Source organism: Amycolatopsis minnesotensis (genome assembly GCF_039529815.1).
Taxonomy (GTDB): domain Bacteria; phylum Actinomycetota; class Actinomycetes; order Mycobacteriales; family Pseudonocardiaceae; genus Amycolatopsis; species Amycolatopsis minnesotensis.
The window spans coordinates 113,903-168,887 of the sequence record NZ_BAAANN010000017.1 but is presented as its reverse complement, the minus strand read 5'-3'; the positions used below and the strand labels follow the sequence as shown (position 1 = coordinate 168,887).

The 54,985-nt window shown below is 69.7% G+C and carries 59 protein-coding genes (2 of these 59 cut by a window edge); 26 read left to right on the top strand and 33 right to left on the bottom strand.

Translation table 11 applies throughout. The annotated features are described in order from the left end of the window. Positions 1–1,173, top strand: partial view of a glycosyltransferase gene (locus tag ABD256_RS22385; RefSeq protein ID WP_344421991.1) — the 3' portion only. 561 nt of this gene lie to the left of the window's left edge; the window shows 1,173 of its 1,734 coding nt (coding positions 562–1,734); its start codon lies off the left edge, out of view; the stop codon is at positions 1,171–1,173. A gap of 273 nt (positions 1,174–1,446) precedes the next feature. On the opposite strand, the gene ABD256_RS22380 is transcribed toward ABD256_RS22385, so the two are convergent. The 6 genes from ABD256_RS22380 to ABD256_RS22355 all read right to left on the bottom strand — a co-directional run bounded on the left by ABD256_RS22380 (position 1,447) and on the right by ABD256_RS22355 (position 7,100). Next, a complete protein-coding gene (locus ABD256_RS22380; protein ID WP_344421988.1) occupies positions 1,447–2,121 on the bottom strand; it encodes a response regulator in 675 nt (224 codons plus the stop codon). Next, positions 2,118–2,813 (bottom strand): glycerophosphodiester phosphodiesterase, encoded by a 696-nt coding sequence (locus ABD256_RS22375; RefSeq protein ID WP_344421985.1) that lies wholly within the window; start codon positions 2,811–2,813, stop codon positions 2,118–2,120. Before ABD256_RS22375 ends, ABD256_RS22380 begins: the two co-directional genes overlap by 4 nt. Beyond that, positions 2,810–4,102, bottom strand: a complete 1,293-nt coding sequence (locus ABD256_RS22370; protein ID WP_344421983.1) for a hypothetical protein — start codon at positions 4,100–4,102, stop codon at positions 2,810–2,812. The genes ABD256_RS22375 and ABD256_RS22370 overlap by 4 nt, the downstream gene beginning before the upstream one ends. Then, positions 4,102–5,229 carry a sensor histidine kinase gene (locus ABD256_RS22365; RefSeq protein ID WP_344421980.1) on the bottom strand — a complete coding sequence of 376 codons (1,128 nt, stop codon included), beginning with the start codon at positions 5,227–5,229 and terminating at the stop codon, positions 4,102–4,104. Before ABD256_RS22365 ends, ABD256_RS22370 begins: the two co-directional genes overlap by 1 nt. A gap of 57 nt (positions 5,230–5,286) precedes the next feature. Beyond that, on the bottom strand, positions 5,287–6,174 hold the full coding sequence (locus ABD256_RS22360) for a hypothetical protein (RefSeq protein WP_344421977.1): 888 nt from the start codon (positions 6,172–6,174) through the stop codon (positions 5,287–5,289). A gap of 62 nt (positions 6,175–6,236) precedes the next feature. Then, positions 6,237–7,100: a helix-turn-helix transcriptional regulator gene (locus tag ABD256_RS22355; RefSeq protein WP_344421974.1), complete on the bottom strand. Its 864-nt coding sequence runs from the start codon at positions 7,098–7,100 to the stop codon at positions 6,237–6,239. A 102-nt stretch (positions 7,101–7,202) separates the two neighbouring features. Between ABD256_RS22355 and ABD256_RS22350 the strand changes: the two genes are divergently transcribed. From ABD256_RS22350 to ABD256_RS22340, 3 genes are all read left to right on the top strand, one after another. Continuing rightward, a complete protein-coding gene (locus tag ABD256_RS22350) occupies positions 7,203–8,642 on the top strand; it encodes an MFS transporter (RefSeq protein WP_344421971.1) in 1,440 nt (479 codons plus the stop codon). Between the two features lie 27 nt (positions 8,643–8,669). Continuing rightward, positions 8,670–9,074, top strand: a complete 405-nt coding sequence (locus ABD256_RS22345; RefSeq protein ID WP_344421968.1) for a nuclear transport factor 2 family protein — start codon at positions 8,670–8,672, stop codon at positions 9,072–9,074. 629 nt (positions 9,075–9,703) lie between these two features. Beyond that, a complete protein-coding gene (locus ABD256_RS22340; protein WP_425546494.1) occupies positions 9,704–10,609 on the top strand; it encodes a DMT family transporter in 906 nt (301 codons plus the stop codon). 89 nt (positions 10,610–10,698) lie between these two features. Here the strand turns inward: ABD256_RS22340 and ABD256_RS22335 are convergent, their stop codons facing one another. Both ABD256_RS22335 and ABD256_RS22330 read right to left on the bottom strand, forming a co-directional pair. Further along, the gene (locus tag ABD256_RS22335) at positions 10,699–10,896 is read right to left on the bottom strand and encodes a DUF397 domain-containing protein (protein WP_344421962.1); all 198 of its coding nucleotides are present in this window, start codon (positions 10,894–10,896) and stop codon (positions 10,699–10,701) included. A gap of 21 nt (positions 10,897–10,917) precedes the next feature. Then, complete coding sequence (locus ABD256_RS22330) at positions 10,918–11,745, bottom strand: helix-turn-helix domain-containing protein (RefSeq protein WP_344421960.1); 828 nt, start codon at positions 11,743–11,745, stop codon at positions 10,918–10,920. Positions 11,746–11,847: 102 nt separating this feature from the next. Here ABD256_RS22330 and ABD256_RS22325 point away from each other — a divergent pair, with 102 nt between their 5' ends. Next, a complete protein-coding gene (locus tag ABD256_RS22325; RefSeq protein ID WP_344421957.1) occupies positions 11,848–12,156 on the top strand; it encodes a hypothetical protein in 309 nt (102 codons plus the stop codon). On the opposite strand, the gene ABD256_RS22320 is transcribed toward ABD256_RS22325, so the two are convergent. Then, entirely contained in the window at positions 12,129–12,926 is a 798-nt protein-coding gene (locus ABD256_RS22320) for an APH(3') family aminoglycoside O-phosphotransferase (protein ID WP_344421954.1), read from the bottom strand. The genes ABD256_RS22325 and ABD256_RS22320 overlap by 28 nt on opposite strands. 70 nt (positions 12,927–12,996) lie before the next feature. On the opposite strand from ABD256_RS22320, the gene ABD256_RS22315 reads away from it, so the two are divergent. The 3 genes from ABD256_RS22315 to ABD256_RS22305 are packed head-to-tail and all read left to right on the top strand — an operon-like array spanning position 12,997 to position 15,232. After that, positions 12,997–13,518 (top strand): RNA polymerase sigma factor, encoded by a 522-nt coding sequence (locus tag ABD256_RS22315; RefSeq protein ID WP_344421951.1) that lies wholly within the window; start codon positions 12,997–12,999, stop codon positions 13,516–13,518. Further along, positions 13,515–14,399 carry a VOC family protein gene (locus tag ABD256_RS22310; protein ID WP_344421949.1) on the top strand — a complete coding sequence of 295 codons (885 nt, stop codon included), beginning with the start codon at positions 13,515–13,517 and terminating at the stop codon, positions 14,397–14,399. The genes ABD256_RS22315 and ABD256_RS22310 overlap by 4 nt, the downstream gene beginning before the upstream one ends. Before the next feature lie 56 nt (positions 14,400–14,455). After that, positions 14,456–15,232 (top strand): nuclear transport factor 2 family protein, encoded by a 777-nt coding sequence (locus tag ABD256_RS22305; RefSeq protein ID WP_344421946.1) that lies wholly within the window; start codon positions 14,456–14,458, stop codon positions 15,230–15,232. On the opposite strand, the gene ABD256_RS22300 is transcribed toward ABD256_RS22305, so the two are convergent. From ABD256_RS22300 to ABD256_RS22290, 3 genes are all read right to left on the bottom strand, one after another. Then, positions 15,225–15,623 (bottom strand): nuclear transport factor 2 family protein, encoded by a 399-nt coding sequence (locus tag ABD256_RS22300; RefSeq protein ID WP_344421943.1) that lies wholly within the window; start codon positions 15,621–15,623, stop codon positions 15,225–15,227. The genes ABD256_RS22305 and ABD256_RS22300 overlap by 8 nt on opposite strands. Positions 15,624–15,681: 58 nt before the next feature. Beyond that, positions 15,682–16,128, bottom strand: coding sequence for a winged helix-turn-helix transcriptional regulator (locus ABD256_RS22295; protein ID WP_344421940.1), 447 nt, complete (start codon positions 16,126–16,128; stop codon positions 15,682–15,684). 63 nt (positions 16,129–16,191) lie between these two features. Continuing rightward, positions 16,192–17,097 carry a LysR family transcriptional regulator gene (locus ABD256_RS22290; RefSeq protein WP_344421937.1) on the bottom strand — a complete coding sequence of 302 codons (906 nt, stop codon included), beginning with the start codon at positions 17,095–17,097 and terminating at the stop codon, positions 16,192–16,194. Positions 17,098–17,192: 95 nt separating this feature from the next. Between ABD256_RS22290 and ABD256_RS22285 the strand changes: the two genes are divergently transcribed. Continuing rightward, on the top strand, positions 17,193–17,366 hold the full coding sequence (locus ABD256_RS22285; protein ID WP_344421933.1) for a hypothetical protein: 174 nt from the start codon (positions 17,193–17,195) through the stop codon (positions 17,364–17,366). 152 nt (positions 17,367–17,518) lie between these two features. Continuing rightward, positions 17,519–18,658, top strand: a complete 1,140-nt coding sequence (locus tag ABD256_RS22280) for a S8 family peptidase (RefSeq protein WP_344421930.1) — start codon at positions 17,519–17,521, stop codon at positions 18,656–18,658. 129 nt (positions 18,659–18,787) lie between these two features. Here the strand turns inward: ABD256_RS22280 and ABD256_RS22275 are convergent, their stop codons facing one another. After that, the gene (locus ABD256_RS22275) at positions 18,788–20,098 is read right to left on the bottom strand and encodes a UDP-glucose dehydrogenase family protein (RefSeq protein ID WP_344421927.1); all 1,311 of its coding nucleotides are present in this window, start codon (positions 20,096–20,098) and stop codon (positions 18,788–18,790) included. Positions 20,099–20,261: 163 nt separating this feature from the next. Between ABD256_RS22275 and ABD256_RS22270 the strand changes: the two genes are divergently transcribed. Then, complete coding sequence (locus ABD256_RS22270; RefSeq protein WP_344421925.1) at positions 20,262–21,029, top strand: SDR family NAD(P)-dependent oxidoreductase; 768 nt, start codon at positions 20,262–20,264, stop codon at positions 21,027–21,029. Between the two features lie 22 nt (positions 21,030–21,051). Here the strand turns inward: ABD256_RS22270 and ABD256_RS22265 are convergent, their stop codons facing one another. After that, positions 21,052–22,695: a TM0106 family RecB-like putative nuclease gene (locus ABD256_RS22265; RefSeq protein ID WP_344421923.1), complete on the bottom strand. Its 1,644-nt coding sequence runs from the start codon at positions 22,693–22,695 to the stop codon at positions 21,052–21,054. A 103-nt stretch (positions 22,696–22,798) separates the two neighbouring features. Between ABD256_RS22265 and ABD256_RS22260 the strand changes: the two genes are divergently transcribed. Next, the gene (locus tag ABD256_RS22260) at positions 22,799–23,467 is read left to right on the top strand and encodes a DUF6474 family protein (RefSeq protein WP_344421919.1); all 669 of its coding nucleotides are present in this window, start codon (positions 22,799–22,801) and stop codon (positions 23,465–23,467) included. Positions 23,468–23,542: 75 nt separating this feature from the next. Here the strand turns inward: ABD256_RS22260 and ABD256_RS22255 are convergent, their stop codons facing one another. The 4 genes from ABD256_RS22255 to ABD256_RS22240 are packed head-to-tail and all read right to left on the bottom strand — an operon-like array spanning position 23,543 to position 27,135. After that, a complete protein-coding gene (locus ABD256_RS22255) occupies positions 23,543–24,514 on the bottom strand; it encodes a glycine betaine ABC transporter substrate-binding protein (protein WP_344421917.1) in 972 nt (323 codons plus the stop codon). Then, the gene (locus tag ABD256_RS22250) at positions 24,511–25,290 is read right to left on the bottom strand and encodes an ABC transporter permease (protein WP_344421914.1); all 780 of its coding nucleotides are present in this window, start codon (positions 25,288–25,290) and stop codon (positions 24,511–24,513) included. Before ABD256_RS22250 ends, ABD256_RS22255 begins: the two co-directional genes overlap by 4 nt. Further along, entirely contained in the window at positions 25,287–26,495 is a 1,209-nt protein-coding gene (locus tag ABD256_RS22245; protein WP_425546493.1) for an ATP-binding cassette domain-containing protein, read from the bottom strand. The genes ABD256_RS22250 and ABD256_RS22245 overlap by 4 nt, the downstream gene beginning before the upstream one ends. After that, a complete protein-coding gene (locus ABD256_RS22240; RefSeq protein WP_344421908.1) occupies positions 26,488–27,135 on the bottom strand; it encodes an ABC transporter permease in 648 nt (215 codons plus the stop codon). Before ABD256_RS22240 ends, ABD256_RS22245 begins: the two co-directional genes overlap by 8 nt. A 493-nt stretch (positions 27,136–27,628) precedes the next feature. Here ABD256_RS22240 and ABD256_RS22235 point away from each other — a divergent pair, with 493 nt between their 5' ends. The 4 genes from ABD256_RS22235 to ABD256_RS22220 are packed head-to-tail and all read left to right on the top strand — an operon-like array spanning position 27,629 to position 30,557. Then, positions 27,629–28,165: a hypothetical protein gene (locus ABD256_RS22235; protein WP_344421906.1), complete on the top strand. Its 537-nt coding sequence runs from the start codon at positions 27,629–27,631 to the stop codon at positions 28,163–28,165. A 60-nt stretch (positions 28,166–28,225) separates the two neighbouring features. Then, complete coding sequence (locus tag ABD256_RS22230) at positions 28,226–29,002, top strand: YcnI family copper-binding membrane protein (RefSeq protein WP_344421903.1); 777 nt, start codon at positions 28,226–28,228, stop codon at positions 29,000–29,002. Further along, entirely contained in the window at positions 28,999–29,538 is a 540-nt protein-coding gene (locus ABD256_RS22225) for a copper resistance CopC family protein (RefSeq protein WP_344421901.1), read from the top strand. Before ABD256_RS22230 ends, ABD256_RS22225 begins: the two co-directional genes overlap by 4 nt. Beyond that, positions 29,535–30,557, top strand: a complete 1,023-nt coding sequence (locus ABD256_RS22220) for a copper resistance D family protein (RefSeq protein WP_344421898.1) — start codon at positions 29,535–29,537, stop codon at positions 30,555–30,557. The genes ABD256_RS22225 and ABD256_RS22220 overlap by 4 nt, the downstream gene beginning before the upstream one ends. 170 nt (positions 30,558–30,727) lie before the next feature. Here ABD256_RS22220 and ABD256_RS22215 read toward each other — a convergent pair whose 3' ends face one another. After that, positions 30,728–31,612, bottom strand: coding sequence for a phosphotransferase family protein (locus tag ABD256_RS22215; protein WP_344421895.1), 885 nt, complete (start codon positions 31,610–31,612; stop codon positions 30,728–30,730). 22 nt (positions 31,613–31,634) lie between these two features. Further along, the gene (locus ABD256_RS22210) at positions 31,635–33,026 is read right to left on the bottom strand and encodes an NsdA family TPR-like regulatory protein (RefSeq protein WP_344421892.1); all 1,392 of its coding nucleotides are present in this window, start codon (positions 33,024–33,026) and stop codon (positions 31,635–31,637) included. Positions 33,027–33,347: 321 nt separating this feature from the next. On the opposite strand from ABD256_RS22210, the gene ABD256_RS22205 reads away from it, so the two are divergent. Next, the gene (locus tag ABD256_RS22205; RefSeq protein WP_344421890.1) at positions 33,348–33,716 is read left to right on the top strand and encodes a hypothetical protein; all 369 of its coding nucleotides are present in this window, start codon (positions 33,348–33,350) and stop codon (positions 33,714–33,716) included. 13 nt (positions 33,717–33,729) lie between these two features. Beyond that, positions 33,730–34,134 (top strand): hypothetical protein, encoded by a 405-nt coding sequence (locus ABD256_RS22200; RefSeq protein ID WP_344421887.1) that lies wholly within the window; start codon positions 33,730–33,732, stop codon positions 34,132–34,134. A gap of 464 nt (positions 34,135–34,598) precedes the next feature. On the opposite strand, the gene ABD256_RS22195 is transcribed toward ABD256_RS22200, so the two are convergent. Together ABD256_RS22195 and ABD256_RS22190 are read right to left on the bottom strand one after the other, a co-directional pair. Next, the gene (locus ABD256_RS22195) at positions 34,599–35,849 is read right to left on the bottom strand and encodes an MFS transporter (RefSeq protein ID WP_344421884.1); all 1,251 of its coding nucleotides are present in this window, start codon (positions 35,847–35,849) and stop codon (positions 34,599–34,601) included. Next, on the bottom strand, positions 35,842–37,164 hold the full coding sequence (locus ABD256_RS22190) for a GH1 family beta-glucosidase (RefSeq protein WP_344421881.1): 1,323 nt from the start codon (positions 37,162–37,164) through the stop codon (positions 35,842–35,844). Before ABD256_RS22190 ends, ABD256_RS22195 begins: the two co-directional genes overlap by 8 nt. 103 nt (positions 37,165–37,267) lie before the next feature. On the opposite strand from ABD256_RS22190, the gene ABD256_RS22185 reads away from it, so the two are divergent. Next, on the top strand, positions 37,268–37,921 hold the full coding sequence (locus tag ABD256_RS22185) for a TetR/AcrR family transcriptional regulator (protein WP_344421878.1): 654 nt from the start codon (positions 37,268–37,270) through the stop codon (positions 37,919–37,921). Positions 37,922–38,003: 82 nt separating this feature from the next. On the opposite strand, the gene ABD256_RS22180 is transcribed toward ABD256_RS22185, so the two are convergent. After that, entirely contained in the window at positions 38,004–39,200 is a 1,197-nt protein-coding gene (locus ABD256_RS22180; protein WP_344422066.1) for an amino acid deaminase/aldolase, read from the bottom strand. Positions 39,201–39,283: 83 nt separating this feature from the next. Here ABD256_RS22180 and ABD256_RS22175 point away from each other — a divergent pair, with 83 nt between their 5' ends. Further along, complete coding sequence (locus ABD256_RS22175; protein WP_344421876.1) at positions 39,284–40,585, top strand: D-arabinono-1,4-lactone oxidase; 1,302 nt, start codon at positions 39,284–39,286, stop codon at positions 40,583–40,585. 162 nt (positions 40,586–40,747) lie between these two features. On the opposite strand, the gene ABD256_RS22170 is transcribed toward ABD256_RS22175, so the two are convergent. Together ABD256_RS22170 and ABD256_RS22165 are read right to left on the bottom strand one after the other, a co-directional pair. Beyond that, entirely contained in the window at positions 40,748–41,398 is a 651-nt protein-coding gene (locus ABD256_RS22170; RefSeq protein WP_344421874.1) for an NAD(P)H-binding protein, read from the bottom strand. 22 nt (positions 41,399–41,420) lie between these two features. Beyond that, positions 41,421–42,068, bottom strand: coding sequence for a hypothetical protein (locus tag ABD256_RS22165; RefSeq protein WP_344421872.1), 648 nt, complete (start codon positions 42,066–42,068; stop codon positions 41,421–41,423). Between the two features lie 436 nt (positions 42,069–42,504). Between ABD256_RS22165 and ABD256_RS22160 the strand changes: the two genes are divergently transcribed. From ABD256_RS22160 to ABD256_RS22140, 5 genes are all read left to right on the top strand, one after another. Then, complete coding sequence (locus ABD256_RS22160; protein ID WP_344421870.1) at positions 42,505–43,581, top strand: HpcH/HpaI aldolase/citrate lyase family protein; 1,077 nt, start codon at positions 42,505–42,507, stop codon at positions 43,579–43,581. Beyond that, the gene (locus ABD256_RS22155) at positions 43,574–44,440 is read left to right on the top strand and encodes an HpcH/HpaI aldolase/citrate lyase family protein (RefSeq protein ID WP_344421868.1); all 867 of its coding nucleotides are present in this window, start codon (positions 43,574–43,576) and stop codon (positions 44,438–44,440) included. The genes ABD256_RS22160 and ABD256_RS22155 overlap by 8 nt, the downstream gene beginning before the upstream one ends. A 119-nt stretch (positions 44,441–44,559) precedes the next feature. Beyond that, entirely contained in the window at positions 44,560–44,853 is a 294-nt protein-coding gene (locus ABD256_RS22150; protein WP_344421865.1) for a hypothetical protein, read from the top strand. 6 nt (positions 44,854–44,859) lie between these two features. Beyond that, the gene (locus ABD256_RS22145; protein ID WP_344421862.1) at positions 44,860–45,846 is read left to right on the top strand and encodes a hypothetical protein; all 987 of its coding nucleotides are present in this window, start codon (positions 44,860–44,862) and stop codon (positions 45,844–45,846) included. 8 nt (positions 45,847–45,854) lie between these two features. Then, positions 45,855–46,442, top strand: coding sequence for a DUF3558 family protein (locus ABD256_RS22140; protein WP_344422063.1), 588 nt, complete (start codon positions 45,855–45,857; stop codon positions 46,440–46,442). A gap of 1 nt (position 46,443) precedes the next feature. Here ABD256_RS22140 and ABD256_RS22135 read toward each other — a convergent pair whose 3' ends face one another. Genes ABD256_RS22135 through ABD256_RS22100 form a run of 8 tightly spaced genes read right to left on the bottom strand, consistent with a single transcriptional unit; the run spans position 46,444 to position 54,857 of the window. Beyond that, the gene (locus ABD256_RS22135; RefSeq protein ID WP_344421859.1) at positions 46,444–47,817 is read right to left on the bottom strand and encodes an amidase; all 1,374 of its coding nucleotides are present in this window, start codon (positions 47,815–47,817) and stop codon (positions 46,444–46,446) included. Between the two features lie 32 nt (positions 47,818–47,849). Continuing rightward, entirely contained in the window at positions 47,850–48,611 is a 762-nt protein-coding gene (locus ABD256_RS22130; RefSeq protein ID WP_344421856.1) for an SDR family NAD(P)-dependent oxidoreductase, read from the bottom strand. After that, on the bottom strand, positions 48,608–50,053 hold the full coding sequence (locus ABD256_RS22125) for an aldehyde dehydrogenase family protein (RefSeq protein ID WP_425546492.1): 1,446 nt from the start codon (positions 50,051–50,053) through the stop codon (positions 48,608–48,610). The genes ABD256_RS22130 and ABD256_RS22125 overlap by 4 nt, the downstream gene beginning before the upstream one ends. After that, positions 50,050–50,829 (bottom strand): ABC transporter ATP-binding protein, encoded by a 780-nt coding sequence (locus ABD256_RS22120; protein WP_344421853.1) that lies wholly within the window; start codon positions 50,827–50,829, stop codon positions 50,050–50,052. Before ABD256_RS22120 ends, ABD256_RS22125 begins: the two co-directional genes overlap by 4 nt. After that, positions 50,826–51,599 (bottom strand): ATP-binding cassette domain-containing protein, encoded by a 774-nt coding sequence (locus ABD256_RS22115; RefSeq protein ID WP_344421851.1) that lies wholly within the window; start codon positions 51,597–51,599, stop codon positions 50,826–50,828. The genes ABD256_RS22120 and ABD256_RS22115 overlap by 4 nt, the downstream gene beginning before the upstream one ends. Continuing rightward, the gene (locus ABD256_RS22110) at positions 51,596–52,426 is read right to left on the bottom strand and encodes an ABC transporter permease (RefSeq protein WP_344421848.1); all 831 of its coding nucleotides are present in this window, start codon (positions 52,424–52,426) and stop codon (positions 51,596–51,598) included. Before ABD256_RS22110 ends, ABD256_RS22115 begins: the two co-directional genes overlap by 4 nt. Beyond that, positions 52,423–53,370 (bottom strand): ABC transporter permease, encoded by a 948-nt coding sequence (locus ABD256_RS22105; protein ID WP_344421845.1) that lies wholly within the window; start codon positions 53,368–53,370, stop codon positions 52,423–52,425. Before ABD256_RS22105 ends, ABD256_RS22110 begins: the two co-directional genes overlap by 4 nt. Further along, a complete protein-coding gene (locus ABD256_RS22100) occupies positions 53,367–54,857 on the bottom strand; it encodes an ABC transporter substrate-binding protein (RefSeq protein WP_344421842.1) in 1,491 nt (496 codons plus the stop codon). The genes ABD256_RS22105 and ABD256_RS22100 overlap by 4 nt, the downstream gene beginning before the upstream one ends. 94 nt (positions 54,858–54,951) lie before the next feature. On the opposite strand from ABD256_RS22100, the gene ABD256_RS22095 reads away from it, so the two are divergent. Further along, positions 54,952–54,985, top strand: partial view of a FadR/GntR family transcriptional regulator gene (locus ABD256_RS22095; RefSeq protein WP_344421839.1) — the 5' end (the start) only. Its footprint extends 713 nt past the window's final position; only the first 34 of its 747 coding nucleotides appear in the window; the start codon lies at positions 54,952–54,954; its stop codon lies beyond the right edge, outside the window.

The following is a 54,985-nucleotide window of genomic DNA, read 5'->3' as shown; positions in this document are numbered from 1 at the left end:
TTCCCGCTCGCCGAATCGGACCAGCACGTGGCGCAGCACCCCGCGTTCGGCACCGAGACGAACCTCGGCGCGCTGATCGGCGCGGTGCGCTCGCGCGTCGACGGGTACGGCACGGTGAACCAGTTCGTCCGCCGGTACCACCGCGGCGCGCCTCGGCAGCCGGAGGCGGCCGCGACCGCGCACCGGTTCCTGAGCGTGGTGGTGCGGACGACCGGTACCAGGAAGCAGACGCTGACCGAGGTGCTGTGCTGCCTCGCCGCGCAGACCGACCTGGACTTCGAGGTCGTGCTCGTGGTGCACGACCTGTCCAAAAAGGACGAGGTGCGCCGTCTCGTCGACGAGTTCGAGAGCAATCTTTCGCACCGGGTGCGGGTGATCGGCTGCGACGGCGGCGGGCGGGGCCGCCCGGCGAACCTGGGGCTGCGCGAGGCGACCGGCGACTACGTGGTCTTCCTCGACGACGACGACCTGGTGACCGCGAACTGGGTGGAAGCGATCCACCGCGGCGCCGAGGCGCATCCCGGCATGGTGGTGCGCGGCTGGGCCGCCGAGCAGAACCGGCGGTGGGCGGCGCGCGAGGAGCTGGCCGACCACGCCGCGAGCGGGCCGCTGCTGCCGACGTACACCACGGCGTTCGACCTCGTCGGGCACATCCGGCAGAACCGCACGCCGTTCCACTGCTTCGCGTTCCCGCGCGCGCTGGTGTCGCTCGGGTTCTCCTTCGACGAGACGCTGACGGTGTGCGAGGACTGGCACTTCCTGATCAGGGCGGCCTCACTGTGCGGCGTGCACGACACCGGCAAGCTCACCAGCATCTACAACCGGTGGTCGAAGGACTCGTCCTCGCATTCGGTGGATTCCGACGAGTGGAACGTGATGCGGTCGTTCATCCACGTCGCACTCGACGAACAGCCGCTGCTGCTGCCGCCCGGCTCGGTGCGCCAGCTCGACAAGACGCTGGCCGCCCGCGAAGAGGACCAGCGCACCATCGGCGCGCTGCGGGCGGAGCTGGCCGCGGTCCGGGCGCAGCTCGACGCGCTGGCGCAGGTGTCGAACAACGCGCACGCCGCGATCGGCGAGCTGCGGGACTCCGCGTCGTGGAAGGCGAGCGCGCCGCTGCGGGTGGCAGGCCGGACGGGACGCAAGCTGGCCGACCGGCTGCGCGAGCGCTGAGGACCCGCAGGTCACCCGCGTGGGTGACCTTGTGGCGCGTCGGTGCACGAAGTCCCCGCCCGGACGCCCTTCTTTGCAGAGCATCGGAGGCGAGAGGAGGCTGCCCGTGTGGGTTCAGATAGCCATCGTCGCGCTGCTCGCTGTGGTGTTCCTCGTCCGCCTCGCCGTGTCGTTGCGGAGGAACGATCACAGCGGCTGAGCCGGTCCGCGCCTTCCGGGTGTGGCGGCTGGCGGAATTCGCCGAGCGGGAGCGCTACCGCACCCTGAGCGGCTTCAAGCGCGTCCCTTCCCGCGCGGGGTGACCAGGCCGGATTCGTAGGCCAGCACGACGAGCTGCGCGCGGTCCCGCGCGCCGATCTTGGTCATGATCCGGCTGACGTGGGTACGCGCGGTCGCGGTGGAGATCACGAGCTGGGCGGCGATTTCGTCGTTGGAGAGGCCACCGGCGACGAGGCCGAGCACCTCGCGTTCGCGGTCGGTGATCTGCTGGACGGCGGTGGTGTCGATGCGCCGGTTTTCCGGGCGCCCCACGAACTCCGAGATCAGCCTTCGCGTCACCGTCGGCGCGAGCAGTGCCTCGCCGGAGGCGATCACGTGCAGCGCGCGCAGCAGTTCGACGGGCTCGATGTCCTTCAGCAGGAACCCGCTCGCGCCGGCCCGCAACGCCTCGTAGACGTACTCGTCGACGTCGAAAGTGGTCAGCACCAGCACTTTCACGGTTTCGAGTTCGCGGTTCGCGGTGATCTGCCGTGTCGCTTCGAGCCCGTCGACGCCCGGCATGCGGATGTCCATCACGACGACGTCCGGCCGGTGTTCGACCGCCAGCGCGACCGCGCCCGCCCCGTCGCTCGCCTCGCCGACGACGTCGAACCCGTCCTCGGTTTCCAGCAGTACGCGGAATCCGGCGCGCACGAGCGCCTGGTCGTCCGCGAGCACGACCCGGATCACGGGTGCTCCCCTCTCAGCTCGACCGCGTGCCGCGGCCGGTTCGTGATCAGCACGTCGACCCTGGCGTCGGCGAGGAACCGCCGCAGGCTCTCGTCGTCGTCCACGGTCCACACCATCGCGAACCGGCCCGCGCGGGCGCACTGCGCGAGCACGCCGGCGCGCGCGATGCGCTGGTGCACCGCGACCCCGCCGGCACCGCACGCCTTCAGGCGGCGCGCGGGGAACAGCTCGGTGAGCCGCACGCGCGCACGGTGCCACCACGGCGAACCGTCCAGGTTCCGCCCGAGCGACAGCGCGGTCCGCACCTCCGGGAAGTCCCTGCTGACGCGGGCGATCGAGACGTCTTCGAGCGAGGTCACCACGAACCGGTCGCCGAGCAGCTCCTTCGCCAGTTCGACGATCTCGTGCTCGTCGCCGATCTCCTTGAGATCGAGGTGCGCGATCGCGTGCCCGGCGAGCAGGCCGAACACCTCGCGCAGCAACGGCGGCTCGTAGCCGACGCGTTCGCACAGCCCGGCGTAGGTCAGGTCGCCGAAATCGTCGTGGTACACCACGAGCCTGCCGTCGGCGGTGCGGCGGATGTCCAGCTCGACGTACTCGGCCCCGGTTTCGACCGAACTCTGGTACGCCTCGGCCGTCGCGGGCGGGTACTCCTCGGATCCGCCGCGGTGCGCGGAAATCGCGGGTCTCACCGGCGCCGCCTCGATCTGGTGAGCTGCGGCGACGACGCCCTGATCCGCCGTTGCAGCACCACGCCGACGCCCGCGAGCACGAGGAACGGCACCCACACCACCAGGTAGACGAGCCAGTAGTGCCCCATGTCGAAGATGGACCACTGCTCGTCGACCTCCCGCCCGTTGAGCCCGAAGAACGCCAGCAGCAGCGCGGGCGGCAGCGCCATCAGCGAACCGGCGCCGAACAGGCCGGACATCAGGCGCGCGCTCCGCTCCTGCTGCTCACCCGCCGCGGCCTCCAATGTGGACAGCCGCGTTTCGATCACGGCCTGCAGGCGTTCGAGCATGCGCGAGGTGTTCGCGAGCCCGTGATCGAGGCCGACCGCGTCGCGCAGCGAGGACTGGAAGCCCTCCACCACGGACTCCGGGATCAGCACGCTGTCGATGTAGGCCTCCACGCCGAAGCTCAGGTCGAGCTGCATTTCGTTCAGCTCCGAGGACAGCCGCGAAACCAGCGTCCGAGCGTCCTCAGTGGACTCCAGCATGGCGTCCGAGTTCGTGGTCAGCGAGGCGAACGCGGCGCGCCGCACGCGTTGCACCACTTCGAGCGCGGCGACCAGTACGAGCACGCCGACGACGTAGGTGTTCTCCAGCTCGTCGCCCCAGGTCTCCACCTCCACGCCCCAGCCCGCGGCGACCGACACCCCGCGCCCGTGCGCGACGATCGTCTGGCCGGGGTTGTTCAGCCCGCCGGGGATCCGGATGCCGCTGGCGATCTGGCGGGTGCCGCGGTAGATGACCTGCGCGGCGGCCGGGGACAGCCGCTCGGGATGGGAAAGCTGGTCGGCGTGGAGCTGGTCGAGGAGCGCCCCGCCGGGGAACACCATCTGGTGCACGTCGCGGCCGAACTCCAGCGCGCACTCGGTGTCGACCTGCGCCGAAGCCCAGTCCAGCAACGGCGTCGCGTCGACCGTCAGCTCTCCGCGCCGGAAGCACGTGGTCGCGAGCATGCGCGCGACGAACTCGGTGGTCGCGTCGGGCCCGATCTCGACGTCGAGCATCAGCGTGAGATCACCGCGCGGGGTCACCGTGAGGATCGCCCGCACACTGGTCAGCCCGAGCGGTCCGGCACCGGCGAGACCGGCAACCGGGTAGTCGAACACCACCCGCGGCAGCAGCGACTCGGACGCTTCGAGATGCGCGGTGAACCGGCCGTAGTCGTACAGCTCGGACAACGGGCTCGTGTCCGGCAGCGAGGCCCGGTTCGTCAGCCCGTACACGAGCACCGCCCTGGTACCGGCGTGCACTACTCGCCCCCTTCCACCGGCAGCACGGCCCTGACCTCGAACCCGTCCACCACGGCCGCCGCCAGCACCTGCCCGCCGAGTGCCTCCGCGCGCTCGCGCATGCCGCGCAGGCCGTTCCCGGCCTTCGGCTCGCGCGCGCCCATCCCGTCATCGTGCACCACGAGCTCCAGCATGCCGTCCGCCCGCGAAAAGCGGACGTCCACCACCTTCGGCTGGTTCGCGTGGCGCACCACGTTGGTCAGCGACTCCTGCAGGATGCGGTAGGCGGCGGCGTCCGTCGGCGCGGGCAGGTCGCCCGGCGAGCCGTGCACCCGCACGTGGAGCCCGGTGGCCCTGGTGTGGTCGAGCAGCTCCGCCATCTGCCGCAGGCTCGGCGCCGGCGCGTGGGGCTCCGCGCCGCGCAGCACCGCGAGCGTGGCACGCAGGTCGACGAGTGCGGCGGCACTCGCCTCCTTGATCGTCCGCAGCGCCTCCTTCGCCTGGTCAGGACGCCGGTCCGCGACGTGCGCGCCGACCCCGGCCTGCACGTTGATCATGGCGAGGCTGTGCGCGACGACGTCGTGCACCTCGCGCGCGATGCGCAGCCGCTCCTGCTCGGCGAGCCGCTGCTGGTGCTCCGCGGCGCGTTCCCTCGTCGCACGGATCGCGCTGATCCTGGTCCGCACCGCGGTCGCGATACCGATGACGGCGACCATCAGCGTGGGGAAGATCGCGGCGGTCGCGTTCAGTTCGAGCCCGCCGCGGACGAACTGCGCGACGAGCCCGGCGACCACCAGCCCGCCGCCAGCGAGCCCCGCGACCAGCGGGCCGCGGTGCTTCGTCAGCAGGAACAACGCGATGGCGGCGAGCAGCAGCACCGGGCCGCCGGGATAACCGGGCCAGAAGTACGTCCAGCCGAGCACGCCGGAGAGCAGGAACGCGGTGAGCGGGAAGCGGCGGTTCAGCAGCAGCGGCAGCCCGGCGCAGACGAGCCAGGCGTAGCCGAGCACGTCCAGCGGCCTGCTGTCGTGCCACTGCTGCCAGTGCCCGAACACGGTCGTGGCCCCGACGACGAACGCCGTCGGGGCCACCGTGAGCAGCACGTCGCCCACGGTGGGGATTCGCCTGCCCTCGTGATCGCGGAACACCTTGAAAAGCTACTTCACCAGCGCACTCGATGCGTCCGCTCGAAAGCGGCGCTTTGGCTACGTCCTTGGCAGTACGGCCCGTCGAGGCACGGCCCGCACCAGCGCCACCGCGAGCGCCGCGCCGCCGAGGAGCTGAACCGCGGAGAAGATCAGGTGCGGCGCCGAGGCGTGCGCGAGCGGCTTGGCGGCGACCGTGACGAACAGGTCCCAGAAGGCCCACGAGAACATCGCCGCGGCCGGGACCCACGCGAGCACCGCGGCCGCCCAGCCCCTGGTCAGCGCGATGGCGACGACGGCGAGCGCGAGCACGCCCCGCACCGCGTTCATCGCGGCCTGCGAGAGCGAGTCCACGTCACCGCCCCAGAACCCGGCGCCGAACGCCCATGCCACGTGCACGGCACCGGTCCCGGCCGCCACGAAGACACCCGCGTTCACCGGCACCCGCAGGCCGTCGAGCAGGTGGCCCCAGCGCTCCTTCGCGTACAGCGTGAACGCGGTGAGCAGTGCGAAACCCTGCCAGGCGAACCCGCCGTAGACCACCGCCCACACCCAGCCCCGCAGCGGCAGCTCCGCTCCCGGCGCGAGGAGGTCGGGGACGAAGAACCCGATGCCGAGCGCGATCGGCGCCAGGAACCCGGTGCCGACCCAGATCGGGAACAGCACCAGCGGCGCCGGGAGCCGCCTGCCCCACGGATATGTCAACGCGAACGCCAGCAGGATCGCGACGGCGTCCATGCCCGCGGTGAACGCGTTGCCGACGTCCATCGCCGGCGAGTCCAAAAAGGACCCGTCGCGCAGGCCGATGGTGCCGCCGGTGAGCCAGGAGACCTTGAGCACCAGGTAGGGCAGGGCACCGAGGACCGTCGCGTAGCAGGCGATGAGCCGGGCGGTGCCGATCGTCGCGCGGGTCGGCGACGGCGAGCGGATGAGCGCGTCGGTGGTCATGCGCCCAGCGTCGTCGCGCTTTCGCCGGGGCGGCTCCCGCCGTGGACGGGGCGCGCTCCCCCTCAGGAGGGAAAGACGGGCAGCTTCGCGCGCGTTTCGTCGTCGGCCGGGGTGTAGGTGGCCATGGTGATCTCGGAGCCCTTGCCGAAGTTCAGGTACGCGAAGTCGAACTTCAGCAGGCCGACTTCGGGGTCGAGGAAGCGCTTCGTCATCACCCTCGCCGAGGTGACGTCGTGCTGGTTCCAGAGCCGCTCGAAGTGCTCCGACTCCGCGCGCAGCCGCTTGACGAGGTTCTTCCACGCGGGTTCGGCGACGTGCCCGGCCATCGCCGCGCGGAACCCGGCGACCGCGCGCGGCAGGTTGGTCTCCCAGTCCGGCAGCCTGCGGCGCCATTCGGGGTTCGCCACGCACTGCAGCAGCGTGTTGCGCTCCTCGAACGGGAGCGCGTCGATGTCGCCCATCAGCCAGTTGTAGGTGCGGTTGTAGGCGAGGATGTCGCACCGCGCGTTCTTGACCACCGCGGGGAACGGTTCGAGCTGGCGCAGCATGGCCTCCACCGCGGGAGTGACGACGCTGCACTCCTTCTTCACCGACGGCGCCGTCGCGCCCGCGAGCGTGAAGAGGTGGACCTTCTCGTACGGGTCGAGCCGCAGCGTGCGGCAGATCGCTTCGAGCACCTGCTCGGAGGCGTTGATGTCGCGGCCCTGTTCGAGCCAGGTGTACCAGGTGACCCCGACACCGGCGAGCTGCGCGACCTCCTCGCGGCGAAGGCCGGGCGTGCGGCGGCGCCCGGCGGGCGGCAGGCCGACCTGGTCCGGGGTGATGCGCTCGCGGCGGCTGCGCAGGAAGGCGGCCAGCTCGCGACGGCGCACCTCGTCGTTCGAGTGCGCTTGCCGGGTTTCCGGTACCCGTACGGCGGTGGTCATGCAACCACTGTGACACACCGGGGAGCCTGTTACCAGGTAGTCCCGATACCTGGATAAGCAGACTCCTGGTACCAGTTTAAATCGCACTGGATCGTAGTACCCATGACTCAGTCCGTACTCGCGCCGCAGACGACCAGGGTCGCCGCGGCGGCCGCTCCGGGACTGACCTCCGCCGGTCTGATCACCGTGCTGCTGGGGGCAGCCCTTCCTGTCATCGACTTCTTCATCATCAACGTCGCGCTGCCGACGATCCATACCGACCTGAACGCCTCGACCGCGACGCTCGAACTCGTCGTCGCCGCATACGGCATCGCGTACGCGCTGCTCCTGGTGGTCGGCGGGCGGCTCGGGGACGCCTTCGGGCGGCGCAGGCTCTTCATGCTCGGACTGACCGCGTTCACGCTCACGTCGCTGGCCTGCGGGATCGCCCCGACCGCCGAAACGCTGGTGATCGCGCGCGCCGCTCAGGGCGCGTCGGCGGCGCTGATGCTGCCGCAGGTGCTCTCCACCATCCAGGCGACGACCTCCGGCGAGCGCCGTTCGCGGGCGCTCGGTCTCTACGGCGCGACCGGCGGCGTCTCGACCGTCGTCGGCCAGCTCCTCGGCGGCGCGCTCGTCGCCGCGAACATCGCGGGCACGTCCTGGCGCCCGATCTTCCTGGTCAACGTGCCGATCGGGATCATCGGGCTGCTGCTCGCCCGCAAGCACCTGCCCGAGACGCGCTCGACCAACCCGATGGGCGTGGACCGCTGGGGCACCGTGCTGCTCGGCGCTTCCCTGCTGACGCTGCTGGTGCCGATGATGGAAGGCCGCGCGCTCGGCTGGCCCGTCTGGTGCTGGGTGCTCCTGGGGATCTTCCCGTTCGCGATGGCCGCGTTCATCCGGGTCGAGCGGAACCTGGAGCGCGCCGGAGGCGTGCCGCTGCTGCCGCCGTCGGTGATGCGGATGCCGAGCATGCGGCGCGGCCTCGCGCTCGCGGCGCCGTTCTTCACCGGGTTCGGCGGCTTCATGTTCGTCTACGCGATGACGCTGCAGGACGGCCTGCACCTCGGGCCGCTCGGCTCCGGGCTGGCGCTCACGCCGATGGCGATCGGGTTCTTCTCGATCTCGTTGCTGAGCAGCAGGCTGGTGGCCCGGTTCGGGCAGCGGGTCGTGCTCGTCGGCGCCGTCGTGCAGCTTCTCGGCATCGCGGTGCTCGCCGGGACCTCGCTGCTCGCGTGGCCGGACCTGACCCCGCTCGAACTCGCGCCGGGCATGCTGCTGCTCGGCATCGGGCAGGGGCTGGCGATGACGACGCTGTTCCGGATCGTGCTCTCGCGCGTGCCGTCGGACCGCGCCGGTGTCGGCAGCGGCGTGCTCACCACCACGCAGCAGACGTTCCTCGCGCTCGGTGTCGCCACGCTCGGCAGCCTCTTCGCCTCGCTCAGCGCACCGGACTCGCTCGGCCTGCGCGACGCGTTCGTGCTGGTGCTCGCCGTGCAGGCGGTGCTCACCGTGATCGTGTCCGTGATGGCGCCCCGGCTGCCCGATCCGCGGGACTGAATTTTTGCCTTCCTGAAAGGAGTTCTCATGAACCTCGTACTCCACCCCGTGCTCCCCGGCGCGAACCTGATGGTGGGCAGGCGGTTCCACGCCGCACTGTCCAAAGGCGACTGGTCCGCGATCCGCGACCTGCTCACCGACGACGCGACCTGGACCCTGCCCGGCGACAACCTCGTCTCCGGGCACGTCTCCGGCGCCGACGCCGTGGTGGAGCGGGCGCGGCTCATCGCGAGCTACGGCGTCCACTTCGCACTGCAGAACATCTTGGTGAGCAAGGAAAACGTGGCCCTTTCCCTGCACAACACGGCGGCACGGGGTGATCTGATCCTCGACGAGCACCTGGCGACCGTGTGCACGCTCCGGGACGGCCGGATCAGTGCGATCGAGACCTACCTCTCGGACGTCGACGGCATGAACGCCTTCTTCCAGTAGGGGTTCGCGTAAGCACTCGGGTTCGTCCCAGCGGGGCCGGGGCGCATGCCCTGAAGGCGCCCTTGAGGGAATCCGACGCCGCGAAGGGCACCTTCAGGGCATCAGCATCACCATGCTCCGCGCGGTGAGGGGCGAGATCGCGGCGTCAAATTCCCCGAAGGCGCCCTTCAGGGAATCCGACGCCGCGAAGGCGCCCTTCACAGCAACAGCATCACCACACTCCGCCCTGTGAGGGGCGAGATCGCGGCATCAAATTCCCCGAAGGCGCCCTTCAGGGCATGCCCAGACCCCTCTTCTCACTCCCACCCACATGCCCCCAAAAAAGAGCCTTCAAGGACGTACCTGCCGCGAATGTGACCGTCACGGACCCGCCCAGCTCCAGGCCCATGCCCCGAAGGCGCCCTTGAGGGAATCCGACGCCGCGAAGGGCACCTTCAGGGCATCAGCATCACCACACTCCGCCCTGTGAGGGGCGAGATCGCGGCATCAAATTCCCCGAAGGCGCCCTTCAGGGACCAAACCCCGGCGACTCCTCACCAACCTCCGGGGCACTCGGGCGGGCCGGGTCCGGAGTTAGGTGTCCGATAATCACTGGCGTTCGCGGGGGTGCGGCGCGTGGAATGGGGATCATGCGTGCCGGGGTCGTGGGTCAGTTCGCGGTGGTCGCCGCCGCGTGGGGGTCGAGCTTCCTGTTCATCAAGGTCGGGCTCGGCGGGCTGACCCCCGGCCAGGTGGTGTGGGCAAGGCTGGTGTTCGGGTCGCTCGCGCTCGCCGCGATCATGCTCGTCACCCGGCGCGCCATCCCCCGCGAACCGCGTGTGTGGGGCCACCTCACCGTGGTCGCGCTGCTGTTGTGCGTGTTCCCGTTCCTGCTGTTCGCGTGGGCGGAAACCCGCATCTCGTCCGGGCTCGCCAGCATTTTCAACGCCACCACGCCCTTGCTCACGATGGCGATCGGCGCGGTCGCGCTGGCCTCGGAACGGCTCACCCGCGACCGCGCGCTCGGGCTGGTGCTCGGGTTCGTCGGCGTGGTGGTGATCATCGGCCCGTGGGCGGGCATCGACTTCGGCCACGAGCTGCTGGCCCAGCTCGCCTGCCTCGGCGCCACGTTCTGCTACGGCTGCTCGTTCGTCTACTTGCGACGGTTCGTGGCCCCGCTCGGGATCCCCGCGGTCAGCGTCGCGTTCGTCCAGGTCACGATCGCCGCCGTGATCATGCTCGCCGCGACCCCGTGGCTGACCGCCACCCCGCCACGCCTCGACCTCCCGATCGTGCTGAGCATGCTCGCACTGGGCGCCATCGGGACGGGGCTCGCGTACCTGCTGAACATGAACGTCGTGCGGGCATGGGGCGCCGCGAACGCGTCCGCCGTGACGTACCTGTCGCCCGTGGTCGGGGTCGCGCTCGGGGTGACCGTGCTCGGCGAGCCGCTGACCTGGAACCAACCGGTCGGCGCGGTGCTCGTGATCCTCGGCATCGTCGCCTCGCACGGCAAGCTCCGCACGAAACGCCGCGAGCCGATCTCCGTTCGGTAGGTGGCACGCGGGTTTCGCCATGCCGCGAAGGAAGGCTCTCGTACCTGCGAAGGCGTAGTTCGTGACGTTAGATTCCCTGAAGGTCGCCTTCAGGGACAAATGACCTGTACGCGGACTACGAAGATCCGCCAGGAGCCGACAGGAAAGTACAACACGCCATCACATGGATTCTTCGAATCGCGCAAGCCGACCTGGCGTGGCGATACCGCCACCTCGACGCAGTCACCGTTGGCACCGGTTCCACCGCTGTGGCTGCTCTTCCGCCACCCGCCGGTGGTCGGGTTCATGATCCACCTCGTCGCGCTCGCTCAGGTCCCGGCGATCACCTGCTTGATCAGCTCGACCGAGCGGGCTTCGTCCAAAGCCAATCCGGCAAGGTGCTCGAACGTAAGCCTAGCAAGCCGGACTTGCTCCTCACGCTCCATTTCGAGTGTGCCGAAGCCGTACTCCAGGTAGGCAATCGATGCCTCATCGGCCTCCGGGAAATCGACCACGAGAAAGCTGCTGTACAACCCATCGTGGCTGCCCACCGCCTGCGGTAACACCTGAAGAGTGACGTTCGGCAGGACCGCGGTAGAGAGGATGTGTTCAAGCTGCGCTCGATCGCAGGTCGGTCGGCGCACTACGGACTCTTCCAGCACAGCGTGGAGATCGAGCACAGGATCCGCATGCAGCCGCTTCGTGCGTCGGAGCCGAACTTCGACTTCGGTTTCGAGCCGCTTACCCCGCCACGGGTGGCGCGCTGCCGCGTAAGTCGCCCGCATGTACTTCTCGGTCTGGAGCAGTCCCGGCACGAAACCGAGCTGGTAGCTGCTGATCTTGGCCGCTTCCGCCTCCATGGCGACGAATCCACGATCGGCGATGCCGTACACCGACCACCAGCCGCGTTCCTGTGCTCGGTCGAAGAGGCGCACGTACGGCTCGTACTCCGAGGTCAGCACGCCGTACAGGTCCAGCATCGCGAGGAACTCGTGGTAGTTCCGCGCCTGCCCCTGTTCGATTCGGCTCATCTTCGACGGCGAAAAGCGCAACCGCCCGGCCGATTCCTCCTGGCTCATCCGGCTCTGTTCGCGCAACCGCCGCAGCGTTCGGCCGAGTTGCCGCTCACGATAGTTCGGCTGCCGCGCCAGGCCCACTCGAAACTCACCCCTCGAAATCACGCGTACGCAAAGCGGAGATGCGGGAGTGCTCCGGCTGGGAGTTTCGACACGAAGTCGCCATCCGGAATCTCGTGACACATGAAGATTTGGGGCTATCCACACGAACTCGAGTACCGTTTCGAGAGCGCGAAAGGCTTTCGCGAGCACCTTTACACCGAACGCGTCGACGATATGGGCTTCTGTCTCGAACACCGCGACGAGCTTCGAGAGGACTGGCTGGTCCGCTACGCGACAGCCTGCGCCGAAGACTACTTAGGCCGCCAGCGCGCGCCTTGCGGCATGTGGGTCGTGAGCGTCTACCGGGAGACCGCCGACGGACGGGACCACCTGGTGACCATCCGAACGAGGTGGACCGCCGCTCAGAAGAACTCGTCGAGCAGGCGGTAGAAGTCCAGCCGCGCCAGATCAACGGGCGCTTCGCCGTAGCGCGCGAGGAACCGGTCCGCGAAACGCGCGTCGAACTGCGGGTTGAGGTCGTCCGCCAGCAGGCTTCGGGTGATCAGCGCGAGGTCCGCGTACCGGTCGGCGACGCCGAGGCGCCCCACGTCGATCAAGCCCGTGACCTCGAACGTCGACGGGTCGAGCAGCACGTTCGGCAGGCACAGGTCGCCGTGGCAGACCACCGGGTCCTCGACGGCCGGAAGAGCGGCTTCGAGTTCGGCCACGAGTCGCGCGGCGGACCAGCCGGACCGCTCGTCGTCGAGATCGTCCAGGTCCACGAGCCCGTTTCCCGCCGCGTGCCTGGCGTCCGGCACGGTCACGGCGAGGCTCCGGTCGAACGGGCACTCCGCCACCGGAAGGGCGTGCAGCGCGCGCGTGAAATCGGCGACGGCATCGACGACGGCGTCCCGCTGAACCGGCGTCCAGTCGTCGGCGGCGGTGCGGCCCGGTACCGCCGTGGACACCAGCCACGCGATGCCGTCCTTCTCCCCGGAGTCGACCACGCGGGCCGCCGGGATGCCCCGCGCGCCGAGCCAGTCGAGCCGGTCGGCCTCGCTCGCCACGTCGAAACCGGCGTCCGGGTGCTCCGATCGGGGCGCGATCTTGGCGTAGAGCGGCGGGCTCCCGTCGAGCCGCCACACCCCGGCACCGGACTTCCCCACCGTCACCGGCACCCAGTCGTGCCGGTCGTACCGGCGGCGCAGCGTCTCGATCATGACCCCATCGTGCCCAAAAAATCCGCGCCGGACCCGTCGGAAAAACCGGCGCCGGTACGACGATGGGGATGTGACGGAACCGCGGGTGCAACGGGACCCGGCGTTCGCGCTGCTCGGGCTGTACGAGAGCGCGCTGCCGGAGGTCTACGGCTACCTGCTGTCCCGCTGCGGGAACACGACCCTCGCGGAGGAACTGACATCGGAGACGTTCCTCGGCGCCGTCCGCGCCTGCCGGAAGACGGGCTCGCCACCGGTGAGCGTGCCGTGGCTGATCGGCGTGGCGCGGCACAAGCTCGTCGACCACTGGCGGCGGCGCGAACGCGAGGAACGGAACCTGCGGCTGGTCAAGCAGGACGAGCCGGAGGCCGTCGATCCCTGGGAAGACGAGATCGACGCGATCCAGGCGCGGGACACGCTCGCGCGCCTCGGCCCGCACCACCGGGCCGCGCTGACCCTGCGCTACCTGGACGGGCTCGCCGTGCGGGACGTCGCGCACCTGCTGGACCGCACCGTGCACGCCACCGAGGCGCTGCTGGTGCGGGCGAAGGCGGCGTTCCGCCGCGAACACGACCAGAAGGAGGGCTCGGAATGACTGACCCGTTCGACGCCCTCCGCACCACGGCGCGAGCCGTCGACCCTGATCCCGATTTCGCCGCCACGCTGCGCGAACAGCTACAGCGGGCGGTACTGAACGGAGGAGAAATGCCCACCACCGAAGCACCGGCCCGCGCCGCGGTCGGCGCGCTGACGCCCTACCTCGCGGTGACCGACGCGCGCCGCGCGATCGACTTCTACGTCGAGGTGTTCGGCGCCACCCGCCGCGACGACCCGATCGTGATGGACGACGGCCGGGTCGGGCACGCCGAGGTCGCCATCGGCGACAGCGTGCTGATGCTCGCCGAGCCGTTCCCGGAAATCGGGAACGTGGTCGCCCCCGAAGGCGGCGCGGTCATGCGCGTCGCGGTGTCCGATGTGGACGCCGCGATGGCGAAGGGCGTGGAACTCGGCGCCGAGCTGGTCCGCCCGGCCGAGGACGGCGGCTACGGCAAGCACGGCATGATCAAGGACCCGTACGGCCAGCGCTGGCTCGTCGCGCAGGCGGAGCCGTCCGAAGCCGGGGAAACACCGGTCCCGCACGGGGAGGCCGGGTACTTCACCTTCCAGGTGCCCGAAGCCGAGCCCGCGAAGGCGTTCTACGGCGCGGTGCTGGGCTGGCGGTTCAAGCCCGGTTTCGTCGAAGGCGGCTGGGGCATCGAAGGGCACGGCCTCGAAGGCGGGCTGTGGGGCGGGCCCGGGCGCCAGGTCGGCTTCAAGGTGATGTTCGCCGTCGACGACCTCGAATCCGCGCTCGCCCGCGTCACCGAACAGGGCGGGCAGGCGGGCGAGGTCGAGGACATGCCCTACGGCCTCAGCGCCGACTGCACGGACAACCAGGGCATCGAGTTCTGGCTCTGGCAGCAGCCGGCCGAATAGTTTTTTTCCCGCTCCACTGACATTCCGTGTCAGTGGAGCGGGCTTAGCGTCCGCGGATGAACTTCGACATGGACCAGCTGGTCGACCGCTACGTCTCGGTGTGGAACGAATCCGACCCCGCGGCGAGGAAGGCCGCCGTCGCCGCGTTGTGGGCGGCGGACGGCACCGAAGTGATCGAGACCGCGACCTACCACGGGCACGAAGCCATCGAGGCCAGGATCGCGGAGGCGCACGAAACGCTGGTGCGCGACGGCGGTTTCGTCTTCCGCGCCGCCGGGGATGCCGCCGGCCACCACGACTCGATCCACTTCACCACCCACATGCTCCCCGCGGGCGGCGGCGAACTCGCCTGGACCGGGTCGATCTTCGTCAAGCTCGGCGAGGACGGCCTGATTCTGGAGGACCACCAGTTCGCCGTCCCGCTACCGGAAACGCGGGCGGTGGTGGCGGAGTTGTTGCGCCGCACCGGGGAAGGCGACCCGGACCGGATCGTGGAGCTGTACGCGCCGACCGTCGACTGGCGGGTGAGCTGGCCCGTCGAGCACCACCCCGTGGTGCCGTGGATCCGGCCGCGGTCCACCCGCGCGGACATCGCCGATCACTTCCACACCTTCGGCAAGCACTGCGACCCGGCGGAAGCGCGCGTGACGGTCGACGACATCCTCGTCGACGGCCGGTGCGCCGTGGTCACCGGAACCAGCTCGCAACTGGTCAAGGACACCGGCAAGCGCTTCACCATGGCCTTCGCGCTGCGCCTGACCGTCGAGGACGGTCTCGTCACCCGCCATCACATGTACGAAGACAGCCTCGCGGTCGTCCAGGCCTTCACATGACCGCGTCGGTCCGCAACGGCCCGGCGGTGACGCGCAAGGCCTTGATGCGCATCGGCTCCTCGTCGTCGAGGTAGAAGATGTGCGTGAACGGGGCGCGCACGACGTTCCCTGGTTCGGACTTCTTCGCCATCGTCGCTTCGCCGCGCAGCAGGCGGACGCCGTCGGCGGCGGTCCAGAACTCGAGCACCTCGTGGGTGATGTCCAGCGGCTCGTCGATCTTGACGAAGAACGCCTTGATGGCCTCGACGCCGACGATGTGCGCGGTGCCGAAGTACATCTCGGTTTCGGCGGTCATGCGCGCGAACCCTTCGCCGAAACTGAGGGTGTCGATCTCGCGCATGATCCGCAGGACCCATTCCGGGGCCGCTGCCGGGTTCGCGGTGCGGGTCATCGGCCGTCCTTTCCGCTCGCAGTACCAGTAGCGTACAACTATTAGTACTAACTTGCTACTAGTCGGCCTTCCCTGTCGCGAGCGGCTTGAGGGCGGCGGCCTCGATCGGCCGATGGCAGCTACTGCACGCGAGGTACGGCTCGGTCTCCTCCCCGCAGGTGGTGTGCAGCAGTGGCCGCGCGTCGAGCGCCAGGCCGCTCGCCTGGCTCTCCGCCCAGCGGGTGACCGAGACGATGGCGGGCACCACCAGCTCGCGCGCGGCCGCGGTCAGCCGGTACTCGTACCAGGGCTTGTCGGGCCGATACGCCCGCTTCTCCAGCAGCCCCAGTTCGACGAGGCCGCCCAGCCGCGAGGTGAGCATGGTCGCGGAGATCCCCAGCGCGCGCTTCAGTTCGCCGAACCGGCACACGCCGAAGAACACCTCTCGCAGGATCTGGTAGTTCCAGCGCTCCGAGATCGCCGCGAGAAACGCTTGCCCGTGCGGGAAGCTGACCTGATCGGCCACCACGACCCTCCCTGTAGCAGTTCGCAACCAGTGCAGTTCTAGCACCGGTGGGCGGGGAGGACCTCAGTCCAGGTCCGTGAACACCTCGGTGAACACCTCGGTGAACACCTCGACGGCCGCCGCCACCAGCGGATGCCGCCCGCTGCCTTCCCGGTGCGCCGCGAAGACCCGCCTGCCGAGGGCGGGTCCCGGCACCGGCCCGGCGACCACCCCGTCCGCGAGCGCGCGCACACCGAGGCGCGGGATCAGCGCGTGCCCGCCGCCCGCGGCGACCAGGCTGAGCGCCACCGCGAAATCGCTCACCTGGTGCCGGATCCGCGGGACGAAGCCCGCCGCGGCGCACCACCGGACGAGCACTTCGCGGCACTCGCTGCCCGGCTGGTCGGAAACCCAGTGGTGGTGTTCGAGCGCACGCGCGTCCCCGGGCACCGCGGCGCCGGGCGGCCGGACCAGCCACATCGGCTCGGTGTGCACGCGCACCTGCCGCACGCCCTCGACTTCGGTCGCGGGCAGCAGGTCGTAGGAGTGCCGCAGCACCACGTCGAACTCGCCTGCCCGCAGGCGCGGCACGCTCGACGCGGGCAGCTCCTCGGTGAGCTGGATCTCGATCCCCGGGTACCGCACGCTCATCTTGGCCAGCGCCTCCGGCACCACCGCGCGCGCCGCGCTGGGGAACACGGCCAGCCGCAGCGTGCCGGACGGCTCGCCCCGATCGCGCGCGAGGGTGGCGTCGATCTCGTCGAGTTCGACGGTCAGCCGCTCCGCGTGCGCGACGAGCGCCTCACCGGCGGGCGTCAGCACCACGCGGTTGGTGGTGCGGTCCAGCAGCGGCGCCTTCGCCTCACGCTCCAAAGTGGACAGTTGCTGGGACACCGCGGCCGTGCTGAACGAACGCGCCTTCGCCACCGCGGCGATCGTGCCCAGTACGGCGAGGTCGCGCAGCAGCAGGAGCCTTCGCACGTCGAGCACGCGGCCAGTCTACGAACCGCACCATCGGTTCCGCTTAACCGGAGCATCGGGAATGACCGCTGTCGCCGTGGCCGCCGGGCTGCCATCGTCGAAGCATGACCACGTGCCCGTCCTGCGCGCTGCCAGCCGACCGCCCGTTCACCGAGGTTTCCCGCCACACCACGTCCGAGGGCATCGTCGTCTACTCGACGTGCGTGTGCGGCGAAACGCTCGTCCACCTCGTCCCGCACCGCTTCGAGCCGCTGCGCGCATACCGCCCAACCGCCTAGCCGCAACGCTCTACGCTCCGCACATGCCCGCTACCCCTATGTATATGGCGTCACCAAAACATAGGTAGCGGCTACGGATTGTTCTCCGTTACCGGTCAGTCAACGGTGGATCGACAAACCGGAAAAATCCGGCTGGCTCGAGGAGGACGCTCGTGCGGAAGTTGACGATCGGCGCCGGCGTGCTGGCGGTCGCCGCCTGCACCACACTCACCCTCGGCTCGGCTCAGGCCGCGCCCACGCTCGCCCCCTTCACCCCCGCGGCCGCGGACGGCGTCGCGGGTGAGTACATCGTCCAGGTCAAGCCAGGCGAAGACGCGGCGCAGGTCGCGAGAGCGCTCGGGGTGGCCCCCACCCACGTCTACGAGACCGTGCTGAACGGCTTCTCGGCCAGGCTGGACGACGCGAAACTCCAGCAGGTGCGCGCGAAGGGCGGGGTCGCCTCCGTCGAGCAGAACGCGCGCGTCCAGGTCGACGCGGTCGGCTCCTGGGGTCAGGACCGGATCGACCAGCCCAAGCTGCCGCTCGACAACTCCTACGTCACCACGTCGACCGGTTCCGGTGTGAACGCCTACATCATCGACACCGGCATCCTGCCAACGCACCCCGAGTTCGGCGGGCGCGCGAAGGTGGCCTACGACGCCACCGGCGGCAACGGCATCGACTGCAACGGCCACGGCACGCACGTCGCGGGCACCATCGGCAGCAACACCTACGGCGTCGCGAAGGGTGTCAAGCTGTTCGGGGTGCGGGTGCTGAACTGCGGCGGGTCCGGCTCCAACACCGACGTGATCGAGGGCATGGACTGGGTCGCGAAGAACGCGGTGAAGCCCGCGGTCGCGAACATGTCGCTCGGCGGCGCCAAGAACGCCAGCGTGAACTCTGCGGCGACGAGGCTCGCGCAGTCCGGTGTCTTCCTCGCGGTCGCCGCGGGCAACGAGAGCCAGAACGCGTCCAACGTGTCACCGGCCAGCGCGCCCGGCGTGTTCACGGTCGCCGCGTCGGACATCAGCGACAAGTCCGCGTCGTTCACCAACTACGGCAAGGACGTCGAGCTGTACGCGCCCGGCGTCAACATCAAGTCGACCTGGCTCAGCAACGGCACGAAGTCGATCAGCGGCACCTCGATGGCCACCCCGCACGTGGTCGGCGTCGCGGCGCTCTACAAGAGTTCCAAGGGTGACGCTTCGGAGGCGACCCTGACGACCTGGCTGCAGGCCAACTCGTCGAAGAACGTCATCACCGGTGTCCCGGCGGGCACCTACAACGGCCTCCTCCAGACCGCGGGCCTTTAACCGTCCACAGTGGACAGTGCCCTCCCCGTGCACCGGGAGGGCGCTGTTCCTTCCACCGCCAACGATTCCACGGGGCCCTCGCGGCATGGTGGTGCTGATGCCCTCAAGGGGCACATACGCGGTGGAACCTCACCCCGGCAGCGCGAACTTCGGCGACCGATGAAGAGTCCGGCCCACGCCCTGCCAGGACAGGCCGGCGTCCAGCACGACGCGCGGCTCCAGCAGGTTCCGCGTGTCGACCACCGCGTCCCCGTGCATCAGCTCGGACACGTACGTCCAGTCGAGGCGCTGGAACTCGGCCCATTCGGTGAGCACCACGATCGCGTCGGCGCCCTTCGCCACCTGGTACGGGTCGTCCACCACGGTCATCCCCGGGATTTCGCCGCCGACCGCGGGGTCGTAGGCGGTGAGGTCGGCGCCCAGCGCGGAAAGCACCGAAGAGACCGAAAGCGCGGGCGAATCCCGCAGGTCGTTCGTGCCGGCCTTGAACGCCAGCCCCAGCACACCGATCCTGGCCCCGGCAAGCGTCCCGCCGACCGCGCCCGCGATCTTCGCGACGATCCGGTCCCGCTGCGCGATGTTCTCGTCGATCGCGGCGCCGAGCATGCCGAAGTCGTAGCGCACCGACTCCGCGATCCGCATGAGCGCGTGCGTGTCCTTCGGCAGGCACGAGCCGCCCCAGCCGGGGCCCGGTTTCAGGAACGAGCGGCCGATCCGCCGGTCGTGGCCCATGCCCTCGGTCACCGAGGTGATGTCCGCGCCGAGCCGCTCGCACAGCTCGGCGATCGCGTTTACGTAGGACAGCTTCATCGCGAGGAAGCAGTTCGCCGCGTACTTCACCAGTTCCGCGCTCGCCGCGTCGGAGATCACCGCGGGCGCGGAAAGCCCGGCGTAGAGGTCGGCGACCCAGTGCGCGGCCTGCTCGTCGTCGGAGCCGACCACGATCCGGTCCGGGCCGAGGAAGTCCGACACCGCGGTGCCCTCGCGGAGGAACTCCGGGTTCGACACCACCGGGACGTCGTGCCTGCCGATCAGGTCGGCGATGCGGCGCGCGGTGCCCACCGGCACCGTCGACTTGGTGATCAGTGCGCAGCCGGGCGGCAGCACGTCGCCGATCTGGGCCGTCACCGCTTCGACGGCGCGCAGGTCCGCGGCGCCGCCCGCGCCCATCGGCGTCGGCACGCACAGGAACACGCCCTCGGCGTCGGCGACCGCGCGCCTGGCGTCGGTGGTGAACGTGAGCCGCCCCGACGTGAGTCCTCTCGCGACCAGCTCCGACAAGCCCGGTTCGAGGATGTCCACCCGGCCGGCCGAGAGCCTCGCGACCTTCGCCTCGTCCACATCGACGCAGGTGACCAGGTGCGAAAGGCTGGAAAGGCAGGCCCCCGTGGTCAGTCCGACGTATCCGGTCCCTACCACCACGATTCGAGCTGAGCTCATGTCAAGCAAGGTCGCAGCCGGAGTTGACCTCCCCGCTAACGGAATCCGACGGGCCCGCGTACTCCTCGCGACGGGTAACCAAGGCAACACCGCCACCTGATGCGAACGAGCGTTAACCTACATCGGCGACGGCTTCACGCCTATCCGGAAGGAACGGGAGAACATGCAGATCAGGGATACCGCGGCGATCGTCACCGGTGGGGCGTCCGGCCTCGGTGGAGCCACCGCGAAGGCGCTGGCGGCCAAGGGCGCCAAGGTCTTCGCGCTCGACCTCGCACCGTCGATCAAGACTGCTGAGAAGGCGGAGCAGGTCGAGGGTGTCACCTACGTCGAAGCCGACGTGACGAACCACGAGCAGGTCCGCGCCGCCGTCGAGCAGGCCACGGGTTCGGGGTCGCCGCTGCGGATTGTGGTCAACTGCGCCGGGATCGGGCCGTCCGCGCGCGTGCTCTCCCGCAAGGGCCCGCACGATCTCGACCTGTTCGCCAAGGTCGTGCAGATCAACCTGATCGGCACCTTCAATGTGCTCACGATCGCGGCCGAGGCCATCGCGAAGACCGAGCCGCTGGACGACAACGCCCGCGGGGTCATCGTCAACACCGCGTCCGTCGCGGCGTTCGACGGCCAGATCGGCCAGATCGCCTACGCCGCGTCCAAGGGCGGTGTGGTCGGGCTCACCCTGCCCGCCGCGCGCGACCTCGCCTCGCACGGCATCCGCGTCGCCACGATCGCGCCGGGCATCATCGACACCCCGATGCTCGCGACCGTCAGCGACGAGTTCCGCGCCGGCCTCGCCGCGGGCGTGCCCTTCCCGAAGCGGCTCGGCCGTCCCGACGAGTACGCCCAGCTCGCCACCACGATCGTCGAACACGACTACCTCAACGGCGAGGTGATCCGCCTCGACGGTTCGCTGCGGATGGCCCCCAAGTAGGCCGCGGCGGCGGGACGCGCGGTCAGATGTCGCCCATGAACGGCACTTCCCGCATCGCGCGTTCCGTCATCCACACCCGCAGCGCGCGCGTGGCCAGCACGTCGTCCTCGTTGTAGCGCAGCAGCCGCTCGCGCTGGACCGCGTCGGGTGCCTCGCCGTCCATGCCGACGGCGTCGCGGTACCACCGCATCGACGCCTCGCCGCCCGCTTCCGCGTCGCGCCAGGAGAACCCGGCGGCGGGGGCGACGACCTTGAGCCCCTTCCCGTACGAGCACAGGAACTGGTCGGCGACGATCCGGAACAGGTCGACCCACTCGTCGGATTCCACAAAGGACCGGATCTCGGCCTTCGACGGGATGCCGGGATGGTCGCGGAAGCGGTCGGCGGAGCCGTAGAGCCAGCGGTTCTCGGCGAGTTCGTTGTAGCAGTAGGCGCGGAAGGTCAGCCCCGCCGCTTCGGTCCGCGCCCGCACCTCGCGGAACCAGGTCCAGAACTCGGCGAACGAGCGCGCCTCGTCCGTCGTCGGCAGCGGCTCCCAGGTCGCGAACGCGTGGTAGCCCTGTTCGATCCCGATGTCCGCGCCGGAGAGCAGGCACCCCCACAGGTAGGCGCCCGAATCGCCGAAGCTCTCCATGTCGACGTCCACCTCGACGTCGGCGCGCGCGACATCGACGCGTTCCACCTTGCGCACCATGGTCAGATCCGCGAGCCACGCGCGCGCGAGCACCACGGCGTCCGCGTAGGAACCGCCGGTCCAGGTGATCGGCGGTTCGTCGCCGGGGTCCATCGCCGCCAATGCGTCCACAGTGGACACTCCGAGCCTGCGCAGCTCCATGGCGTCCTCGCCGCGCACCACCAGGCTCACGTCCCTGGTCTCGGTGAGCTTCTGCTGGCACGTCGGCCAGTACGGGCAGCGCTTGCACTCCAGCACGCGGGACGGCTCGGCCAGCGCGACGTCACCGGAAGCGGCCGCGGTCGCGATGGCGACGCGGTCGGCGAAGCGCGCGTCGTACTCGTCGAGCGCGGTGCGGCCACCCGGCCAGGTACCGGCGGCGAGGTCGTGCCACACGACGACGTCCGCGTCGAGCCCGATCACACCGCCGTAGGCCCGCTCGCGCGGCGCGTGGCCGGAGGTTTCCAGCATCCGGCGCAGGTGCGCGAGCCGCATCTGGTCCCTCGGCTGCGAGCGCACCTTCCGCACCGGGTCGGCGACCGCGTGGTGCGGGTCGAGATCGGTCATCACCGTGGTCGGCGCGCCCGCGCCGCGGTCGGTGATCCGGTGCCGCACCACGAGCACCGGGACGTACCCGCCGTCGGAGCGCACCAGCAGCTCCACGCCGCCGCGCCGGTGCCCGCCGGTGTCGACCGGCAGCAACGCGCCCCAGATGAACGGCACGCCGTCGGCCAGCGCCTGTTCGGTGGCGCGCACCCGGTCCTGGGCAGGCAGGTCGCGCGAGACGGTCACCCAGGTCGCGTCGGCGGCCGAGGCGTCCACGAGGCGTTGCCGGATGGCGAGGCGGTGCGCGGCGGCATCGGCGATACGCTGCTCCGATGCGGGATCGGGCGGCGGCAGCGGCACGTCCCGCATGCCGGGGTCGTGTTCGAGGTGCACCCGCCGACGGCAACGACTCACCGCACCGGCATCCAGCAGCACCTCGGCACCCATGAGGATCACTCTAGGTCGCATCGGGTGTCATGCCACCCGCCGACATGCCCACGCGAGCGGGCACCAGTAAGTTCGTCACCGACGCTTTCGAAAGGTGCAGCCGATGACGCGCAACGACTCTTCCGAAGAGAGCTCGCTCGGCGGGCTCGCCGGCGAGACGGTGGAGGCGATCCAGCACATGGCCGACTCCAGGGCGGCGAAGAAGGCCGAGAAGGCCGCCGGCAAGGACGAGAAGAAGGCCGTGAAGCAGGCGAAGAAGGATGCCGTCAAGGCCGTGAAGAAGGCCCGCAAAAAGGGCGAACCGGGCGGTGAGATCGTGGTGACCGCCGAGCGCGAGGAAAGCCGCTTCACCCCGAAGAAGGCGCGCAACGCGATCGCCGTCGCGAAGGTCGTCGGCCCCGCGGTGATCCCCGTGCTCGCGCCGTTCGCGGTGCGCGCGGCGGGCGCGGCACGCGAGGCCTACGACCGCTACCAGGCACGCAAGCTCGGCATCAGCGTCGACGAACTCGGCGAGTACAGCGGCCGCGGCGCCGGGCTGCACGCCAGGATCGCCGGGCTGGCGGAAGGCTTCGTCGACCTCCACAAGTCGGAGAAGGCCGGCGACGAGGACAAGAAGTTCGCCGCTCGCGGCCGGGGCACGCTGGAGCAGCTCACGGCGACCGTCCGCGCGGCGGAGCGGATGCCGGGCACCCGGCGCAAGGCAGCGCACCGGGCCGTCTCCGCCGAACTGGACCAGCTCGAAACCCAGCTGCTGCACCGCTTGGGCGTCTGACGCGCTGCGGCGGACCTCGCCTTGGCCTCCGCAGGAGCATCCGCCAACGGACGCGGCCGTGGCAGGACCGGCGGCTCAGCTCGCCTTGACGAAGCCCTTCCCCACCATCCAGTTCTTCGCGACCTCGGCGGCGGACTTGCCGTCGATGTCGACCTCCTTGCACAGGTCGATCATCTGCTGGTTCGTCATCGCCTTGCCGACCGGCTCCAGCACGTTCCGCAGCTCGGGGTGCTGCTTCAGGAACTCGGTCCGCAGCGTCACCGAGGCGTTGTACTGCGGGAACGTCTGCTTGTCGTCCTCGAGGATGCGCAGGTTGAGGCCCTTGATCCGGCCGTCGGTGGTGAACACCTCGCCGATGTTGCAGGTGCCGCTCTTGATCGACGAGTAGATGGTGCCGATGCCGAAGTTCTTGATCGTGGTGACCGGGAACCCGTACTTCTTGAGCGCGCCGGGGAACCCGTCCTGGCGGCTGGTGAACTCGGTCTCCAGGCAGAACACCGCCTGATCCGGGTTCTGCTTCAGGAAGTTGGTCATGTCCGTGGTGGTCTTCAGGTTGTTCTTCTGGCCGTACGCGTCGGTCACCGCGAACGCGTACTGGTCGTTGAGCGGCGAGTAGTCGAGCCAGGTGATGCCGTTCTTCGACTCGTCGGCGGCCTTCGTCGCGTCGAACTGCGCCTTCTCGCCGCCGGGCACCGGCAGTTCGTTGCCCTGGTAGTTGATCCAGCCAGTGCCGGTGTACTCCCAGCTCATGTCGATCTGGCCGTTGAGCAGCGCCTGCCGCGCGCTGTTCGAGCCCTTGATGTCGGTGAGGTCGACGACGTCGACACCGGCCGCGGTCAGCGCCATCTCGGCCATGTAGCCCAGGATGATGTTCTCGGTGAAGTCCTTCGAGCCGACCGTCACCTTCACGCCCTGCAGCGAGGGCACGGGCTGGATCGACGCGGGTTCGATCTGGTACGGCACCGCCGCGTTGATGTCGAGGCCGCAGGCGGACAGCGACGCGGCGAGCAGCGCCGCGCCGAAAACCGCTTTGATCCGGCGTTTCATCGCAGTCCCTTCGGTCCGAGCAGCTGTTCCGCGATCGCGCCGAGCCAGTCGACGATCAGCGCGAGGCCGACCGACAGCACGACGCCCGCGATCAGCACCCTGGTCAGGTTCAGCTTGTAGCCCGCTTCGATCAGGAGCCCGAACCCGCCCGCGTCGACGAAGTGCACTAGCGTCGCGGTGCCGACGGCGAGCACGAGCGAGGTGCGCAGCCCGGCCAGGATGAGCGGGATGGCGAGCGGGAACTCGATGCGCCACAGCACGCTCGAACCCGACATGCCGATCCCGCGCCCGGCGTCGACCAGTGCCGGGTCCACCTGGTCGAGCCCGACCATGGTGTTCCGCAGCACCGGCAGCAGCGAGTAGAAGGTCAGCGGGATCGCGGCCACCCACAGCCCGCCGGTCGCGCCGGTCGCCAGGAAGAACAGCACCAGCACGCCGAGCGCGGGCGCGGCCTGCCCGATGTTCGCGATCGCCAGGAACACCGGCGCCGCCCACCGCGCGAACGGCCGCGTCACCAGGATGCCGAGCGGGACCGCGATCGCCACCACCAGCACCGACACCACGAGCGTGACCAGCAGGTGGTCGCCGAGGTTCTTCAGCAGCGCGGCGCCGTTCAGCGTCTCCCGCTCGGTGTCGGAGAGGTTCCTGGTGAACAGCCACACCATCGTGACGCCGACGATCAGCACCACGGCGAGCGGCTGCGCGAAGAGCCGGATCCGCTCCGCGCGCTTCGAGCCGGATTCGGTGGAGAACCCGGTGTCGACAGCGGCCGTCACGACTGGTCCTCTTCTTGGTGGTCGTCCGCGTGCTCTTCGCGGATCTTCTGGATCGTCGACATCACGGTGTCGAGTTCGATCACGCCCGCGTATTCGCCGCGCGGGCCGGTGACCGGTACGCCGCCGCCCTCGGCGAGCATCGCCTCCAGCGCGTCCTGCAGCGTCGACTGGAGGCTCACGAGGTCCCCGAGCGGCCTGCCCGCGGTCGCCATCGTGGCGGCGGTGCCGAGCTCGCGCGTGTGCACCCACCGCGACGGCCGGTTGCGCGAATCGAGCACCAGCACGAAGTGCTTGCCGCGCTTCACGAGCTGCTCGCGCACGGCCGCGGGCGACTCGTCCTCCTTCGCGGTCGGCACGTCCGTCTTCAGCTCGACGTCGCGGACGCGCAGCAGGGTGAGCTGCTTGAGCGAGGCACCGGCGCCGACGAAACCGGCGACCGTGTCGTTCGCGGGGTTGGCGAGGATCGCGTCCGGGCTGTCGTACTGCAGGATCGACGACTGGTTGCCGAGCACCGCGATCTTGTCGCCGAGCTTCACCGCCTCGTCGAAGTCGTGCGTGACGAACACGATCGTCTTCTTCAGCTCGGTCTGCAGGCGGAGCAGCTCGTCCTGCAGGTTGCCGCGGGTGATCGGGTCGACCGCGCCGAACGGCTCGTCCATCAGCAGCACCGGCGGGTCCGCGGCGAGCGCGCGCGCCACGCCGACGCGCTGCTGCTGGCCACCGGAGAGCTGGCGCGGGTACCGGCCGTGGAACTCCTTCGGGTCCAGCCCGACGAGGTCCATCATCTCCTCGACCCTGGCCTCGACCCGCTTCTTGTCCCAGCCGAGCAGGCCGGGGACGACCGCGATGTTCTGCTCGACGGTGAAGTGCGGGAACAGCCCCGCCTGCTGGATCGCGTAGCCGATCTTGCGGCGCAGGGTGTCCGCGTTGAGCTTGAGCGCGTCCTCGCCGCCGATGGTGATCCGGCCGGAGGTGGGCTCGATCAGCCGGTTGATCATCCGCATGGTGGTCGTCTTGCCGCAGCCGGACGGCCCGACGAAGATCACGATCTTGCCCGCGGGCACCACCATGCTGAACTCGTTGACCGCGGGGTCCTTGGTACCGGGGTACCGCTTGGTCACCTTCTCCAGTTCGATTTCGACCCCGGAGACGGCACCGTCGATGCTGGTGGCGCCTTCGGCACTGGTCACGGTTCGGTCAGCCACGGACACCCCTTGAGACGGTGAGACGAGCGATGATGGCGTAGATGCCCTCGAGGATGAGGGCGAGGATGATGACACCGACGGTGCCGGTGACGGCCTGGTTGACGTCGTTGGCGCTGCCGGCGTTGCTGAGCGCGGAGAACACTTCGCCGCCGAGGCCGGGGCCCTTCGCGTAGGCGGCGATGACCTCGATGCCCATCAGCATCTGGGTCGCGACGCGCATCCCGGCGAGGATCGCGGGCCAGGCGAGCCGCAGCTCCACCCGGCTCAGCACGCCGAGCCTGCTCATCCCGATGCCCTTCGCGGCGTCGGAGATCGCCGGGTCGACGCCGCCGAGGCCGACGATCGTGTTCCGCACGATCGGCAGCAGGCCGTAGAGCACGAGCGCGATCACCGCGGGCCGCGAGCCCAGCCCGAAGATCGGGATCAGCAGGCCGAGCAGCGCGAAGGACGGGATCGTCAGGATGGTGCTGGCCAGCGCGGTCGCCAGCGCGGATCCGATCGGGCTGCGGTACACCGCGACGCCGATCAGCACCCCGAGCACCGCGGCGATGATGGTGCACTGCACCACCGCGCTCGTGTGCAGCCACGCCTGGAGCGAGATGCTGCTCCAGCGGTCGGAGATGTACTCGAAGACGTTCATGACCGGCGGCTCCGGCCGGCGCGACGTCCCGCGCGGGTTTCCGTGACTACCTTCATGTCGTTCTCCCACCGCACGTGTCGTTCCCACGGTCGCCCCCGCGCGGGGGCCGGTGACGCGCGTCGCGCGGAGAAGCGGCACCACTGGCTGTCATCAGGCTCGGTTTCACCAGGCTCAGTAGTCTCACGCCCCTCCCTTCCGCGCTCGCATCACCCGTTCGGGGTAGCAGCTTAGTGCCGAGGGATCGCGCTCAGTAGTGCGAACACGGGTCCCCCGAGGCCGGTTATGGTGCGCTCACAGTTCCCCATCGGTTGCCCTTCGGCAACTAATGAAGCCCGTGAATCGGGCGCACCCGCACCGGCTCCGCGCCGCCGACCAGGGAAGATAACCTTTTCGAAGCTATTTCGGGCATACTTCTCGCCCCGGCGTGCCACGCCGGTCACCACAGGGTGGGAGCACGTCGCCCGGCGCCCCATTCGTCCCATACGCTTGCGACGTGAGCAGGCATCCGAACGGGCGTAACCCGCTGCGCGTCGCGCGCGGGGGCCTGCTCGCCGCCAGCTCCGCCGCACTCGCCGTCTCGGCGCACGCGTTCGCCGACGGCGTCCTGCCCGACACGGCGCTGACCGTGCTGCTCACCCTGCTGATCGGCTGGGTGGCCACGGCGCTGGCCGACCGGACGAAGGGCCCGCTCGGCGCGTTCGCGGTCCTCGGCGCCGGGCAGCTCGTGATGCACGTCGTGCTCAGCGACCTGATGGACCACGGCACGTCGTCGCGGGTCGACGGCGCCGTGATGACCGCGGCGCACGTCGTGGCGACCGGGATCGCGGCGGTGCTCGTCACGACCGCCGAGTCGATGCTCCGCGCGGCGGTTTCCGCGCTGTGGCTGTTCCTCCCCACGGTGTGGCGCCCGGCGCCGGTGCCGACGGGTCCCGTGGCGCCCACCGCCGCCCGGCCCGCTGCCGACTGCCCGCACGTCGGCGTGGTGCTGCGCCGGGTCTGCGCCCGCCGCGGCCCGCCACCGCCCTCCTGAACCCGCCCCACTCACCCCAGCGCGTCGGCGCTGGATTTCCCCCTGTTCAGGAGAAAACCCATGGCCACCAACCGTGCCATCAAGCGCGCCGGATTCGTCGCCGCGACCGTCGGCGTCACCGGGCTGCTCGGCGCCGGGATCGCCTCCGCCCACGTCACCGCGAACGTCTACGGCACCCAGCCGTCGAAGGGCGGCTACGGCGCGATCTTCCTGCGCGTGCCGAACGAAGAACCCGACGCGGGCACCACGAAGGTCGAGGTCACCCTCAAGCCCGAGTACGCGATCAGCAGCGGGCGCGCCAAGCCGGTACCGGGCTGGACCGCGCAGGTCACCAAGGAGAAGCTGCCCGCGCCGGTCAAGACCGCGAAGGGCACCGAGATCACCGAAGCGGTCACCAAGATCACCTGGACCGCGCAGCCCGGCACGAAGATCGCCGCGGGCTCCGGCGAGTTCCAGGAGTTCGAGATCTCCGTCGGCGCGCTGCCGGACCTCGACCAGATCGAGCTGCCCGCCGCGCAGACCTACGAGAACGGCAAGGTGGTGAACTGGAACGAGCCGGCCCCGCCGAACGGTGAGGAGCCGGAGCACCCGGCGCCCACCGTGAAGCTGGCGGCGGCCGAGTCCGGCCACCACGGCGCGGCCCCGGCCGACGCGAGCCACTCGGACACCGAGGCCGCCGCCCCGGCCGGCTCGACCGACAACACCGCCCGCTGGCTCGGCGGCGCCGGCCTCGTCGTCGGCGCGCTCGGCCTCGGCTTCGGCGCGGGCGCGACGATCAGGGCGCGAAAGACGGTCACCAACGCGAAGGCTGGAGAAACTGGAGCGTCTTCGGAATGAAGAAGGCAGTACTGACGATCGCGCTGGCCGCGGCGGCCGTGCTGGGCACGGCCACCCCGGCCTTCGCGCACAACGTCCTCGTTTCGTCCGACCCGCCGAAGGGCGCGTCGGTCGAGACCGGCCCGTCGAAGATCACGCTGACCTTCGACGCCCCGGTGCAGCCCGGTAACAACCAGCTCGCGCTGACCGGGCCGGACGGCAACAAGTGGACCGACGGCGCGGTCGAGGTGACCAGCAACGTGGTGTCCGCGCCGGTCCGCCCGCTCGGACCGGCCGGGGTGTACAAGGTCGGCTACCGGATCCTGTCCGCCGACGGCCACCCCGTGTCCGGCGAAACGGAGTTCACGCTGACGAAGGCGGGCACCGGCACGCCCGCCGCCGCGAAACCGGACGACCAGGACACCGCGAAGTCCAGCGGCTCCGGCGGGGTCCCGGTGTGGGTGTGGCTCGTCGGCGCGGTCGTCGTGCTCGGCGCCGGGCTCGCGCTGGCACTGCGCTCGGGTTCGGGTTCGGCGAAGGAAGACAAGAAGTCATGACCAAGGCCGAGGCCACCTCGAACGTCCGGTACCAGACCCTGGTCTGCGTGGTCGCGGCGGCGTTCGTCGCCGCGCTCATCGGCGTCGCGCTCACCGCGGCGGCGCCGGTGCCGGGCGTGACGGACGTCAGCGAGGTGGTCTCGGTCGCGATCCCGCTGGTGCGGGTCGTGCTGGACCTGGCGGCGGTCGCCACGATCGGGCTGTCGCTGCTTTCGGTGCTGGTCGGGTACGACCGCCCGAAGCTCACCGAGCCGGTGCTCGCGAAGGCGCGCCCCGCCGCCGTCGCGAGTGCCGTGGTGTGGGCGATCGCCGCGCTCGCGGCGCTGGTGCTGCAGACCGCGGAGTTCCGGCCGCAGGCCGGCAGCATCGGGCTCGGCGACATCGGCGACTACATCGCGGAGATCGGCGCGGGCAAGGCGCTGGTCGTCGTCGCCGCGCTGGCGTTGCTGCACGCCGGGCTCGGCGCACTCGCGCTGAAGCACGGGGAGAAGGTGCCCGCCGAGGTCAGGGTCGGCCTCGGCCTGTTCGCGCTGCTGCCGCTGCCGGTCACCGGCCACGCGTCGAACTGGAACTTCCACGACTACACGATGATCTCGATGGAGCTGCACGTGATGAGCGCCGTCGCCTGGACCGGCGGGCTCGGCGCGATGGGCGTGCTGCTGGCGGGCAACCGGACGCTGCTCGCGCACGCGCTGCCCCGGTTCTCCAAGCTCGCGACGCTGTGCCTGGTCCTGACCGCGGTCACCGGGCTGTTCAACGGGTTCATCGAGATCTACCTCAACCCGGCCATTTCGTTCTGGGCGGGGGTGTTCACCACCCCGTACGGCCAGCTCGTGCTGCTCAAGCTGCTGTGCGCGGGCGCCATCGCGCTGCTCGGCGCGAACGTGCGCTGGCGGCTGATGCCGCAGATCGAGCAGCACAAGCGCACCGCGCTCGCCGCTTGGGTCACGCTCGAACTGACCGTCATGGGACTCGCCTTCGGCTTCGCCGTCGTGTTGACACGAGCACCCGTCACCTGATTTGGTAACAGCAGGTAGCTGCAACTTGCACTTCTGGTGGAACAACTCGGCTTAATGGGGTGACCAGTCGGGCCGAATTCGCCACCGGCGATCGTCCCTGCCAGTGCAAACGACGAACGGTCATCTGCACGCGCTGAACGTCGTGCAAAACACAGTGCGCACATGGTCACCTACCGGTACCGCGCCCAGCGGGTGTCGGTGCGCCCCGCCCGCAGGTCGTCGAGACGGCGGCGCAGCTCACCCGCGACCCGGGGATGACTGCGCAGGATCGGCAGCACGCTCGTCGTCAGCTTCAGCTCCCGAGCCGCCCTGAGCACCGGAAACCCGGTCCAGCCGGTCACGTCGAAGCCGTAGGCGTCGGCCAGCATCCGGTATCTCCCGGCGGGGTCCCCGAACCGTTCACGGCCCACCGCGAGCGGTGTCAGATCCCACTCGGGCGGGCCGACGCAGGACGAGTCGAAGTCGCACAGCACGGGCCCGTCGTCCCCCACGATGACGTTGCCGGGATGCGCGTCGCCGTGCACGAGCGCCTGCACGAGCGGGAATTCGAGGTCCCGCAGCTCGGCGTCGACCTCCGCGCACCGGCGCAGCAGGAACGTGCGGTCACCCGCGTCCAGTTCCTCGGCGTCGGAGATCCTGGCGCGCACGTCGTCGAGCGGCGACCACTCTTCGAGGCCGCGCGGCGGCGGCAGCGCGTGGACCCCGCGCAGGAGCGCGGCCAGGTCCGCGGCGGTCGCCCTGCGACGGCACGGCACCCGCTCCCACACCGTGACGAGGTGTTCGCCCACTTCGAGCGGCTGTCCGACGCCGGGGAGGAGCCGGATCGCGGGCACCCCGTGCTCGGCGAAGTGCTGCGCGACCGCGACGACCTTGTGCACCCGGTGCCGCAGCGCGTGCGAGCCGACGATCCGCACCACGACGGGTGCGGACGCGAGCGCGTACACGGCGTTGTTGGTGAACCTGAGCAGCACCGCCCCGGCGGCGTCGAGTCCGAGCGCGGCGCAGGTTTCCCCCAGCGCCGCGTCGAGCCTCACCCTGGTGAAACGCCCGTCCACGACGGCCCGTCCACCCCCGCGGTTATGCGGCGTAGAACGCGTTGATCCGCTCGGCGAGATCCCTCGCGTCCACGTTGTTCCGCCTGCGGTCGGCCTCTTCCTTGAGGGGCTTCATCCGGTCCTTGATCCGGTGGGACCTCAGGCCGTCGGCCGCGTCGAGCGCGGCACGGCCAACTTTGGCGCCGTGGTCGATGTCGCCCTCGAGCAGGTGGTTCGTCGCCAGCGCGCTCAGGTTGAACGTCCTGCTGCGGGCCATGTCATCGCCGTAGGCGCCGATCGCCCTGCTCAGCGCCGGGATCGCGTACTTGGTGTGCGCCACGTCGACCTTCTGCGCCAGCACCGTGTGCACGGTGCCGATCATCGCGTGGACGTCGGTCTCGTTGAAGAACTTCGCCCACGTCTCGACGTTGTCGTGGTCCGCGCGATCGAACTCGGACTTGCTGCGGCCGAGCAACTTCATGGCCTGCTCGGCGTTGCCCATCAGCGCGTACGCCCACGCCTCGTTGGCGCACAGGATCGAGACCGCGAGCTCCGAACCGGCCTCCTGCGCGGCGATCTGGCCGAGCTGGAACAGCTTCAGCGCGTCGTTCGGGGCGTTCTCGTGCAGGTAGACGCGGCCCATCCGGTACAGCACGTTCGCCACCAGCGGGTGGTTCTCGCCCTGTTTCGCCAGGTCGAGGGCGTTCGCGAAATGCCCGCGCGCCGAATCGACCAGCCCGGTGTCGAACGAGGTCCAGCCGGCGAGGCTGTGCAGATCGGCCAGTGCTACGAAGAGGCGCGACTTCACCACGTCGACGGCGCTGGACTCCAGCATCTGCTGTCCCCAGGACAGCTGCGCCACCACGGCGTCGCGGCAGAACCCGCCGCCGTACTGGTAGTCGAGGGCGCGCAGCGCCCTGGTCGCGGCCTCCACCAGCCGCACATCGGTCATCCCGATGCGACCGGGTGCCGGCGTCCTCGCGGGACTCGACGCCCATGCCTCGGAGGTCGGCCCGAAGACCGCTGCCCCCATCGTCACCTGGGCGGCGTGCGCGAGGAACTTCCGCCGTTTCACGGACTCGTCCTCCTCAGCCTGCTGCTCGTCGACGGCGCCGACGACCGATATCGCGGTGGCCTCGTCGTAGGCGAGGCCCATGTAGCCACGGGGGACGCCCAGGCCATCGGCGATCCTCGCGAGCACGTCGTAGGCCATGACCTGACGACCCTTGAGGATCTCCGACACCTCGGACTGCGACTGGCCGGTCATCGCGGCGATCTGGCGCTGCGAGACACCTTCACGACGAAGCAAGCGGTAAACCCCGCTGATCTCCCGCGCGGCGAGAACGGCCCGCATCTCCTTCTGCTCCCAGGCTGCCGGAGATATCGGGTGTCCCTGCCGGGCGTCCGGAGAGTGCACCGTCTTGTTGGCGTCCATGTGCGCCCCTTCACCGTCCGTCGGGCGTCGATAAGCAGCGTAGGCACTTCCATTGAACCGTGTGAAACGCCGTTTGTAGAGCCTGATCGGCCCTACCGAAGTTCCGTGACCGCTTAACGTGGAACCCGAGCCGGTCGCCGCTATGACGCGATTACGACTTCTCTCACCCGTTGATTCGTCGCAATGTAGTCCTCAGCCCGGATGTGAGCGGACGGACACCGACCGCAATCACCCAGAGCTACGAAGACAGAAGTGCGGACTGCAAGCCTGCAAGACCCGGCGGCACAGCCTGCAGCACGACGAACAGAGCGGAGTGAACCGGTGGAGTTCGTGGATTCGATCGCAGCAGGACGTGCTGGGACAGCCACGAGCCCCGTGCGGCCCTCGGGGCACGTCACGGTGGCCCGCTCGGCGCAGCCGGTCCAGCCGGCACCGTCCCTCCAGTCCCCCCATGGCGGCCCGGTCACCGACCCGCGCGCCGCGGAGGCGCGCCGGTACGAAGGTGGCCAGCTGGTGTGGCGCGTGCAGTGCGGCGACCTGATCGACCGCGAGCGTTGCGTCACCGTCGTCGTCGAAAACAACCAAGTGGTACTGGTCAGCCCGCCGGGTGAGACCGCACGGCTCTCCGCTGGCCAGCTCGGCCAGCTGCGGGCCGCGCTCAACGAAGCCGCCAAGCTGGCGGAAAGGTGACGGTGAGTTTCAGGTGGATCAGATACTCGGGCAGGTTCTCCGCAACGCCGTGTGGGAACGACTCGACATGCTCTCCGAACTCGCCCAGCGGGCCGACGCCCCGTCACTCGTCTCGGTGGCCCGCTCCGAACTGCCGCGCCTGACCGAAGGCTGGCGCGCGATGCTGCTGGCCCACGAGCCGGACGAGCGCGGCGACTGCCCGACCTGCTCCACCCGCTGGCACCGCTGCAAGGCGCCGTGCCCGGTGTGGCAGGTGGCGCACGAACACCTGGTGGCGGGCGGACTGGCACCGCAGCAGGACCCGAAGCGCAGGCGCCCGGCGCCCGCGCAGGCCCGTTCCGCCGCCCCGTCGGCAGCGGAAACCACCGGCAGGCACGCACTGGTGCGCACTCCCGCACCCCGTCGCGCGCTGGCCTGATTCCCCCAGACTGGTGAGCGAGGCCGCACCCGACGCCCCATCGGTGGCCCTCCGCTCGCCGTTTCCGGAGGTCGGCCCGTCCGTCCCCCCGAGCGAGACGGGCCGACCCTCGGTCCCGCGTTACCCGGCATCCGCCAGGCAACGCGATTAATCGAAAATAGTACGCCGATCCCCTGGCGTACGCCCCGCTCCACCGCTATGTTGATCATCAGTTGATCAACCAGCACAAGTTGAAAATTGCAGATCGCAACCTGCGGAATCCCCTGCCCGCCAGGTGGCCCCGATAACTCCGCGGGCCGGTGCCGTTGTTACTCCCCCTCCCCCCGACCGGCACCGGCCTGCGGCCCCAACGAATGGCCGGTCTCGCCTCCCCCGAGGGCGAGACCGGCCATTTCGCCGTGTCCGGCCCTTGCCCGGGGAGTCAATCCGGATTAAGCGGAATTAGTCACTCCACTGAGGGATCTTCACCGCACCGCACGAACCCGGGTAACAAAAACGCCCGCCACCAGCGTCGCGATGGCCGACGCGGCGAACAACGTGGGATAGCCGCCGATGTTCGCCAGGATCACCGTCGCCAGCGCCGGCGCGACGACCTGCGGCAGCGAGTTCGCGATGTTCACCACGCCGAGGTCCTTCGCCCTGTCCTTCGCGGCGGGCAGCACCTGCGTGAGGATCGCGATGGCGACGGCCTGGTAGGCGCCGAACCCCACGCCGAGCAGCGGCGACGCGACCAGCGCGGCGGTCCAGGTCTGCCAAACCACCAGGATGAGCGCGGCGAGCGCCATCACCGCGGACGACGCGAGCACGTACGGTTTGCGCCGTCCCGAGCGGTCGGACAGCTTGCCGGTCGCCGCGGCGCCCACGATCAGCGCGACCCCGTAGCAGCCCATCATGATCAGCAGGCCCGCGTCGGGATCCAGGTAGTGCACCGAGTTCTTCAGGAAGAACAGCAGGTAGAGGGTGCCCAGCGCGTTGCCGAGGTTGATCATGAAGTGGCAGGCCCACGCCCACGCGAAGTCGGGGTGCCGCCGCGGCGACACCCACAGCGTCTTCAGCATCTTGTGCGGGCGCCCCGGCGGACGCCACTCGCGCGGCAACGCGGCGTCGGGCGTGCGCAGGACGAACACCCCGGCCAGCACCACGACCACCACCGCGCAGGCGAGGTAGCCACCCGCGAGGGTCGTGACGAGCTCGGTCACCAGCAGCGCGCCGAGCACGGTGCCCAGCATCTGCGCGATCCCGACGTACCCGCCGATCTCCGCCCGCTGAGCCACCGGGACCCGGTCGGGCACCGCCGACATGAGCGTCGCGAGCAGGGCGTTGAGCCCGGCCTGCACCAGGCACCAGCCCAGCGTCATCACGGCGACGGACCCGGCGGTGGCCAGCACGCCGAGCCCGGCCGCGGACACGGCCATCGCGGCGACCGTCCACGGGTGGCGGCGGCCGAACCGCGAGCAGGTGCGGTCCGACAGCATCCCGATCACCGGGTTCACCACCAGCGCGACCAGCGCGCCGATCCCGGTGACCAGCCCGAACACGAACTCCTTGTGCGCCGAGTCCAGCAGCTCGGCCTGGTTCGGCAGCAGCACCTGGATCGGCGCGTAGATGCCGAGCCAGAGCCCGATGTTGGCGAGGAACAGCAGGCTCGTCCACCCGGCGCGGACCCGGGCGGTCGGCTCGGCGAGTGCCGCGGGCAGCGCGGGGGCGTCAGTCATCGCGGACCAGTTTCCGGTACCAGGCGAAGGAGTCCTTCGGCGTGCGCCGCAGGGTTTCGTAGTCGACGTGCACGAGCCCGAACCGCGGCGCGTACCCCTTCGACCATTCGAAGTTGTCGAGCAGGGACCACACGAAGTAGCCGCGGACGTCCACGCCGGCGTCCATCGCGGCCCGCACCGCCGAGAGGTGCTCGACGAGGAAGTCGATCCGTTCCGGGTCGCGCACTCCGCCTTCTTCGGCGACGCGGTCGTCGAAGCTGCAGCCGTTCTCGGTCAGGTAGATCGGCGGGAGCCGGTCGGCGTAGCGGCCCTGGAAGTCGAGCAGCAGGTCCCGCAGCGCGTGCGGCACGATCGGGGAATCGTTTGTGGTCATCGGAAAACCCTCGATCGGGCGTAGTTCGAACGGGAGCGGGTTGCCCGGCCCCGGCGCCTTCACGCCCTGCGGTTCGTAGTAGTTGACCCCGTAGAAGTCGAGCGGCTGCGCGATCGTCGGGAGGTCGTCGGCGAACCCGGCAGGCAGGTGCTCGACCAGTTCGCCGGGGTACCGGCCGAGCAGCACCGGATCGGCGTAAAGGCGGTTGAGCAGCGCGTCGAGCCAGCGCGCGGCGGCGTTTTCCGGCTCCGTACCGGTTTCCGGCCAGACCGGGCTGTGGTTGTTCGCGGTGCCGATGCTCGCCGCCCCCGCCGCGCGGAGCGCCTGCACCGCGAGCCCGTGTGCCAGGTTCTGGTGGTGCGCGGTGGGCACGGCGTCGAGCAGGAGCGCCTTCCCCGGCGCGTACTCGCCGATCGCGTAGCCGTAGATCGACATGACCATGGGCTCGTTGAGCGGGATCCACATCTTCACGCGGTCGGCGAACCGCTCACCCATGACCGCGGCGTACTCGGCGAACCACTCCGCGGTGTCCCTGACGAGCCAGCCGCCCGCGTCTTCGACGGGTTGCGGCGTGTCCCAGTGGTACAGCGTGGCGACCGGCGCGATACCCGCTTCGCACACCGAGTCGATCAGCCGGTCGTAGAACGCGAGACCCTCGGCGTTCGGCGCGCCCTTGCCGTCGGGCAGGATCCGGGGCCACGCGAAGGAGAACCGGTAGGCGCCGACACCAAGATCACTCATCAGTGCGACGTCTTCGGGGTAGCGGTGGTAGTGATCGGCCGCGACACGCGCGTGCTCGCCGTTCGCGATCTTGCCCGGAGTCTTGGTGAAGGTGTCCCAAATGGACGGACCACGACCGCCCTCGTCAACGGCGCCTTCGATCTGGAACGCCGAAGTCGAGACGCCCCAAAGGAATTCGCGGGGGAAGGACAGGTTCTCCACTACGGCACCTTTCCTCGGCTAACATGAAAAGTTCTCAGATACTAGCCGTTCCCTCGACCGGGGGGAAGCCCGTCGACACGCTAAAGTCGCTGTTCAGCGAAGGATGGAGCACGACGTGTCCGACACGAAGGCCAGCGGCGACGCGGCCCCGACCACGGCTCTGCGCCGGAAACCGGTGCAGCAGCGCAGCGCCAAGCGCGTCGAGCAGATGCTGGACGCCTCCGCACAGCTCATCGACGAGATCGGCTACGACGCGCTGACCACGACCTTGATCGCGAAGCGGGCCGGGGTCGCGGTCGGTTCGCTGTACCAGTTCTTCCCGGACAAACGCGCCGTGGTGCAGGCGCTGACCCAGCGGAACCTCGAACGCTTCCTCGGCGCGGTGACCGAGCGGCTCGGCACCGTCGACCACTCGCACTGGTGGGACGTCGTCGACTCGATGCTGGACATCTACCTGTACATGCATCGGGACGTACCGGGCTTTTCGAAGGTGCACTTCGGCGACGTGGTGGACCTTCGCCTGCTCGACGAGCGCCGCGACAACAACTCGGTGGTGTCCGAATCACTCGCGAACCTGCTGACCGACAAGCTGAACGTGCCGGCGGATCAGGTCACCACACCCATCTCGGTGGCCGTCGAAGTAGCCGATGCGCTGCTCAATCTCGCCTTCCGACGTTCTCCACAGGGGGATGCCGAAGTGGTCGCGGAGACCAAGCACGTCATCAAGTTGTACCTGGCCAGCAGGCTCGGGGAGTAGCAGTCCACCGGTTGTCCCCAGTTGTCCACAGGCCGCTGGAACTGTGGACAACCGCGGTGGATTCCGCTTAATCGCTTTCGGGTCAGCCGAAGCTCTTGCCGTCGCCGCGGAAGGTCGGCACGGTCCGCTCGACCGTGCTGCCGACGACGATGTGGTACTCGGTGAACCGCTCGGCCAGCTCGCCCGCCTTCGCGTGGCGGAACCAGACCCGGTCGCCGATCCGCAGCGACCTGGCCGCCTTGCCGGTCACCGGGGTCTGCACCTCGCCCGCGCCTTCGAGCCCGAGCAGCGAGAGCCCCTCCGGCAGGTACGGCGACGGGAGCCGTGAAGACTCCGCCGGCCCGGACGCGACGTACCCGCCCGCGAACAGGGTCGCGATCTTCCTGGTCGGGCGGCGCACCACGGACAGCGCGAACAGCGCGGCCGGTTTCGGGTGGAACCGGGAATACCCGTCGAACAGGGTCGGGCCGATCAGCCCGGATCCGGCCGCGATCTCGGTGACCGAGGCGTCGGCGCCGGTGCTCTCGACGCTGCCGCTGCCGCCGCCGTTGACGAACTCGAGATCGGCGACGGCGCGCACGGCGGCGACCGCCGCGCCCCGCCGCTCGACGAGTTCGGCCGCCGACCTGCGCTGGAGCATGCCCACGATCGCGTTCTTCGGCGCGGACCCCGCGATGTCGGGGAGCCCGGCGATCTGGCCTTCGTAGGCCATGATGCCGACCAGCCGGAAACCCTTGCGCGCGACGATCTTCTTCGCCAGCTCGGCGGCCTGGCGAGCGGTGAACACCGGTGAGCGGCGGGTGCCGATGTGCACCCCGCGCAGCGGGCGGAACGACGCGTCGAGTTCGAGGCACACCCTGATCTCGGGGTGGTCGTGGCCGAGTGCGGCGTCCACCAGGTCGAGGTGCTCGGTCGAGTCGACCATGATCGTGATCGCTGCGCGGGCCCCCTCGTCGGCGGCGAGGGCCCGCAGCGCCCCGTGGTCGGCCGTCGGGTAGGCGACCACGATGTCGTCGGAAGTGCCCCGCTCGACGTGCCAAACGGCTTCGGCTAGCGAGTAGCTCATGAGCCCGGTGAACCCCGGCTTCGCCAGCACGCGTTCGAGCAGGTACCGGCAGCGGACCGACTTGCTCACCACGCGGATGGGCTTGCCGTCCGCACGGCGCGCGAGATCGGCCGCGTTCGCGTCGAAGGCGTCGAGGTCGACGATCGCGAAGGGCGGGTCGAGTGCCTTCGTCGCGAGGTCGAACGCCGAGGCGGTCACACTGGTCACCCGGATTACGGTACGACACCAGAGCTTGAAACGCGAATTCTATTCACTTATTGTTTCCGTCACTCGGGCTTCAAGGATCAGGTGAGCGCATGACGCAGTGGACCAACTGGGCCGGCACCGCGACCGCGACCCCGCAGCGCGTACACACCCCGCGCAGCGCGGCCGAACTCGCCGAGGTGGTGGCCGGGGTGGCTGTCGAGGGCAGGCGCGTGCGGGCCTGGGGCAGCGGGCACTCGTTCACGCCCATCGCGGCCGCCGATTCCGACGCCATCGATCTCACGGCGTGGTCCGGGATCGCCTTCGCCGATCTCGACACCGGCCGCGTGACCGTGCGCTCGGGGACCAAGCTGCGCAAGCTCAACGCCGATCTCGACGCGCTCGGGCTGGCGATGACGAACCTCGGCGACATCGACGAGCAGACGATCGCGGGCGCGGTGTCCACCGGGACCCACGGCACCGGCGCGCGGCTCGGCGGGCTCGCCACCCAGATCGTCGAACTGGAACTCGTGCTCGCGGACGGTTCGGTGGTCACCTGCTCGGCGGACCGGCGGCCGGAGCTGTTCGCCGCGGCGCGGGTCGGCCTCGGCGCGCTCGGCGTGATCTCGACGGTGACGCTGCAGTGCGAGCCGTCGTTCGTGCTCTCCGCGCAGGAGCGGCCGGAGCCGCTGGAACAGGTGCTGGAAGGGTTCGACCAGTTCGCCGACGAGAACGACCACTTCGAGTTCTACTGGTTCCCGTACGGCACGAACGCGCTGGTGAAGCGCAACAACCGGCTGCCGGACGACGCCGAGCGCAGGCCGTTGAGCAGGGCCAAGCGGTTCATCGACTACGAGATCACCGAGAACCTCGCGTTCGGCGCGCTGTGCCGGACGGGCCGCATGGTGCCGAAACTGGTGCGCCCGCTCGGCAAGCTCGCCTCGTCGCTCCTGTCCACAAGGGAGTACAGCGATCTGTCGCACCGGGTTTTCGTGACCCACCGGGGGGTGCGGTTCGTCGAAGCCGAATACGCCGTGCCGAGGGAATCCGTGCACGACGTGCTGGCCGAGCTGCGCGCACTGGTGCCCCGGCTGGAGACGCCGGTCTCGTTCCCGGTGGAGGTGCGGGTCGCGGCCGCGGACGACATCTGGCTCTCGACCGCGCACGGCCGCGACTCCGCCTACATCGCGATCCACCAGTTCGTCGGCATGCCGTACCGCCAGTACTTCGCCGCGTTCGCGGATATCGCGGGCGCCGTCGGCGGGCGGCCGCACTGGGGGAAGATGCACGATCTCGACGCCGTCGTGCTGCGGGACCGGTACCCGCGCTTCGACGATTTCGTGCGGGTGCGCAAGGAGGTCGACCCCGCGGGCGTGTTCGGCAACGCCTACCTGGACCAGGTACTGGGCCGATAGCTCTTCTTGTCTTACTGGTACCTACGTAGCCCCCACCCATCCCGGGGGGCGACCCCGCTCCAGTCTACCGAGGCTCTCGGCGGGGCGGGCGGGAAAGCGGGCCGGGGCGGGTAGTTGTCCACAACGGGGTCCGGGCTGTGGACAACTGCGGCGATCCGGGTGTCAGATCCGTTCCAGCGCCTCGTCGATCGGGGTGTGCCCGGCGACGAGTTCCAGGGTGCGGCCGATGGTGCGGGATTCGTCGAGCAGGGCGGCCAGCACGGCGGCGACGTCGTCGCGGGTGATGTCGCCGATGTCGACGGAGTCCGCGAGGTGCACATTGCCCGTGCCAGGGTCGTCGGTGAGGTGGCCGGGGCGCAGGATCGTCCAGTCCAGGTCACGAGCGCGGAGATCGTCTTCGGCCGCCTTCTTCGCGCGCAGGTAGATCGCGAAGGTCTCGTCCATCCCGGGGTCGTCGGCCCTGCCGAGACCCATCGCACTGACCTGGACGTGCCTGCGCACGCCCGCGCGCTCGGCGGCGTCGGCGAACAGCGCCGCGGCGGCCCTGTCGACAGTGTCCTTGCGCTCGGTGCCGCTGCCGGGACCGGCCCCCGCGGCGAACACGGCCGCGTCGGCGCCCTTCAGCACCTCGGCGATCTCGTCGAGTTCCGCGTGCTCGAGGTCGAGCACGGCGGGTTCGGCGCTGGAATCACGCAGATCGGCCGCATGGCCGGGGTTCCTGATGATGCCGACGGCCTGGTCACCGCAGGCGGCCAGCACCCGCTCCAGGCGAAGGGCGATCTGACCGTGTCCTCCGGCAATCACAACTCGCATGCGACCACCCTAGGTCGATCGGTCAGTCCACGCCGACCGGCAGGTCGTACGAGGCGAGGAGCTGCTCGTAGACCATCTCGTTGACCCAGCGGGACACCGCGTCCTGGTCGAGCAGCATCCGCTCGGTGCGACCGGGCAGGTCGAGGTCGACCACCGCGTCCTCGTCGGCCGTCACCACGGCGAGGCCGTAGGCGCGGGCACGCGGCAGGCAGTTGTCGACGTAGTCCTTGGTCAGCACGGCGGACGACGGGAGCACCATCGCGGCCTCGCCGTACCGCGCGAACGGAACCGCGGAGGCCATCGCGGTGCGCCAGTGCCGCGCGACCGCGAGGACGCCGATGATCTCGGCGGCGGGCGCGGGCGCGGTCGCCGCGAACTCCGGCCAGGTCCAGGTGGCCACGGTGGCGCGATCGGAGACGGGACCGACGCCCATCGCGATGCGCTCGGCGTGCACGTCGGTGCGGAGCTGCGCGACGACGCACACCTTGCGGCCCAGCATCGTGACCTCGGGCAGGACGACGCCGTCCCAGCCGAGCTGCGCGGCGGCCTCGGTGGCCAGCTCCGACGTACTCGCGGGCAGCTCGATACGCGGCACCACGCGGGTGGGGAAGGACCGGGTACCGCTCTTGGTGACCTCGGTGTTCTCCGTGTGCCCTGGTGTGACCGCCACGAGACGCCTCCTTTTCCGTACTGCCAGAACCCCGCCGTCCGAAAACGGCATATGAATTGATTACCAGTGCGGATCGGATTGGTCGCCGGGTTGGCCGGGCGGCTGCGATCGACGGCGCTCAGCGGTCGGTGACCGGTCGACGGGCGGTCGTCCGACTTCGGCCCGACCCTGCCGCCGGACGGGTGAGGGCCAGTTGAGTGGCGTGACCCTGCGAAATCGTGTGTCGTGCGCCACGCCGATAATCGCCTTTGCGGCCCCCGGTGACATCCCGGAGTACCGAACGGCGCAGCGCAGCCCCGCCAACTCCACTGTGGACAGTGTCCCGGAATTTTGTTGCGCGTGTCCACGAACGGGCCGAGGGTGAGCTTCGCCGCAGCGCCGGAGGCCGGGCACCGATACGGTTACCCGTGAGTTAAAGCGCCGTCTTGGAGGGTCGATGCGTTCGCCGAAGGACTTCTTCGCACCACTGGCCGTCGGTGCGCCCGCGCCCGTGCGGGAGATCCCGCCACTGCCGTCCCGCATGATCCACTTCTTCGACCCCGGCAACGAGAAGATGGTGGCGAAGGCGCCGGACATCGCTACCAAGGTCGATGTGCTGCTCGGCAACCTCGAAGACGCTGTGCGCGCGGATCGCAAGGAAGCGGCGCGCCAGGGCCTCGTCGACGTGGCGAAGGCCAACGACTTCGGCCAGACCCAGCTGTGGACCAGGGTCAACAGCCTCGACTCGCCCTGGGTGCTCGACGACCTGATCACGCTCGTCACCGAGATCGGCGACAAGCTCGACGTGATCATGGTGCCGAAGGTCGAGGGCGCGCAGGACATCCACTACGTCGACCGGCTGCTCGCGCAGCTCGAAGCGCGCGCCGGGCTGACCGAGCCGCTGCTCGTGCACGCCATCCTGGAGACCGCGAGCGGCGTCGCGAACGTCGAGGAGATCGCCGGCGCCAGCCCGCGCATGCAGGGGATCTCGCTCGGCCCCGCGGACCTCGCCGCGAGCAGGCGGATGAAGACGACCCGCGTCGGCGGCGGGCACCCCGGGTACCTGGTGCGCACCGACCCCACCGGCGACGACCTGACCGAGGGCCGCACGATCTACCAGCAGGATCTGTGGCACTACACGGTCGCGCGCATGGTCGACGCGTGCGCGGCCAACGGGATCCTGCCCTACTACGGCCCGTTCGGGGACATCCGCGACGTCGTGGCGTGCGAGGACCAGTTCCGCAACGCCTTCCTGCTCGGCTGCGTCGGCGCGTGGAGCCTGCACCCGGCGCAGATCGACATCGCGAGGAAGGTGTTCTCGCCGGAACCGTCCGACGTGGCATGGGCCCGGCGCGTGATCGCCGCCATGGGCGACGGCACGGGCGCGGTGATGATCGACGGGAAGATGCAGGACGACGCGTCGTTCAAGCAGTGCGGGGTGGTCGCCGAACTGGCCGACGCCCTCGCCGCACGCGACCCCGAACTGGCCGCGGCCTACGACGCCGCGACGAAGGAGGCCCTGGAGAATGCCTGATTCACCCGTCCTCAAGCCGCGCAGATCCGTGCTGTACATGCCGGGCGCCAACGAGCGCGCGCTGGAGAAGGCGAAGACCCTGTCCGCGGACGCGCTGATCCTCGACCTCGAAGACGCGGTGGCGCCGGACGACAAGGAAGCCGCGCGCGACCGGGTGTGCGCCGCGGCCGCCTCCGGCGAGTACGGCGAGCGGGAAATCACCATCAGGGTCAACGCGATCGACACCGAATGGCATGACGCGGACCTGCGCGCCGCGGCGCAGGCGGGCCCGGCGGCGGTCGTCGTGCCGAAGGTGTCTTCCGCGCGCGAAGTGCAGAACATCGAGCGCGCGCTGGAGCTTTCGGGCGCCCCCGAGCACACCAAGATCTGGGCGATGCTCGAAACGCCGAGCGCGATCCTGCACGCCGAGGAGATCGTTTCGGCGAGCGACCGGCTGACCGTGCTGGTGATGGGCACCAACGACCTCGCGAAGGAGTTGCACACCGAATCCGCGCCGGGCCGGGCGCCGCTGCTGGGCGCGCTCTCGCTGGCGCTGCTCGCCACCCGCGCGCACGGCAAGGTGATCCTCGACGGCGTCTACAACGACGTGAAGGACCTCGAAGGCTTCGAGGCGGAATGCGTGCAGGCCAGGCAGTTCGGCTTCGACGGCAAGACCCTCGTGCACCCCGGCCAGCTCGAACCGTGCAACCGGGTGTTCTCCCCTTCGGAGAAAGAGGTCGAAAACGCCCGCAAGATCATCGATGCCTTCGAAGCCGCGGACAAGGGCGTGGTGACCGTCGACGGGCGGATGATCGAAAGCCTCCACGTCGACAACGCGCGCCGGATCCTCGCACTCGCGGCCACGACCGCCTCGGCGTAGTAGCGCTACGCCGAACGGGTTGCATCGGTCGCCTTCCGCCAATACCGGACACCAACTGCTACCTCTTGATTACGATGAGGAGTATTCGGTGCTCGGCGCGGAGCTTTGGGAGGGGCGACATGCCGGACGGAAGTTTTGAGGTGGACCTGGAGCAACTCCAGCGTGTGGCGGAGGACGCGTTGCCGGAAATAGGCGACATCATGCGCGACCAGCTCGGCGTGCTCACGAGTCATGAAGGTCTCGCCGGACCAGGTGGCAGCATGGCTGAGGTCGCCGACTTCCAGTCGGCCTACGCCACCTTTTCGGACGAGGTCGCGGCTCGGCAGAAGCACGGGTGCGAGGTGGTTTACGCCACCGCGCAAGCGGCCAGTGGAATCGTCGCCCTGTACCGGCGAGCCGACGGCCAGCGCTGAGCGGGGATGACAGTGCCGGATTGGCCATCGGATCACCAGGTACTCGACACCGCGGAGAAACTCGGCGCCAAGATCATCGATCTGCTCAACGACGCGGGCGGTGACGCCTGGCCCGGCTCGCCGGGCATCGCGGGCAGCCCCGGAGACACCATCGTTCGCTCGCTGCACCACGACGCGCTGGACGTGCTCAGCCTCGACCCGCAAAAGATTTCCGACGAGTTCGAACGCATGCAGACCGTCTGCCGGAGCATGTCACCGACCAAATCATCGGATCTCATCGACGCGTTTCGCTCGATCGACTACTCGGTCCAGGACTGGCAGGGCGATGGCGCTCGGGCGTTCCAACGCCAAGTGTCCATGATCCAGGGATTCATCGGACAGCAGTCCGAATACACTCTCGCGACGATTAGATCCCTGGTAGTACTACTCGGTATATCGGTCCACGCGAGAAGAGACTACTGCGCCTTGGCGCAGGCTACCATGGCCGCCGCAGACAAGGCGATGAAACTGAGCGAAGAAGCCGACACCAAATACGCAATTGGACTGGGCGCCTCTCTCGTCGGCGCACTCGCCGGAATCGGGTTCGGCGGAACCATCCTCAGCACGACTGTCGGCGCCATTATATCGATGTCAGGATCGACTGTTCAGAAAACTGTGGACGACGCGACTTACAAAGATGTAGTAAAAGGCTACACAGGAGGACGCAGCCAGATAATGGATGCATTCAAAGCAGGCATCGGCGACGCCAAGAATATCATAGCCAAGGCACGTGATGAAATGTCGCGTGAAAAGAATGAGCTATTTGCCCCAATGTCGCCGGTCATCGACGTAACGAAGCCGGAGTTCCACTACAGTACATTCTACTCGGCAGCGCGAGATGTGGCCCAGTTTGACGGGAAAGTGAGCAGCGAAAAGGACAAGATGCCCGGCAATGCTCGACCAGAAGGCGTGAGCAAGCCGAAAAGTCTTCTACAGCAGCGTCTCGACGGGTGACGGATTTGATGGGCGATCAACTGAGATATCCCACGAAAGTGACGTTGTGCACGGCACTTCTGCTGACTGGATGCTCCACCCCGCCTGCCCCCGCGACAGCGACGCCGACCTCGCCGGCGCCTGCTCCTCCGACAGTTTCAGTCGACGTGGCTCGATACCGCGAGAATCCATGTGAAATCATGCCGAAGACCGTCGACGAACGCTACAGACTCGACGGCCGGAAACAGACCTTGAATCAGGCCGTGCCGCCGGTCAATATGCAGGGGTCGACCTGTGAGGCGTACCGTTCACCCGACTACACGCCGGATGCCATCCTGATTCTCTACCCTGAAGGGCAACCCGCCGCCCAAGTGCACTCTTTTCAACTGCCGCCGGACAAGTTCAAAACTGTATCCATCCGCGGCATCCCCGCAGTGGCCTGGCAACTCGCCACGGCAGACGCCCCGGGCGGCTTTCCCACCTGCATCGTCTTCGCCGACTTCGCGGGCAACCAGGCACTCGGAGCGCGCTTCAGCTTGGCCGCTGGTGATCACGGTGATGTCTGCGGGGGCGCGCGGCAGGTGTTGGATCTGGTGTTGGAGAAGCTGGTCGGGTGAGTCAGTTCGGCCAGGGGCGCTGGGTGGGGCGGAGTCGTTCGTAGGCGGCGGTGACCCGTAGGACGCCGACGTCGTCGAAGCGGCGGCCGGAGATCTGCAGGCCGATCGGCTGGCCGTCCGTGGTGTAGCCGCAGTTCACCGAGGCGGCGGGCTGGCGGGACATGTTGTACGCCACGGTGAAGGCGATGTGCTCGAAGGGGCGACGGGGGTCGTTCGTCGGCGACGCCCATTCGGCGGGCGGGGCGGATACCGGGCTGGTGGGTGAGAGCACGAAGTCGAACGGCTCGGTGGCGCGCAGGGTCGCGGCGCTCGTCGCGTCGATCTGCGCGAAGCCGCGGTAGGCGTCCACTCCGGACAGTTCCGCGCCGCCGCGTGCCCAGTCGGCTATGTAGGGCAGGACCTTCGCGCGCCGTTCTTCGGGCAGCGCGCTCAGGTCGGACCAGGCTCGGACCCGCAGGAACCGGTCGAGCCCGGTGAGCATTTCGGTGGTCAGGAACGCATCGACGGGTTCGACGACGGCGCCCGCGGATTCGAAGAGGCGCGCGGCTTCGACCACCGCGGCGCGGATCTCTTCGGTGACGGCCAACCCGGTACCGGGGTCGAGGTGCAGGCCGATGCGCAGGCCGCGCAGATCGCCGTCCAGGTCCTGCCAGGCGAGTTCCTCGGGAGGCAGGCACATGTGATCACGCGCGTCAGGGCGGGCCAGCACGCCCATCAGGAGCGCGGCGTCCGCGGCGGTCCTGGTCAGCGGGCCAGCGACCCTGCCGATGTACGGCGGATCCACCGGGACGCGGCCGAAGCTCGGCTTCAGCCCGACGAGCCCGCACCAGCCGGCGGGAAGCCGGATCGAGCCGCCGATGTCGGTGCCGACGTGCAGTGGCCCGTACCCCGCCGCGGCCGCCGCCGCGGCGCCCGCGCTCGACCCGCCCGCCGTGCGCGCGTGGTCCCAGGGGTTCCTGGTCGCGGTGTGGAAGCTCGACAGGCCCGAGGTGAGCATGCCGTAGTCCGGCATGGTGGTCTTCGCGAGCAGGACACCGCCCGATTCTCTGATCCGGGCCGCCGCGGGGGCGTCGGCCGGTGCGGGAACCAGTTCCGTCGCGGCGCTGCCCAGCGGCACCGGGGTGCCCTCGGTGGCGATGTTCTCCTTGATCGTCAGCGGCACGCCGTCGACCGGGCCGAGCGGCTCACCCGCCTGCCAGCGGGCTTCCGACTCCTTCGCGGCGAACCGCGCGCGTGCTTCGTCCAGCTCGTAGAGCGCGTGCAGTTCGGGCTCCCGTGCTTCGATCCTGGCCAGCACCGCGTCGGTGACCTCGACCGGTGACAGCGTGCCCGCCCGGTAGGCCCCGACCAGCTCGACCGCGCTCAGATCCGTCATGCCTGCGCCTCCTTGTTCAGGTTCAGTTCCCGTCACGATGCCGGTGGGGTGTAGCGGCCGTCGACCGCCGTCCAGCCGCCGTCGACGGCGAGGACGCTGCCGGTGACGAAGCTCGCGGCGTCGGAGGCGAGGTAGACGACGGCGCCCGCGAGTTCGCTCGGTTTTGCCCATCTGCCGAGCGCGCTCTTCGCCGCATAGGCCGCGTACCAGCTCGGATCGGCTTTGATCTGCGCGGTCAGCGGTGTTTCGACGACGCCGGGCGCGATCGCGTTGACCCGGACGCCCGCGGGCCCGAACTCGGCGGCCGCGGTGCGGAAGAGCTGGACAAGGCCCGCTTTCGTCGCGGCATAGACCCCCTGGCCCGGTTCGACGGTGGTGCCGCGGATCGACGAGAACCCGATGATGCTGCCCCCGCCGCGCTCGACCATCGGGCCGCCGAACGCGCGCACGACGTCGAAGGTCGCCCCGAGGTTCAACGCGAGGACGCGGTCGAACTCCTCGCGCGTGTAGTCGAGGATCCGCTTGCGGACGTTCATCGCGGCGGTCAGCACGACGACGTCCAGTGCGCCGAGGTCGCGGGCGGCCCGCGTGACCGCTTCGCCGTCGAGCAGGTCCAGCTCGTACACCTCACCGGCGCCGGTTTCCGCTGCCGCGCCGGGATCGCGGTCGGCGCAGATCACCTCGGCACCGTGGGCGGCGAGCGCGCGTGCCGCCTCCCTGCCGATCCCGCTGCCCGCGCCGAGCACGACCGCGCGCTTGCCGTCGAGCCGGAAGAGGCTGGCGTACTCGGTCATGCGCGGATCACCGCCATCCTGGTCACGGTCAGCTCCTCGACGGCGAACCGCGGGCCTTCGCGGCCGGTGCCGGAGTCCTTCACCCCGCCGTAGGGCATGGTGTCCGAGCGGAACCCCGGTACCTCGTTGACCACCACACCACCCACTTCCAGTTCGTCGAGCGCGCGGAACGCGGTGCGCAGCGAGCGGCTGAACACGCTCGCGTGCAGGCCGTACCGCGACGCGTTGGCCACCGCGAACGCTTCGTCCACATCGGACACCGTGCGCAGGCAGACGACCGGCGCGAACACCTCTTCCGCCCAGCAGTCGGCGTCGTCGGGCACGTCGGCGAGCACGGTGGGACGGATGACCGTGCCGTCCGCCTCGCCGCCGGAGAGCAGGCGCGCTCCCGCGGCGACCGCGGCGGAAACCCAGGCCAGCGCCCGTTCCGTGGCGGCGGTATCGACGAGCGCGGCGACCCTGGTGCGCTCGTCGCGGGGATCGCCCGTCACGATCTCGCCGATGCGGGCCAGCAGCGTGGCGGTGAACTCGTCGGCGACCGGCGCGGCGAGCAGCACCCGCTGGACGGAGATGCACGCCTGCCCGGAGGCGTAGAACCCGCCGCGGATCACGGCGTCGACGGCCGCGTCGAGGTCGGCGTCCTCGGCGACGATCAGCGCCGAGTTGGACCCGAGTTCGAGCAGGGTCTTGCGGGGTGCGGCGTCCCGCGCGATCCGGTGCCCGACCGCGGCCGAGCCGGTGAACGACACCGCGCCGACGCGGGGATCGGTGACGAGGGTCGAACCGACCTCGGCGGCACCGGTGACCAACTGGACCATTTCGGCGGGAGCGCCGAGCTTCGCCGCGGCCTCGCGGACGAGGTGCACCAGCCAGAGCGTCGCGAGCGGTGTCTGCGGCGCGGGCTTGCACACGACGGGGCAGCCGGCGGCGATCGCGGGCGCGATCTTGTGCGAGGCCAGCAGCAGCGGGTAGTTGAAGCCGGCGATGCCGATCACGACCCCGATCGGCCGCCTGGTCCAGAACCCGGTGAGCCCGTCGCCAGCGGGCAGCAGGTCGAGCGGCACGGTCTCGCCGTGCACGCGGGACACCTCTTCGGCGGCTGCCTGCCAGGTGACGACCGTGCGGGCCACTTCGACCCGGCAGTCGACGAGGGGTTTCCCGCTTTCCAGGACCAGCAGCCGTTCCAGTGCTTCTCGCTCGGCCTCCAGTGCGGTGCTGACGTCGAGCAGCAGCGAACGCCTCGTCCGCGACGGGAGCGCCGCGACTGCGCGCGAGACGGCGATCGCCTCGTCGACGGCTCGGCGCGCCAGCTCCGCGGAGCCCACCGGCGCCTCGGCGACCGGCGAGCCGTCGTACGGGAAGCGTACCGTCGAAGAGTCCACTGTGGACACCCATTCGGCGCCGACCGGGAGGCCGCCGGGATAGGGCGGTTCGAAGATCACGATGCTCCTTCCAGCCGGGCGAGCACCGCTCGCAGGTTCGGTGCCGCCGCGACGAGCTGCCGGGTGTAGGGGTGCTCGGGGCGGTCGTAGACCTGACCGACCTCGCCCTGCTCGACAATTTCGCCGCGCCGCATGACCGCCACGGTGTCGCACACGTGCCGCACCACCGCGAGGTCGTGGGACACGAACACCATGGTCAGCTCGAACCGCTCGGTGAGATCCGCGAGCAGCGCGAGGATCTGCTTGCGGACCGAGACGTCGAGCGCGCTGACCGGCTCGTCGGCGATCAGCACCTTCGGCTTCGGCGCCAGCGCGCGGGCGATCGAAACGCGTTGCCGCTGCCCGCCGGAGAACTGGTGCGGGTACCGGTTCGCGGCGTCGAGCGGCAGCCCGACGGCGTCGAGCAGCTCATCGACGCGATCCGCGTGGTCACGGGGTTTTCCGAGCGGCTCGCACAGGATGTCGCGCACGCGCATCCGGGGGTCGAGCGAGCCCATCGGATCCTGGAACACGATCTGCAGGTCGCGGCGCAGGAACTTCAGGCGGCGCTCGGGGACACCGTCCACGCGCTCGCCGTCGAAGGTCACCGTGCCCGCGGTGGGCTGGTCGAGCGCGGCGAGCAGTCTGACCAAAGTGGACTTACCGGAGCCGGATTCGCCGACGATCCCGAACCGCTGGCCCGCGTGCACGTCGAACGAAACCCCGCGCAGCGCGCGCACTCCCCCGCGGGCGTAGCGGCGTTCGAGATCGCGGACCTCGATCAGGACGTCGTTCATGACGCCTCCAGATCCGACGCGGCCAGCAGCGAACGGGTGTAGTCGTGCGACGGCGAGGTGAGCACGCGGGTGACCGGGCCGGATTCGACGATCGCGCCGTCGTGCATCACGAGCACTTGGCGGCAGATCGTCGCGACCACGGCGAGGTCGTGCGTGATGAACAGGAGCGCGGCGTCCCGCTCGGCGATCCCGGCGCCGATGAGATCGAGGACCTGGGCCTGCACGGTGACGTCGAGCGCCGTGGTCGGCTCGTCGCAGATGAGCAGGGCCGGATCGTTGGCGAGCGCGATCGCCAGCAGCACGCGCTGGCGCTGCCCGCCGGAGAGCTGGTGCGGATACGCGCGTGCCGTGCGCGAAGGCAGGCCGACGGCTTCGAGCAGTTCCCTTGTCGTGGCGCGCGCGGCACGACGGTCGGGCCTCGTCCGGTGCACCAGCAGCACTTCGGCGATCTGCCGCCCGGCGCGCATCGCGGGGTTCAGCGCCGTCATCGGCTCCTGGAACACCATCGACATCTCGCGCCCGCGCAGCCGGGACAGCTCCCGCTCCGGCGCGCCGAGCAATTCGCGTCCGCCGAACCGCACCGATCCCGACGCGTGGAGCCCTTCCGGCAGCAATCCCATGATGGCCAACGAAGTCAGCGACTTCCCCGAGCCGGACTCGCCGATCAGGCCAACCCGCTCGCCGCTGCCGACGGTGAAAGAAATCTCGCGGACAAGTGGCTCGCCGCCCGCGGAGACGGTGAGGTTTTCGACCTCCAGCACGGCGTTCATCGGCGGCCACCACCGAGCCGCGGGTCGAACCGGTCGCGCAGGCCGTCACCGAGCAGGTTGAAGCCGAGCACGGCGATCGCGATCGCGAGACCGGGCACGATCGCGAGCCGCGGCTGGACGGTGAGCAGTTCCTGCGACTCCTGCAGCATCCGCCCCCAGGACGGGGTCGGCGGGCGGGTGCCGAACCCGAGGAACGACAGTGCCGCCTCGGAAAGCACGGCGATCGCGAACGACACCGAGCACTGCACGATCAGCAGCCCGGCGATGTTCGGGAGCACGTGCCTGCGCGCGATGAACGGCCGTGACCGCCCGGCCGCGCGCGCCGCGAGGACGTACTCGCTGCTCATCACCTGCAGCGTGCCGGAACGGGCGATCCTGGCGAACGACGGCACGGTGGCCACGCCGATCGCGATCATCGCGGTGAGCGTGCTCGCGCCGAACACCGCGCCGAGCATGATCGCCAGCAGCAGCGCGGGGAAGGCGAGCACGAGATCGTTGGCGCGCATCACGAACTCGCCGAGCCAGCGCCGTGACATCCCGGCGAGGATGCCGAGCGGGGTCCCGATGACCGCGGCGACGCCGACCGCGACCACACCGACGTAGAGCGTGGTACGGGCGCCGACCATGATCTGGCTGGCGACGTCGCGGCCGAGCTTGTCGGTGCCGAACAGGTGCTCGCCGGTCGGCCCGAGCAGGCGCGCCGTCGCGTCGACCTTCACCGGGTCGTGCGGGGTCCACAGGAACGAGACGAGCGCGAGCGCCACCACGAGCCCGACGAGGACCGCGCCGGTGACGAGCGTCGAGCGGCCCGTCTTCACCGCCGTCATGAGGCCCCCCGCAGTTTCGGGTCGATGACGGCGTAGAGCAGGTCGACCACGAAGTTGACCAGCAGCGCGCCGACGACCAGTACGAGCACGATCCCTTGCACCGTGAGCAAATCGCGCGAGGACACCGAATCGAGCAGCATGCTGCCGAGGCCGGGTAGCACGAACACGCGCTCCACCACGACCGCGCCGACGAGCAGGGTGGTGAGCTGGAGGCCGAGCACGGTGACCACCGGGACGGCCGCGTTGCGCAGCCCGTGCCGCAGCAGCGCGGGATACGGCCGCAGCCCTTTCGCCCGCGCGGTGCGGAGGTAGTCCTGGCCGAGCGTGTCGAGCACCGACGAGCGCACGTACCTGGTGAGCACCGCGCCCTGCACGAGCCCGAGCGAGAGCGCGGGCAGCACCAGCCCGCCGAGGAACGCGCCGAAGTCCTGGTCCGGCGGGGTCCAGCCGCCCGAGGGCAGCCAGCGCAGCCGGACGGCGAACACCTGCACCAGCAGGATTCCGGCGAGGAACGCGGGGATCGCGACGCCGAGCTGCGAGAGCCCGGAGATCGCGGTGCCGCTGAACCGCCGGTGCCACACGGCGGCGAACGTGCCAAACGGGATCGCGAGCACGACCGCGATCAGCATGCCCGCGCCGACGAGCCACAGCGTCACGCCGAGGCGGTCGACGAGCTGCGGCCCGATGGCCTCGCGCGTGACGTAGGAACGGCCGAAGTCGCCGCGGGCGACACCGCCCATCCAGTCGAGGTACTGGACGAACAGGGACCGGTCGATGCCGAACTCGTGGCGGGTCTTGGCGAGCAGCTCCGGCGTCGCGTTCACGCCGAGCGCGACCTGTGCCGGATCGCCGGGCAGCACCGCCATGAACAGGAAGACCACGATCGACGCGGCCAGCACGCTGAGCACGAGTATCGCCGTGCGGCGCAGGATCCGGCCGGTCATGACGACCCGAGCCCGGTCAGGTCGAACGATTCGCTGACCTGGTTGCGGGCGAGGCCGGTGACCTTCTTCTTCGCCACGGTGACATTGGGGAACAGGAAGAGCCAGTCCGCGGCGGCATCGGCGGAGAGCTGCCTCGCCACCTGCTTCATGTCCGCGATCTGCTCCTCCGGGGTGCCTTTGTCCGCGCTGTCCAGCAGGTTCCGCACGCCCACGTTGTCGTATCCCCAGTAGTAGGACGGTTTGCCGAACGTGGTGATGTCCCGCGCTTCGACGTGCTGCACGATCGACAGGTCGAAGTCGTGATCGGTGAAGACCTCCTTGAGCCAGACCGCGGGGAAGTCGAGCGGTTCGATCGACACCCGCACCCCGATGTCGGCGAGCTGCGACGCGATGACCTGCGCCGAGGAGACCGCGTACGGCAGGTTCGGGATCCGCATCCGCAGCGACAGGTCCGTCTTGCCCGCCTGCGCGAGCAGGGCCTTCGCCTTCGCCGGGTCGAACGGGTAGGCCGCGGAAAGGTCTTCGTACCAAGGATCCGTCGGCGGCACCATGCTGCCGATGAGCGTGCCGCGCCCGGCCCACGCGGTGTCCAGCAGCGCCTTGCGATCGACCGCGAGGGTCACCGCCTGCCGGACGCGGACGTCGTCGAACGGCGGGCGCGCGTCGTTGAAGGCCAGCACGACTTCGGCGTTCGTGGTGCCCTGCAGGACGGTGAACCGGTTGTCACTCTCGAACTGCGGGATCGAATCGGGCGCGGTGATCGTCGCGATGACATCGATGCCATTGCTGAGCAACGCGTTGTTGAGCGCGGTCGGATCCTTGATGTACTTGAGGTTCACCGTGGTGTAGGCGGGTTTGCGCCCCCAGTACGCCGGATTGGCGCGCAGCACCACGGAATCGCCGCGGCGCCTGCTCGCGACCGTGTACGGACCGGTGCCGACCGGGGTGTTCGCGAGATCGGCGACACCGGTCGGCGAGAACATCGCGCCGATCCTGCTGGTGAGGCTGAACAGCCAGCCGTTGCTCGGTTTTTCCAGCACCACACGCGCGTGCAGCGGATCCACCACGTCGACCTGGCGCACCACGTTCATCGCGGACTTCACCGAGATCGTCCACGCGGTTTTGACGCGCAGCAACGAAAACCGGACGTCCTCGGCGGTGAACGGCGCGCCGTTGCCGAACTTCACACCGGGGCGCAGCCGGAAGTCGTAGACCGTGCGATCGAGGCTGACCGTCCACGACTCGGCGAGCAGCGGCACGATCCGGCCCTCCGGATCGAGTTTCACCAAGCCCTCGTAGACGTTGTAGAGCAGGGCCTGCGGGATGGCGGAGCCGTCCGTGCGGGTGAAGTCGAAGTTCTGCGGCTCGGCGGCGAACCCGACGGTCAACGTCGACGGGTCCTTCGACACGACCGCGCTCGACCCGGCGGAACACCCGGGGAGCACGACGAGCAGGGCGAGCGCCACAGCGCCGAACCGGACTTTCATCATGCCTCCCCTCAGGTATGCTGGTCGGACCAGCAATCCAGAGGTTGGCACCACCCAGATCAATAATCAAGGGCGGCCAAGGGGGTGTCCACAGGTGGAATTCGAGCCGGTGACCCCGGTCCGCGCCT

Excerpts from the sequence above, each read along its gene's own strand:
- ABD256_RS22270 (WP_344421925.1), top strand. The coding sequence starts at position 20,262 with ATGCAGATCAGGGATACCGCGGCGATCGTCACCGGTGGGGCGTCCGGC.
- ABD256_RS22105 (WP_344421845.1), bottom strand. The coding sequence starts at position 53,370 with ATGACCGGCCGGATCCTGCGCCGCACGGCGATACTCGTGCTCAGCGTG.
- ABD256_RS22335 (WP_344421962.1), bottom strand. The coding sequence starts at position 10,896 with ATGAACCCGACCACCGGCGGGTGGCGGAAGAGCAGCCACAGCGGTGGA.
- ABD256_RS22275 (WP_344421927.1), bottom strand. The coding sequence starts at position 20,098 with ATGAGCTCAGCTCGAATCGTGGTGGTAGGGACCGGATACGTCGGACTG.
- ABD256_RS22195 (WP_344421884.1), bottom strand. The coding sequence starts at position 35,849 with ATGACTGACGCCCCCGCGCTGCCCGCGGCACTCGCCGAGCCGACCGCC.
- ABD256_RS22350 (WP_344421971.1), top strand. The coding sequence starts at position 7,203 with ATGACTCAGTCCGTACTCGCGCCGCAGACGACCAGGGTCGCCGCGGCG.
- ABD256_RS22285 (WP_344421933.1), top strand. The coding sequence starts at position 17,193 with ATGACCACGTGCCCGTCCTGCGCGCTGCCAGCCGACCGCCCGTTCACC.
- ABD256_RS22340 (WP_425546494.1), top strand. The coding sequence starts at position 9,704 with ATGCGTGCCGGGGTCGTGGGTCAGTTCGCGGTGGTCGCCGCCGCGTGG.
- ABD256_RS22255 (WP_344421917.1), bottom strand. The coding sequence starts at position 24,514 with ATGAAACGCCGGATCAAAGCGGTTTTCGGCGCGGCGCTGCTCGCCGCG.
- ABD256_RS22230 (WP_344421903.1), top strand. The coding sequence starts at position 28,226 with ATGGCCACCAACCGTGCCATCAAGCGCGCCGGATTCGTCGCCGCGACC.
- ABD256_RS22260 (WP_344421919.1), top strand. The coding sequence starts at position 22,799 with ATGACGCGCAACGACTCTTCCGAAGAGAGCTCGCTCGGCGGGCTCGCC.
- ABD256_RS22155 (WP_344421868.1), top strand. The coding sequence starts at position 43,574 with ATGCCTGATTCACCCGTCCTCAAGCCGCGCAGATCCGTGCTGTACATG.
- ABD256_RS22140 (WP_344422063.1), top strand. The coding sequence starts at position 45,855 with ATGGGCGATCAACTGAGATATCCCACGAAAGTGACGTTGTGCACGGCA.
- ABD256_RS22160 (WP_344421870.1), top strand. The coding sequence starts at position 42,505 with ATGCGTTCGCCGAAGGACTTCTTCGCACCACTGGCCGTCGGTGCGCCC.
- ABD256_RS22265 (WP_344421923.1), bottom strand. The coding sequence starts at position 22,695 with ATGGGTGCCGAGGTGCTGCTGGATGCCGGTGCGGTGAGTCGTTGCCGT.
- ABD256_RS22145 (WP_344421862.1), top strand. The coding sequence starts at position 44,860 with ATGACAGTGCCGGATTGGCCATCGGATCACCAGGTACTCGACACCGCG.
- ABD256_RS22320 (WP_344421954.1), bottom strand. The coding sequence starts at position 12,926 with ATGATCGAGACGCTGCGCCGCCGGTACGACCGGCACGACTGGGTGCCG.
- ABD256_RS22115 (WP_344421851.1), bottom strand. The coding sequence starts at position 51,599 with ATGAACGCCGTGCTGGAGGTCGAAAACCTCACCGTCTCCGCGGGCGGC.
- ABD256_RS22345 (WP_344421968.1), top strand. The coding sequence starts at position 8,670 with ATGAACCTCGTACTCCACCCCGTGCTCCCCGGCGCGAACCTGATGGTG.
- ABD256_RS22170 (WP_344421874.1), bottom strand. The coding sequence starts at position 41,398 with ATGCGAGTTGTGATTGCCGGAGGACACGGTCAGATCGCCCTTCGCCTG.
- ABD256_RS22120 (WP_344421853.1), bottom strand. The coding sequence starts at position 50,829 with ATGAACGACGTCCTGATCGAGGTCCGCGATCTCGAACGCCGCTACGCC.
- ABD256_RS22310 (WP_344421949.1), top strand. The coding sequence starts at position 13,515 with ATGACTGACCCGTTCGACGCCCTCCGCACCACGGCGCGAGCCGTCGAC.
- ABD256_RS22355 (WP_344421974.1), bottom strand. The coding sequence starts at position 7,100 with ATGACCACCGCCGTACGGGTACCGGAAACCCGGCAAGCGCACTCGAAC.
- ABD256_RS22210 (WP_344421892.1), bottom strand. The coding sequence starts at position 33,026 with ATGGACGCCAACAAGACGGTGCACTCTCCGGACGCCCGGCAGGGACAC.
- ABD256_RS22135 (WP_344421859.1), bottom strand. The coding sequence starts at position 47,817 with ATGACGGATCTGAGCGCGGTCGAGCTGGTCGGGGCCTACCGGGCGGGC.
- ABD256_RS22130 (WP_344421856.1), bottom strand. The coding sequence starts at position 48,611 with ATGACCGAGTACGCCAGCCTCTTCCGGCTCGACGGCAAGCGCGCGGTC.
- ABD256_RS22220 (WP_344421898.1), top strand. The coding sequence starts at position 29,535 with ATGACCAAGGCCGAGGCCACCTCGAACGTCCGGTACCAGACCCTGGTC.
- ABD256_RS22305 (WP_344421946.1), top strand. The coding sequence starts at position 14,456 with ATGAACTTCGACATGGACCAGCTGGTCGACCGCTACGTCTCGGTGTGG.
- ABD256_RS22185 (WP_344421878.1), top strand. The coding sequence starts at position 37,268 with ATGGAGCACGACGTGTCCGACACGAAGGCCAGCGGCGACGCGGCCCCG.
- ABD256_RS22100 (WP_344421842.1), bottom strand. The coding sequence starts at position 54,857 with ATGAAAGTCCGGTTCGGCGCTGTGGCGCTCGCCCTGCTCGTCGTGCTC.
- ABD256_RS22240 (WP_344421908.1), bottom strand. The coding sequence starts at position 27,135 with ATGAACGTCTTCGAGTACATCTCCGACCGCTGGAGCAGCATCTCGCTC.
- ABD256_RS22175 (WP_344421876.1), top strand. The coding sequence starts at position 39,284 with ATGACGCAGTGGACCAACTGGGCCGGCACCGCGACCGCGACCCCGCAG.
- ABD256_RS22360 (WP_344421977.1), bottom strand. The coding sequence starts at position 6,174 with ATGACCACCGACGCGCTCATCCGCTCGCCGTCGCCGACCCGCGCGACG.
- ABD256_RS22300 (WP_344421943.1), bottom strand. The coding sequence starts at position 15,623 with ATGACCCGCACCGCGAACCCGGCAGCGGCCCCGGAATGGGTCCTGCGG.
- ABD256_RS22325 (WP_344421957.1), top strand. The coding sequence starts at position 11,848 with ATGAAGATTTGGGGCTATCCACACGAACTCGAGTACCGTTTCGAGAGC.
- ABD256_RS22150 (WP_344421865.1), top strand. The coding sequence starts at position 44,560 with ATGCCGGACGGAAGTTTTGAGGTGGACCTGGAGCAACTCCAGCGTGTG.
- ABD256_RS22110 (WP_344421848.1), bottom strand. The coding sequence starts at position 52,426 with ATGACGGCGGTGAAGACGGGCCGCTCGACGCTCGTCACCGGCGCGGTC.
- ABD256_RS22225 (WP_344421901.1), top strand. The coding sequence starts at position 28,999 with ATGAAGAAGGCAGTACTGACGATCGCGCTGGCCGCGGCGGCCGTGCTG.